General features: G+C 62.6%; 52 protein-coding genes and 2 tRNA genes (1 of these 54 only partly in view). 25 read left to right on the top strand and 29 right to left on the bottom strand.

From position 1 onward, the window contains the following. The first annotated feature begins 202 nt into the window (after positions 1 to 202). The 3 genes from rplM to VOI21_RS05985 all read left to right on the top strand — a co-directional run bounded on the left by rplM (position 203) and on the right by VOI21_RS05985 (position 2,356). Complete coding sequence (gene rplM, locus VOI21_RS05995) at positions 203 to 667, top strand: 50S ribosomal protein L13 (RefSeq protein WP_323768729.1); 465 nt, start codon at positions 203 to 205, stop codon at positions 665 to 667. Next, a complete protein-coding gene (gene rpsI / locus VOI21_RS05990) occupies positions 667 to 1,155 on the top strand; it encodes a 30S ribosomal protein S9 (protein ID WP_323768727.1) in 489 nt (162 codons plus the stop codon). Before rplM ends, rpsI begins: the two co-directional genes overlap by 1 nt. Positions 1,156 to 1,318: 163 nt before the next feature. Continuing rightward, positions 1,319 to 2,356 (top strand): glycosyltransferase family 2 protein, encoded by a 1,038-nt coding sequence (locus tag VOI21_RS05985; protein ID WP_323768725.1) that lies wholly within the window; start codon positions 1,319 to 1,321, stop codon positions 2,354 to 2,356. Positions 2,357 to 2,365: 9 nt separating this feature from the next. Here VOI21_RS05985 and VOI21_RS05980 read toward each other — a convergent pair whose 3' ends face one another. The 10 genes from VOI21_RS05980 to VOI21_RS05935 form a co-directional block, all read right to left on the bottom strand. Continuing rightward, the gene (locus tag VOI21_RS05980) at positions 2,366 to 3,226 is read right to left on the bottom strand and encodes a sulfotransferase family protein (protein WP_323768723.1); all 861 of its coding nucleotides are present in this window, start codon (positions 3,224 to 3,226) and stop codon (positions 2,366 to 2,368) included. A gap of 59 nt (positions 3,227 to 3,285) precedes the next feature. Beyond that, on the bottom strand, positions 3,286 to 3,906 hold the full coding sequence (locus VOI21_RS05975; RefSeq protein WP_323769263.1) for a TetR/AcrR family transcriptional regulator: 621 nt from the start codon (positions 3,904 to 3,906) through the stop codon (positions 3,286 to 3,288). Between the two features lie 19 nt (positions 3,907 to 3,925). Then, positions 3,926 to 4,795, bottom strand: a complete 870-nt coding sequence (gene ppk2, locus VOI21_RS05970) for a polyphosphate kinase 2 (protein WP_323768721.1) — start codon at positions 4,793 to 4,795, stop codon at positions 3,926 to 3,928. A gap of 79 nt (positions 4,796 to 4,874) precedes the next feature. Further along, positions 4,875 to 5,834 carry an alpha/beta hydrolase gene (locus VOI21_RS05965; protein ID WP_323768719.1) on the bottom strand — a complete coding sequence of 320 codons (960 nt, stop codon included), beginning with the start codon at positions 5,832 to 5,834 and terminating at the stop codon, positions 4,875 to 4,877. Between the two features lie 39 nt (positions 5,835 to 5,873). Then, on the bottom strand, positions 5,874 to 6,800 hold the full coding sequence (locus tag VOI21_RS05960; protein ID WP_323768717.1) for a homoserine O-acetyltransferase/O-succinyltransferase family protein: 927 nt from the start codon (positions 6,798 to 6,800) through the stop codon (positions 5,874 to 5,876). 76 nt (positions 6,801 to 6,876) lie between these two features. Continuing rightward, the gene (locus tag VOI21_RS05955) at positions 6,877 to 7,734 is read right to left on the bottom strand and encodes an ATPase (protein WP_323768715.1); all 858 of its coding nucleotides are present in this window, start codon (positions 7,732 to 7,734) and stop codon (positions 6,877 to 6,879) included. A gap of 58 nt (positions 7,735 to 7,792) precedes the next feature. Next, positions 7,793 to 8,698 carry a DMT family transporter gene (locus VOI21_RS05950; RefSeq protein ID WP_323768713.1) on the bottom strand — a complete coding sequence of 302 codons (906 nt, stop codon included), beginning with the start codon at positions 8,696 to 8,698 and terminating at the stop codon, positions 7,793 to 7,795. 132 nt (positions 8,699 to 8,830) lie between these two features. Then, on the bottom strand, positions 8,831 to 10,111 hold the full coding sequence (locus VOI21_RS05945) for an outer membrane protein transport protein (protein ID WP_323768711.1): 1,281 nt from the start codon (positions 10,109 to 10,111) through the stop codon (positions 8,831 to 8,833). Positions 10,112 to 10,281: 170 nt separating this feature from the next. Next, on the bottom strand, positions 10,282 to 11,145 hold the full coding sequence (locus VOI21_RS05940; protein WP_323768709.1) for a DMT family transporter: 864 nt from the start codon (positions 11,143 to 11,145) through the stop codon (positions 10,282 to 10,284). 253 nt (positions 11,146 to 11,398) lie between these two features. Continuing rightward, positions 11,399 to 11,713 (bottom strand): DUF1476 domain-containing protein, encoded by a 315-nt coding sequence (locus tag VOI21_RS05935; protein WP_323768707.1) that lies wholly within the window; start codon positions 11,711 to 11,713, stop codon positions 11,399 to 11,401. A 282-nt stretch (positions 11,714 to 11,995) separates the two neighbouring features. Between VOI21_RS05935 and purC the strand changes: the two genes are divergently transcribed. Together purC and VOI21_RS05925 are read left to right on the top strand one after the other, a co-directional pair. Beyond that, positions 11,996 to 12,757, top strand: coding sequence for a phosphoribosylaminoimidazolesuccinocarboxamide synthase (purC, locus tag VOI21_RS05930; RefSeq protein WP_094035802.1), 762 nt, complete (start codon positions 11,996 to 11,998; stop codon positions 12,755 to 12,757). 161 nt (positions 12,758 to 12,918) lie between these two features. Continuing rightward, on the top strand, positions 12,919 to 15,522 hold the full coding sequence (locus VOI21_RS05925; protein ID WP_323768704.1) for a trypsin-like peptidase domain-containing protein: 2,604 nt from the start codon (positions 12,919 to 12,921) through the stop codon (positions 15,520 to 15,522). Here VOI21_RS05925 and VOI21_RS05920 read toward each other — a convergent pair whose 3' ends face one another. Next, entirely contained in the window at positions 15,523 to 15,729 is a 207-nt protein-coding gene (locus VOI21_RS05920; protein ID WP_323768702.1) for a hypothetical protein, read from the bottom strand. Here VOI21_RS05920 and VOI21_RS05915 point away from each other — a divergent pair. The 6 genes from VOI21_RS05915 to VOI21_RS05890 all read left to right on the top strand — a co-directional run bounded on the left by VOI21_RS05915 (position 15,728) and on the right by VOI21_RS05890 (position 23,887). Then, a complete protein-coding gene (locus tag VOI21_RS05915) occupies positions 15,728 to 19,006 on the top strand; it encodes a right-handed parallel beta-helix repeat-containing protein (RefSeq protein ID WP_323768700.1) in 3,279 nt (1,092 codons plus the stop codon). The genes VOI21_RS05920 and VOI21_RS05915 overlap by 2 nt on opposite strands. 113 nt (positions 19,007 to 19,119) lie before the next feature. Continuing rightward, positions 19,120 to 19,350: a phosphoribosylformylglycinamidine synthase subunit PurS gene (purS, locus tag VOI21_RS05910; RefSeq protein ID WP_323768698.1), complete on the top strand. Its 231-nt coding sequence runs from the start codon at positions 19,120 to 19,122 to the stop codon at positions 19,348 to 19,350. A 141-nt stretch (positions 19,351 to 19,491) separates the two neighbouring features. Further along, positions 19,492 to 20,157 (top strand): phosphoribosylformylglycinamidine synthase subunit PurQ, encoded by a 666-nt coding sequence (gene purQ, locus VOI21_RS05905; protein WP_323768696.1) that lies wholly within the window; start codon positions 19,492 to 19,494, stop codon positions 20,155 to 20,157. 47 nt (positions 20,158 to 20,204) lie between these two features. After that, complete coding sequence (locus tag VOI21_RS05900; RefSeq protein WP_416358958.1) at positions 20,205 to 21,965, top strand: sensor histidine kinase; 1,761 nt, start codon at positions 20,205 to 20,207, stop codon at positions 21,963 to 21,965. A 6-nt stretch (positions 21,966 to 21,971) separates the two neighbouring features. Further along, complete coding sequence (locus VOI21_RS05895) at positions 21,972 to 23,306, top strand: sigma-54 dependent transcriptional regulator (RefSeq protein ID WP_323768692.1); 1,335 nt, start codon at positions 21,972 to 21,974, stop codon at positions 23,304 to 23,306. After that, positions 23,306 to 23,887 (top strand): YdeI/OmpD-associated family protein, encoded by a 582-nt coding sequence (locus VOI21_RS05890; RefSeq protein WP_323768690.1) that lies wholly within the window; start codon positions 23,306 to 23,308, stop codon positions 23,885 to 23,887. The genes VOI21_RS05895 and VOI21_RS05890 overlap by 1 nt, the downstream gene beginning before the upstream one ends. A 101-nt stretch (positions 23,888 to 23,988) precedes the next feature. Here the strand turns inward: VOI21_RS05890 and gap are convergent, their stop codons facing one another. Further along, entirely contained in the window at positions 23,989 to 24,993 is a 1,005-nt protein-coding gene (gene gap, locus VOI21_RS05885; protein WP_323768688.1) for a type I glyceraldehyde-3-phosphate dehydrogenase, read from the bottom strand. A 184-nt stretch (positions 24,994 to 25,177) separates the two neighbouring features. Here gap and VOI21_RS05880 point away from each other — a divergent pair, with 184 nt between their 5' ends. After that, positions 25,178 to 25,567, top strand: a complete 390-nt coding sequence (locus tag VOI21_RS05880) for a DoxX family protein (RefSeq protein WP_323768686.1) — start codon at positions 25,178 to 25,180, stop codon at positions 25,565 to 25,567. Between the two features lie 19 nt (positions 25,568 to 25,586). Next, positions 25,587 to 26,555 (top strand): DUF808 domain-containing protein, encoded by a 969-nt coding sequence (locus tag VOI21_RS05875; protein WP_323768684.1) that lies wholly within the window; start codon positions 25,587 to 25,589, stop codon positions 26,553 to 26,555. 77 nt (positions 26,556 to 26,632) lie between these two features. Here VOI21_RS05875 and VOI21_RS05870 read toward each other — a convergent pair whose 3' ends face one another. Beyond that, entirely contained in the window at positions 26,633 to 27,235 is a 603-nt protein-coding gene (locus VOI21_RS05870) for an invasion associated locus B family protein (protein ID WP_323768682.1), read from the bottom strand. A gap of 474 nt (positions 27,236 to 27,709) precedes the next feature. Here VOI21_RS05870 and VOI21_RS05865 point away from each other — a divergent pair, with 474 nt between their 5' ends. Further along, entirely contained in the window at positions 27,710 to 29,254 is a 1,545-nt protein-coding gene (locus tag VOI21_RS05865) for a helicase HerA-like domain-containing protein (RefSeq protein ID WP_323768680.1), read from the top strand. Positions 29,255 to 29,275: 21 nt separating this feature from the next. Here the strand turns inward: VOI21_RS05865 and VOI21_RS05860 are convergent. Then, a tRNA-Ile gene (locus tag VOI21_RS05860) sits at positions 29,276 to 29,352 on the bottom strand. 126 nt (positions 29,353 to 29,478) lie between these two features. Between VOI21_RS05860 and purM the strand changes: the two genes are divergently transcribed. From purM to rnd, 3 genes are all read left to right on the top strand, one after another. After that, positions 29,479 to 30,525: a phosphoribosylformylglycinamidine cyclo-ligase gene (gene purM, locus VOI21_RS05855; protein WP_323768678.1), complete on the top strand. Its 1,047-nt coding sequence runs from the start codon at positions 29,479 to 29,481 to the stop codon at positions 30,523 to 30,525. Then, entirely contained in the window at positions 30,522 to 31,115 is a 594-nt protein-coding gene (gene purN / locus VOI21_RS05850) for a phosphoribosylglycinamide formyltransferase (RefSeq protein ID WP_323768675.1), read from the top strand. Before purM ends, purN begins: the two co-directional genes overlap by 4 nt. A 101-nt stretch (positions 31,116 to 31,216) precedes the next feature. After that, on the top strand, positions 31,217 to 32,374 hold the full coding sequence (gene rnd / locus VOI21_RS05845; protein WP_323768673.1) for a ribonuclease D: 1,158 nt from the start codon (positions 31,217 to 31,219) through the stop codon (positions 32,372 to 32,374). 9 nt (positions 32,375 to 32,383) lie between these two features. On the opposite strand, the gene VOI21_RS05840 is transcribed toward rnd, so the two are convergent. Beyond that, complete coding sequence (locus VOI21_RS05840; RefSeq protein ID WP_323768671.1) at positions 32,384 to 32,893, bottom strand: hypothetical protein; 510 nt, start codon at positions 32,891 to 32,893, stop codon at positions 32,384 to 32,386. 130 nt (positions 32,894 to 33,023) lie between these two features. Between VOI21_RS05840 and VOI21_RS05835 the strand changes: the two genes are divergently transcribed. Next, positions 33,024 to 33,428 carry a SufE family protein gene (locus tag VOI21_RS05835; RefSeq protein ID WP_323768669.1) on the top strand — a complete coding sequence of 135 codons (405 nt, stop codon included), beginning with the start codon at positions 33,024 to 33,026 and terminating at the stop codon, positions 33,426 to 33,428. A gap of 11 nt (positions 33,429 to 33,439) precedes the next feature. Here the strand turns inward: VOI21_RS05835 and VOI21_RS05830 are convergent, their stop codons facing one another. From VOI21_RS05830 to fabI, 7 genes are all read right to left on the bottom strand, one after another. Then, positions 33,440 to 34,015 (bottom strand): DUF6990 domain-containing protein, encoded by a 576-nt coding sequence (locus VOI21_RS05830; RefSeq protein WP_323768667.1) that lies wholly within the window; start codon positions 34,013 to 34,015, stop codon positions 33,440 to 33,442. 38 nt (positions 34,016 to 34,053) lie between these two features. After that, complete coding sequence (trpE, locus tag VOI21_RS05825; protein WP_323768665.1) at positions 34,054 to 35,568, bottom strand: anthranilate synthase component I; 1,515 nt, start codon at positions 35,566 to 35,568, stop codon at positions 34,054 to 34,056. A gap of 4 nt (positions 35,569 to 35,572) precedes the next feature. Continuing rightward, on the bottom strand, positions 35,573 to 37,417 hold the full coding sequence (locus VOI21_RS05820) for a peptidylprolyl isomerase (protein ID WP_323768663.1): 1,845 nt from the start codon (positions 37,415 to 37,417) through the stop codon (positions 35,573 to 35,575). 29 nt (positions 37,418 to 37,446) lie between these two features. Continuing rightward, positions 37,447 to 38,643 carry an aminotransferase gene (locus VOI21_RS05815; RefSeq protein ID WP_323768661.1) on the bottom strand — a complete coding sequence of 399 codons (1,197 nt, stop codon included), beginning with the start codon at positions 38,641 to 38,643 and terminating at the stop codon, positions 37,447 to 37,449. Positions 38,644 to 38,780: 137 nt separating this feature from the next. Next, positions 38,781 to 39,299 (bottom strand): xanthine phosphoribosyltransferase, encoded by a 519-nt coding sequence (gene gpt, locus VOI21_RS05810; protein WP_323768659.1) that lies wholly within the window; start codon positions 39,297 to 39,299, stop codon positions 38,781 to 38,783. A gap of 104 nt (positions 39,300 to 39,403) precedes the next feature. Beyond that, positions 39,404 to 40,006: a LysE family translocator gene (locus VOI21_RS05805; protein WP_323768657.1), complete on the bottom strand. Its 603-nt coding sequence runs from the start codon at positions 40,004 to 40,006 to the stop codon at positions 39,404 to 39,406. Between the two features lie 5 nt (positions 40,007 to 40,011). Continuing rightward, positions 40,012 to 40,818, bottom strand: coding sequence for an enoyl-ACP reductase FabI (fabI, locus tag VOI21_RS05800; RefSeq protein ID WP_323768655.1), 807 nt, complete (start codon positions 40,816 to 40,818; stop codon positions 40,012 to 40,014). Positions 40,819 to 40,963: 145 nt separating this feature from the next. Between fabI and pdxH the strand changes: the two genes are divergently transcribed. From pdxH to VOI21_RS05770, 6 genes are all read left to right on the top strand, one after another. After that, positions 40,964 to 41,569 (top strand): pyridoxamine 5'-phosphate oxidase, encoded by a 606-nt coding sequence (pdxH, locus tag VOI21_RS05795; RefSeq protein ID WP_323768653.1) that lies wholly within the window; start codon positions 40,964 to 40,966, stop codon positions 41,567 to 41,569. A gap of 149 nt (positions 41,570 to 41,718) precedes the next feature. Further along, positions 41,719 to 42,258, top strand: coding sequence for a cold-shock protein (locus tag VOI21_RS05790; RefSeq protein WP_416358964.1), 540 nt, complete (start codon positions 41,719 to 41,721; stop codon positions 42,256 to 42,258). Further along, a complete protein-coding gene (locus VOI21_RS05785) occupies positions 42,234 to 43,043 on the top strand; it encodes a DUF192 domain-containing protein (protein WP_323768648.1) in 810 nt (269 codons plus the stop codon). The genes VOI21_RS05790 and VOI21_RS05785 overlap by 25 nt, the downstream gene beginning before the upstream one ends. Before the next feature lie 53 nt (positions 43,044 to 43,096). Beyond that, positions 43,097 to 43,173, top strand: a tRNA-Pro gene (locus VOI21_RS05780). Between the two features lie 622 nt (positions 43,174 to 43,795). Next, positions 43,796 to 47,458: a vitamin B12-dependent ribonucleotide reductase gene (locus VOI21_RS05775; RefSeq protein WP_323768646.1), complete on the top strand. Its 3,663-nt coding sequence runs from the start codon at positions 43,796 to 43,798 to the stop codon at positions 47,456 to 47,458. Positions 47,459 to 48,008: 550 nt separating this feature from the next. Then, entirely contained in the window at positions 48,009 to 48,260 is a 252-nt protein-coding gene (locus VOI21_RS05770; protein WP_323768644.1) for a hypothetical protein, read from the top strand. An 80-nt stretch (positions 48,261 to 48,340) separates the two neighbouring features. Here VOI21_RS05770 and VOI21_RS05765 read toward each other — a convergent pair whose 3' ends face one another. From VOI21_RS05765 to VOI21_RS05755, 3 genes are all read right to left on the bottom strand, one after another. Beyond that, on the bottom strand, positions 48,341 to 49,870 hold the full coding sequence (locus VOI21_RS05765) for a peptidoglycan-binding protein (protein WP_323768642.1): 1,530 nt from the start codon (positions 49,868 to 49,870) through the stop codon (positions 48,341 to 48,343). Between the two features lie 293 nt (positions 49,871 to 50,163). Next, positions 50,164 to 50,784, bottom strand: coding sequence for a YitT family protein (locus VOI21_RS05760; RefSeq protein WP_323768640.1), 621 nt, complete (start codon positions 50,782 to 50,784; stop codon positions 50,164 to 50,166). A gap of 90 nt (positions 50,785 to 50,874) precedes the next feature. Continuing rightward, positions 50,875 to 52,089 (bottom strand): NADP-dependent isocitrate dehydrogenase, encoded by a 1,215-nt coding sequence (locus VOI21_RS05755; protein WP_323768638.1) that lies wholly within the window; start codon positions 52,087 to 52,089, stop codon positions 50,875 to 50,877. Between the two features lie 215 nt (positions 52,090 to 52,304). On the opposite strand from VOI21_RS05755, the gene VOI21_RS05750 reads away from it, so the two are divergent. Further along, a complete protein-coding gene (locus VOI21_RS05750) occupies positions 52,305 to 53,852 on the top strand; it encodes a methyl-accepting chemotaxis protein (protein ID WP_323768636.1) in 1,548 nt (515 codons plus the stop codon). A gap of 9 nt (positions 53,853 to 53,861) precedes the next feature. Here VOI21_RS05750 and VOI21_RS05745 read toward each other — a convergent pair whose 3' ends face one another. The 4 genes from VOI21_RS05745 to VOI21_RS05730 form a co-directional block, all read right to left on the bottom strand. After that, positions 53,862 to 55,121: a multidrug effflux MFS transporter gene (locus VOI21_RS05745; RefSeq protein ID WP_323768633.1), complete on the bottom strand. Its 1,260-nt coding sequence runs from the start codon at positions 55,119 to 55,121 to the stop codon at positions 53,862 to 53,864. A 56-nt stretch (positions 55,122 to 55,177) separates the two neighbouring features. Continuing rightward, entirely contained in the window at positions 55,178 to 55,537 is a 360-nt protein-coding gene (locus VOI21_RS05740) for a potassium channel family protein (protein ID WP_323768631.1), read from the bottom strand. Beyond that, complete coding sequence (locus VOI21_RS05735; protein ID WP_323768629.1) at positions 55,534 to 56,178, bottom strand: DsbA family oxidoreductase; 645 nt, start codon at positions 56,176 to 56,178, stop codon at positions 55,534 to 55,536. The genes VOI21_RS05740 and VOI21_RS05735 overlap by 4 nt, the downstream gene beginning before the upstream one ends. A 75-nt stretch (positions 56,179 to 56,253) precedes the next feature. Further along, a protein-coding gene (locus VOI21_RS05730) for a class I adenylate-forming enzyme family protein (protein WP_323769262.1) crosses the window boundary here: on the bottom strand, positions 56,254 to 56,825 show its end. 943 nt of this gene lie beyond the right edge of the window; only the last 572 of its 1,515 coding nucleotides appear in the window; its start codon lies beyond the right edge, outside the window; it ends in the stop codon at positions 56,254 to 56,256.

Raw genomic sequence — 56,825 nt, 5'->3', positions numbered from 1 at the left:
GCTTCTGCCCATTGCATGGGGCGTTGCCAGATCCAGAATTTGTGGGGTATTATTTTACCATTATTGTAAGCATCTGTTTTTGCGTACAAAAATTAGACGCGTCGCGCTTGACTGGAAATTTCGCCTGCGTATAACAGCGCAATCGGATTTCGGGCCGGGGCGCATGCCTTGGCCCTTCTCAATCGAACGGACAAGTAACGTCATGAAAACCTACTCTGCAACTCCGGCAGACATCGACAAGAAATGGATCGTGATCGACGCCGAAGGCATCGTTCTGGGCCGTCTCGCCTCGATCGTCGCCACGCGCCTGCGCGGCAAGCACAAGCCTTCCTTCACGCCTCACATGGACATGGGTGACAACGTCATCATCGTCAATGCGGACAAGATCCAGCTGACCGGCAAGAAGCGCGAAGAGCACTTTTACTGGCACACCGGCCACCCCGGCGGGATCAAATCGCGCACCAAGGCGCAGATCCTCGAGGGGGCCCACCCCGAGCGCGTGGTCCTTCAGGCCGTCAAGCGCATGCTGCCGGGCAACCGCCTGTCGCGTCAGGTGCTGACCAACCTGCGTATCTACGCCGGTGCCGAGCACCCGCACGAGGCCCAGAACCCCGAGGTTCTGGACGTGAAAACGATGAACTCCAAGAACACCCGGGTGTCGAAATAATGGCTGATCAGATCAACTCTCTCGAAGAGCTGGGCGCCGCTGCGGGCGTCGAAGATGTTGTGGTCATGGAAGAGGCTCTGCGTGAGCCGGTTCGTGACGAATTGGGTCGCTCTTATGCCACCGGCAAGCGGAAGGACGCGGTTGCCCGCGTCTGGATCAAGCCGGGCTCGGGCAAAGTCGTTGTGAACGGCAAGGACATGGACAAGTACTTTGCCCGTCCGGTTCTGCAACTGATCCTGCGCCAGCCGATGCAGGTTGCCGGTGTCGAAGGTGAATTCGACGTCATGGCAACCGTCAAGGGCGGCGGCCTGACCGGTCAGGCCGGTGCGGTCAAGCACGGCATCTCGAAGGCGCTGCAGCTGTACAACCCCAGCCTGCGCGGCGCGCTGAAGGCGGCAGGCTTCCTGACCCGCGATAGCCGTGTCGTTGAACGTAAGAAGTTCGGTAAGCGCAAAGCGCGTCGTTCCTTCCAGTTCTCGAAGCGTTAATTCGTTTCGGACAATCCAATTGCAGGGGCCCTTTGGGGCCCCTTCTTTTTTTGGTTTGTGGGGGACGTCGATTGGACTTGACCCAGTTTGCAAAAAAAAAGACCCCGCTTGCCTGCGGCAAGCCCCCCGGGATATTTGAAGACAGAAGAAGCTGGGGGCGTGGATGGACACCGTCGGGATCGAGGATGCGGGCCGGTTGGCGCGGGTGGTGTCGGGTCAGGTGGACCCGGCGCGTCTGACCCTGTTTTCCACGATGAAGAATGAGATGGGGTTCCTGCCGGCGTGGTTGGACCACCATCGCGGGATCGGGTTTCAGCAGTTCCTGATCTGGGACGATGCCTCGGACGATGGGTCATATGAGTATCTGTCGGCGCAGCCGGATGTGATTGTCATGCAGTCCGACTTCAGTTTCGGCGCTGTGCTCCGGTATCGCGATCCTGATGGAGTGATGCGGGAGGAACGGGCGGGCACCTATTTCAAGATCTCGCTGCCGCATCTGTTCTTTGACGGCGCTTTTGTCGGTTATGTGGATGCGGATGAGTTTCTGATCCTGCCACCGGGGGTGGCGTCGATTGGTGAGGTGGTCGCGCGCTTGGCGTCCGAGGGCGCGCCTTCGGCGGTGGCCTCGGTGGTGGAGTTTTTTCCGGCCTCAACCTCGGGGCTGGAGGGCGGGCTGCCGCAAAGCTTTGCGGATTTGATCGCGGCCTATCCGTATTTTCAGGCAGAGCAACTGGTGGACTTGCGCCGTGGCAGTCAGCCGGACTTGAAGGGGAAGTCGAAAACAGCGCGCCTTTTCAAGAGGTTTTCCGTTGAACCTAAAGTGGTCCGCCGCGGGTGGCATCGGCTCTGGATGCCTTCACGGGAAAAGAAGGCGCAGGAATTTCAAAAATCTCCCCGGCACAAGACGCCCTTGGTCCGTCGCGACGCAAATAGCCGTCTGACCGGGTCGCACTATGGCAATCTGCCGCCATCGCCCGATGTCTTGCTGACCGTGGCGCATTTTGTCTTTACCGCGCAGTTCGCGGACAAGATCGCACGCGCGACGCAATGGGGCGCACATGCCAATGCCGCTGCGAAATATCGCTACTACGCCCAATTGCTGGAAAAGATGCGTGGCGCCGAGAACGGGTTTCTGGATGAGAATTCGGTGGCTTATGAGGGGCCGCAGCAGTTGATCAACTGTGGTCTCATGCGCTGGTAAGCGCAGCCTCTAACTCGCGCTGGTAAGCGCGAAACGCGCGGAGGGCCAGACCTCGGCGATCTGTGGCAGGCGTTGGGCCACGGCCTTGTAAACGGTGGCATAGTGGCGGGCGATTTCGGCCTCAAGTCCCTCAGAGACACCGGATCCTTTGGCGCGGCTGTTGACCGCGCGCATGCCTGCCTGCGGATCGACCGGAACACCGGCAAAGCGCGACAGGTCCGCAATTCCGTTGGCGGTAAAGAGCGTCTCGAACGGCGTCACAAAGCGGTCCTCGGGGGCAAAAACCGCCTCGATGGCCTCCAGTGTCAGGTCATAACGCGCGCGTGCCTCGGCCTCTGGCGTGGCATAGAACTCGGCCAGCGGTGCATCGTTCTCGGCGCTTTCGGCACGGCGGCCCTTTTCCATCTCCATCCGCAGGTGTGAGCGCAGGCGATCCACAGGATCACGCACGGAAAACAAGATCTTGACGGTGATACCTCGTGTCGAGAATCCATCGCGCAGATGCGCCAAAACTTCGGCTGGGAGCGCCGAATACGACGGGGTGACATCACCGGTGCGGGTCACGCCGGGTTGGTTCAGAAGCCCCGCGAAATAGTCGAAGTAGGCAGTCTCATCGCTTTGCAGACGCCAGCGCAGGTGGGCGGCGGGTTCCGGCGCGCCAAGCGCGACCTTGGTCCGCGCGCGCAGTTTGCCCAGAAACGACGGCTCTGGTGCGCGGTAGCGGGCAAAGACGCCGCCCAGCCGGTGTTCCCAAGCCTGATATTCGCCCAAGCGCCCGAAATCGGACCCCGCCTGCCGCGCCAGATAGGCCTGTATCCAGGACGATCCGCATTTCTGACCGCCAAGGCCGAGAAAGAAGGTTTTCGTCATTGTCGCTCCATCGTCTCTGCCAATGGGGTTCTAGCCCAAAGCGGCGGTGTGGTCGCGGCTCATTTGTCGGCGGGCAACAGGCCCAGCCCGCGCAGGTAGACGCCGATGCCGGTCTCCAGCAGGTCCTCGGGCGGAAAGGGGGCCTGGCTGCCGGGGGAATTGCGTGCAAAAAGCTCAACCACCCCATGCGACAGCGCCCAGATATGGGCCGAAAACATCGCCGGAGGCGGGCGTTTTTCCGGTGGGATATGCTGCGACAGCCGTTCCGCTGCCTTTTCCAGAACGCCGCGCGCGCGGGCAGAGACCGCCGCGAGTTCCGGCGAATGGTTCACCGAGACACCCGATTCGAACATCGCGATGTAGTGGCCGGGGTATTTGCGGGCAAAGGCCAGATAGGCGCGGCCCGTCGCCTCAAACGCCGCCAGATCCGACGGCTGACCCTTTTTGTAGGCGTAGTCCATCACGTCGGCAAAAATCTCATAGCCCTGCAGCGCGGCCTCTGCGATCAGATCTTCACGCCCCGAGAAATGCCGGTACACGGCGGCCGGCGTGACGCCCGCCTGTTTTGCCGCCTCCGAGAGGGTAAAGCCGGTGGGGCCTTTTTCCTCGATCAGCTTCAGCGCGGCATCGACCAGCGCTTGGCGCAGATTGCCGTGGTGATATCCGCGTTTCTTGATCATCATCGCGCGCGGGCGGCCCTCAGGCCTCCCAGATCTCCGGCCCGCCCAAGATGTTCGTGTCGACCGCGCCGAGGGCCTTGGGGTCCTTTTGGGTATAGTCCAGATGGCTGAGCAGGTGCCGGATGGCGGCCAGACGCGCGCGTTTCTTGTCGTCCGACCGGATCACCGTCCAGGGCGCGGCGGATGTGTGGCTGCGGGCCAGCGTTTCTTGGATGGCGGTGGAATAGGCATCCCATTTCGCCAGCCCCTCGACGTCGATATTGCTGAGCTTCCACTGTTTCAACGGATCGCTCTCGCGTTTGAGAAAGCGGCGCAGCTGTTCGGCGCGCCCGACGTTCAGCCAGAACTTGAACAGGTGAATGCCTTCATCCACCAACATTTTCTCAAAGTCGGGCACCTGCGTAAAGAAATGCTCGCGCTGTTCGTTGTCGCAAAAGCCGAAGACATGCTCGACCACACCCCGATTGTACCAGGAGCGGTCAAAAAAGACGATTTCACCGGCGGCGGGCAGATGGTCGATGTAGCGCTGGAAATACCACTGCGTCGCTTCGCGGTCTGAGGGTTTGCCAAGCGCCACAACGCGCGCGCCGCGCGGGTTCAGGTTCATCCGGAACCGTTTGATCGTGCCGCCCTTGCCAGCGGCATCGCGGCCCTCAAAGACCATGGCGATGCGCGCGCCGGTGTTCTTGGCCCAGGCCTGCATCTTGACCAGTTCGATCTGAAGACGTTCCATTTCCTTGTCGTAGGTCTTGGTCTTCATGCCCTCGGAATAGGGATAGCTGGTATCAAGGATGTCGTCCTTGTCGGCACGGGTGATCGCCTCACGCACCGGTTTCGGCGCGTCGTTCTGGTAAAAGCTGGAAATCGCGCCGTCGAAAGGGAGCGTCATTTGGGGCCTCCGTCGGTCTAAGTGACCGGTACTATGGGATGTTAATCGGATTAACGCAAACCATTCGGGCCGGGCGCGATCACCGCAGTCCGGCCCGCGCGGCGGCGCGGTGGATCGCCTCTATCACCGCGCCGGGGCGGGCGTGTTGTGGCATGTGGCCGACGTCCGGCAACGCGGTCAATTGCGCATCGGGCAACAGCTTTGCCGCTCCCTCGGCGTGAATGTCGAACCACACGGTCTTGTCCGCTGTGCCGTGCAACAGTTCGACCGGCAGGTCGAGGGTGGAATAGCGGTCGGACATGTCGGTCAGTGCGGCGCGCAACTGATAGACCTGTCGCCCGTTGGCACGGATCACGTGACGTTGCAGGCTGAGACCGGGGCCGATGTGGGCAAGATAGCCTTCGGGCATGGTTTGCGGGGCAAAAATCCCCTCGACCGCATCGCGGGTGCCCATCGGATCAAGGAACGCGGTGACCAAAGGCGCGACCAGCGCGCCACCAAAGGCGTTGCCAAGCAGCCGGTATTGAAAGTCCAGTTCGCCGGGCCACGGCATGATCGCCCCGCCCAGCGTGACCAGCGCCGCCGCGTCGTGGTCCAGACCCCATGCCATTGCCACGGCCCCGCCAAAGGAATGGCCAACGACAATGGGTCTTTCGATGCCCAACTGGCTGGCGGCGGCGGCAAGCAGCGCGGCCTGTTCCTGCGGTGTCTCGGCCTTGGTGTTGAACGCGCCGCGATGCACCTCGCGCCGCCCGCTGTGGCCCAGTCCGGGCCGGTCAAAGACCGTCACGCGGTAATCCTGCGCCAGCTTGTCCAACAGATCGAAGGTAAAGTCGCGCAAGTTGCCGCTGGCCCCGTGCAGCAGCACCAGATCCGGCCCGCTGCCTTGTTGGACGTAGTGGACCGGCACGCCGTCCACCTCGACAAAGGCCCCCACGGCGGGCCAACGGTCCAGCGCCGCCGCCTCTCGTGCGCCGGCACGCCACTGCACAAAGACGCCGCCGCCCAGCAGCGACGCGATAAGGAGCGTTCCGATCATGCGCAGCACCGCTTTCGTCCTGTGTCGCCTGTCGGCCCGTCAGCGGGCCGTCCCGATGGAGGATAGCTCAAACGGAGTCGACTGGTAGATCTCATTGATCCAGTTGCCGTAAAGCAGGTGCGCGTGGCTGCGCCAGCGGTTCTGCGGCGGCAGGGCGGGGTTGTCATCGGGATAGTAGTTGGCGGGTACGTTGATCGTCTTGCCGGCCTCGATGTCGCGGTCATACTCTTCTTTTAGCGTGCTGCTGTCGTATTCCAGATGGTTGAAGATATACAGTGCCCGGTGGCATGGGTCCTCGACCAGACAGGGGCCGGTGTCGGTCGAATCGATCAGGATCGGCAGACCTGCGGCGGCCACTTCTTCGCGGCGGATCTCGGTCCAGCGTGAGACCGGGATCACCATATCGTCGGAAAAGCCGCGCAGATAAGGCGAGGCAGGTGCCAGATTCTGGTGCCGCACCGCGCCAAAGGCCTTGGCGTCCAGCAGGTGTTTTTTCACCCCGTGGAAATGGTTGATCATCGCCATCCCGCCCCAGCAGACGCCAAAGGTGGAATGGACATGGGTTTGCGTCCAGTCAAAGACCTGGCACAGCTCGTCCCAATAGGTGACGTCTTCAAAGGGCAGATGTTCGATCGGTGCGCCGGTGATGATCAGACCGTCGAACTTTTCTCCGCTCTCGGCCACGTCCGAGAAGGGACGGTAAAAGTTCTCCATGTGCTCGGCGGCGGTGTTCTTGGCCTGATGCTCGCTCATCCGGATCAGCGACAGTTCGATCTGTAGCGGCGTCGCGCCGATCAGCCGACAAAACTGGTTCTCTGTCTGAATCTTCTTGGGCATCAGGTTCAGCAACCCGATGCGCAGCGGCCGGATGTCCTGACGCGCGGCGTGCTCTTCTGCCATGACCATGACGCCCTCGCGCATGAGCACGTCAAAGGCGGGCAGGTCGGAGGGCAGCTTGATGGGCATGTCAGGGGTCCTGTTGCGGCGAAGCGGTTAGATAGGGGATCGGCGGGGGCGGGACAAGGCGCGTGCGGGTACAGACCTAGCCGGGCAGGGCGCGGGCGATCAGATTGGTGAAGTCTTCCTCGCTTTGAACGCGGGCCATGTCTTCGGCCTCGACGGTCACGCCCCATTTCTGCGCCATGCCTTCATACAGTGGCTGGCGGTGCGCCAGCGCGCGCGCGTAGGTCCAGCGGATAAAGGCGTCGGGGTCGACCTTGTCCTCTGTCAGGCCGGTCTCGGCCAGATAGGCGGCCCATCCAGCGGCAAGGAAATCCGGGCGATAGGCCATCGGTTTCGGGGCCTTGTCAAAGCGGCGGATCAATTCATCGGTATGGGCGTCAGAGCCGCGAATCCAGACCATCAGCGCCTGCTGGCTGAGCGCGGTCAGGATCTCATCGTCGGGATCGTCTGGATCGACCCATTCACAAATGCTGCCGCCGGTGTCGCAGATGAAATGCGGATAGCCATAGAGGTCTTGGGCGCGCGAGGTAAAGTATTCGGTGTCCAGCAGCGCCTGCCGTTCCGCGCGTTCGAACTGGGCCTGTCGGCGGCGGTATTCGGGCATCGGCATGCCGCCCTTGTCCGGGTTGCCGGGCTTGCCCAGATAGGTTGAGACCGGCGTCAGGTTATGGAACGAGATGTTCGACCCGATGTAGATCGAGTCCGTCATCAGAAGGTCGCGCAGGAACGGCACCTGCATCGCGTGCCGCTTGGCGTTGTCGACGATGTATTCGCCCATGTAGCGGGTGCCGATGCGGTAATCGATCGAGTAGTGGAACCAGTTGCCGGTGCCGCGCAACAGGTTCGAGACATGGGTCTTTCCCAAACCCGACATGGCAAAGAGGACCACGCGTTTCTTCGGCGCATCGCGCCACGCGCGGGCATTGGGGTAGAGCATCGCAAGTCTTTCCCTGAAAACCGGTTTCAGGATGACCTACGCGCGGCGCGGCGCGGCGTCAAACCCTGACCATGCGCGCGTATAGCCGACCGTCCAGCACGCTGAGACCCAAAGCCAGCAGTGCCAACCCGGCATAGGCCCCGGTGTGCAGCTCTTCGCCACGCACCAGCGCACCCAGCAAGATGGCGGTCGGCGGGATCAGCAGCGTCACCAGCAGCAGGTTGCCCGACCCGGCCATCGCCAGCACTCGGTAATACAGCAGATAGGCCAGCGCCGTGGCGATCAGCGCATAGTACAGGATCGCGCCCCACGTGGCCGGGGCAAGGGCCAGAGAGGGCACGCCCTCTGTCATCAACGTCAGCGGCAGCATGATCGCGGCAGAGCAAGTCAGCATCCCGGCGGCAGCGGCCAACGGTGCCAGCCCGCTTAGCCGGATCCGTGCCCATGCCCCCGCGCAGGCATATGAAAATGTCCCTGCAATCACCGCCAGTTGCGCGGTCGAGGTCAGGTCAAGCGTCAACAGCGCAGCCGGCCCGATGGCGGTCACGACACCGGCAAACCCCAGACCGACCCCCAGCGCCTTGCGCCGCGTCAGACGCTCATCGGCAAAGACCATCGCGGCCACAACCACGCCAAAGATCGCCGTCGTCGCGTTCAGGATCGAGGTCAGGCCAGTGGGGATATGCAACTGCCCCCATGCCATCAGCGAAAACGGAATGGCGTTGTTCAGCAACCCCATCCCGAACAGCCCGACCCAGACCCGCCGCCCCTTGGGCAAGGGAATGCCGCGCAACAGGATCACCGGCCAAAGCACGGCAGCGGCGATGACGGTGCGGAACAGCACCGAGGTCAGCGGGCCGATCTCATCCAGTGCGGTGCGGATCGCCAGAAAGGAGCCGCCCCAGATCAGGCTCAGCAGGACCAGTTCGGCCCAGGCGCGGGGGGAAAGGGAGGTCTGTGTCATGGCACGTGGATACCCTCGCGCCTTCGCGCAGGCGATCCGGAAAATGCGGTTTCATCGTCCGCCGAAAAAGAAACGCCCGGAACCATCTGGCTCCGGGCGTTTCCCTGTCGTGATGCCTGAAAGGCAGGAGGGTCAGAAGGTCACTTCGGCCTTGAACCCGATGCCGACAGCGTGGTTGTCGCGGAACTCGGCGGCCTTGATCCCGGCGACCCCGGCGTCTGCATCGCCCAGCCAGGAATAGTTGATCCCGCCAGAGATCTTGACCGGGCCTTCGGTGAACTGGCCACCAAAGGAAATCCCCTTAAGCCCGTCGGTCGGCCCCAGCGGCGACACGGTCCGGTTGCCGGTGGGCGGCTCATAGCTGAGCGTCACCGATCCCGCGAAACGATCATTGAACCGCTTGGCCACACCCAGCGTAAAGCGGTGCGCATCGTCAAGGTTCACCAGATCGCTGCCCAGCCGCGACGGAACGATGTCCACCGCCGAAAACTCTGTCCAGCGATAAGAGGCGGTCAGCAGGGTGCCCGCGGCGATCCCGGTCTGGAACTCAAGGTTAAAGCTTTGCGGTGAGACATAGTCGATCTCATCATCGTAGCCCGGTGTGGTGCCGTCGAAAGTGGTGCCAAGCAGGTCTTCGCTGATGGTTGCGGTATGCTTGGTTTCAAACCGATAGGTGCCCGCGATGCGCAGGGCGATATCGGGGATCTCGTAGGCCGCGCCGATCAGGTAGTTCGGGCTGGTGGATTCCTTCATCCGGAAGGCATAGCCGCCGGTGGCGTTGAAACCGCCGACCACGCCTGCAACCGCTCCGCCCAGTGCGGCGGTGGTGCCCGCGCCATAGGTGGTGTCGATCAGCGTGGCGGCAGCAATGTCACCGGCCAGAGCGGCCCCCAACGTCGCCGGATCCAGGCCGGGCACGGTGCCCGCCACACCGGCGGTCGCGATGGCGCCTGCATAGGCCTGACCGTTCAGCGAAACCTCTGCGTCGATGCTTTGCGCGCCGATGCCTGCAAAGACGCTGATGCGGTCGGTGATCTTGTAGCGGCCGACGATGGTCATCGCGTTGCTGTTGAGGTCCGCCTTTGTCCCGCCCAAGGCGGAAGTCAGCGGGTCGGCGTTGTAATCGACGTCGACGCCATAAGGCTTGTCCACGATGAACGCCCAGTTGAACTGCTCGTTGACCGATTTGGTAAACGTCAGTCCGGTCTGCGAATAGCGTTTGGCGACATCATAGCTGGCCCCACCCGCGTCGGTGCCGGTTACCGAAGGCGTCACCAACCCAAAGGTCAGCGCGGTGCTGCCGTCAGCGGCAAAGATGGCAGACGCGCTCTGTCCCGAGCGATCGAGTCCGGCGGCAAAAGCCGACCCGGTGGTCAAGGCCAGCACGCTGGCCCCCACAAGCATATTCTTCATTTTTTTATCCCTCATCCCCTGAGTGTGGGGTGTCTCCTGCGACAAAACGTATGGGGGAGATGGCTGTTCGGTCAATCTTTGACGGGACGTCACCCTTTGCGCCGGGAACGTAGCGTCACGTTTTTGTAACAGCCCAAAAGAATAGGGGCGCGCGCGTTAACCATTTGGCATCACGCCCGTTTGCGGGTTTCAAACCAGATATTGGCGTAGTTCGCGCCAAAGATCACCAACGCCCCGACCAGCACCAGCGGGTCCAGCGGTTCAGTGTACAGCAGCACGCCGACAATCGCGATCACCGGCAAGCGGGCGAAATCAATCGGCATGACCACCGTGGCCGGGGCCAGCGACAGCGCCGTGGTCAGGCAGAAATGCGCAACCAACCCGGCAAAGGCGATCAGCACAACCCAAGGCAGGCTGACGGCAGAGGGCAGGGCGATGTCGCCGTCGATGCCGGCGCAGATCAGGCCAAAGGCCGCCTGCATGACCGTCAGCCAGAACAGGATGCAGGTGATCTTTTCGGTGCGCGTCAGCAGCCGGGTATAGACCGCCGACCCGGCAAAGCCGATGGCCGCAAGGGCGGCGGTCAATTGGCCGATATGGGCGGTTTCCGGCGACGGCCGGGTGACGATCAGAATACCGATAAAGCCCACCACCGCGGCGGCGACGCGATTGGGGGTCAGCCGCTCTGACAGGATCAGCGCGCTCAGCACCATGACCCAGAACGGCGAGGTGAATTCCAGCGCAAAGACCTGCGCCAGCGGGATCGCGGTGATCGAGTAGAACCACAGGTTCTGCCCCGAGAAATGAAAGATGTTGCGCAGCAGATGGGTGCCCATGCGGCGGCGGGTGATGTCGCCCAGACGGCCCGCCAGCCCCGCGACGCCCACGACGATGGCGATGCCGATGATCGAGCGAAACAGCATGATTTCAAACGTGTCGAGGTCAAGGCTGACCGCCCGCCCGGCAATGGCCATCACGGTAAAGGAGGCGATGGCGCCCGTCATCCAGAGGCAGCCGCGCAGGGTATCGTGCATGGGAAATGGTCCTGTCCGTTCCGCCACGCATCTGTGCAGAGCGCCTCGAAAATGTCCAGTGACGGAAAAGGGGGCGCTGCCCCCGCCGCCCTGCGGGCGTCCCCCCCGGAGTATTTGTCACCAAGAAGAAGCTCTGAAGGGCAAGAAAGGTCGGGTCGGGCAAGGGGCGGCTGTTCGGGTTTCTGTTGGGGGCGCCATGGAAAAGGCCGGCCACAGCGGGCCGGCCTTGATCCTTGGTGCGGTGGCGGGCCGGTCAGACCTCTTTCATGATCTGGTCCTTGGCGATGATCAGCAGGCTGCCGCGTTTGGCGCGGATCTCATCCGCTGTGGCCTTGTCGCCCAGATCGCCCGCGACCTTGCGCACCACGTCCTCATGGCCCGCTTCCTCGAAGTCCGCCTTGACGACCTCGATGGCATAGCTGCTGGCGTCTTCGCCAGTCTTGCCCAGCAGTTCCGCCGCCCAAAGGCCCAGCAGCTTGTTGGCGCGCGCTTCGGCCCGGAATTTCATTTCCTCGTCATGCGCATATTTGTTCTCGAACGCGTTTTCGCGGTCATCGAAGGTGGTCATTGCTCTCGCTCCCTCGGGAAGAATGGTTTGTGCATGGTATGCCGCCCCCGGGGCCGCTTCGCAAGGCTGCGTAGTCCGCCTGCGGCATCGAATCCATTTCAACCGCCTCACGGCGGCCATGAATCTTTCGAGGACAAGGCGCACTGCGCTACCGAAAAGCCATCCGCTCTGGTTTGCGGCCCGCGCGCGGCGGGCTGTCTCTTGCAGCGGCGGCTCCCATGGCTTATGGCATCGGCACACCGCGCTTCGGCGCGGTTTCGTTGTTTCCCGGAAAGGGCCCTCATGGCACGGCGCAAGAAAATCTACGAAGGCAAGGCGAAGATCCTTTACGAAGGCCCAGAGCCGGGCACCATCGTGCAGTACTTCAAGGATGACGCGACCGCCTTCAACGCCGAAAAGAAAGACGTGATCGAGGGCAAAGGCGTTCTGAACAACCGCCTTAGCGAATATTTCATGGTCGGCCTGAACGGCATCGGCGTGCCGACGCATTTCATCAAGCGGCTCAACATGCGTGAACAACTGGTCCGCGCCTGCGAGATCATCCCGCTGGAAATCATCGTGCGCAACTATGCCGCCGGGTCGCTGTCCAAGCGTCTGGGCATCGAAGAGGGCACCGCCTTGCCGCGCCCGATTGTCGAATACTGCTACAAGGACGACAAGCTGGGCGATCCTTTGGTGACAGAGGAACACATCGGCGCGTTTGGCTGGGCCAGCCAGCAGGACATGGATGACATCGTGGCGCTGGCGCTGCGGGTCAACGACTATATGTCCGGGCTGATGTACGGTGTCGGCATCCGTCTGGTCGATTTCAAGATCGAGGTCGGGCGCGTCTACGACGGCGACTATCAGCGCCTGATCGTGGCGGATGAGATTTCGCCCGACAGCTGCCGCTTGTGGGATATCGAGACTGGCCAGAAGCTGGACAAAGACGTGTTTCGCCATGACCTTGGCAGCCTTGCGGATGCCTATACAGAGGTCGCGCGCCGTCTGGGTGTGATGCCCAAGCAGGCCACGCACATGGCAAAGCCCAAGCTGATCAACTGACGACAGACAGGCGCGGCGCGCCTGTCGCCACGCCAGTTCGGGCGGGCCGCAGGGATGGCCCGTTCCAGAAGTCCCCCAAGGCGGGACATGTATTCCGGACTTGGCGCAACGGCACCCGACCGGGTATGCTCGGGCAAAGCCCTTTTGCCGGAGCGATTGCCATGATGCGCCGATCCCTTGTGACCTCGCTTGCCCTGGCCCTCCTTGCCGCACCGCTGCACGCGCAACCGGTCGAATTTGACCCGTCGGATTTCGGCAAGATCGTCGTCGCCAAACGGCAATCCGCAGGCACCGGCTTTGTTCTGGAACAGGCCTTTGGCGACTACCAGAACGAACCCGTCATCTCATACGGCGAGAAAAGCATTGCACGTCGCCTTGGCCGTCCGGTCGGGCGGCTGGATGTGCTCTATGGTAATGGCAAGACCGGCTATTGCACCGCCTTTATCGTTGATAATGAACACCTTGTGACCAACAATCACTGTATCCCCGGCGTCGGTGATCCGGGGGTTCAGGCGGCGCAATTCGTGGCGGGCTATGTCGATGCGGCCCATCCTGACACCGCCGAAAAATTTCAGGTACAGCTTCAGGCGTTGGAAACCAGCGCGCCGCTGGACTACTCGGTGCTGCGCGTCTTTGGCGACCCGTCTGCCCGTTACGGCACGGTCGAACTGGCCGACGCCGATCCCGAAAGCTCGGAATTCCTCTGGATCATTGGCCATCCGCAGGGGCAGGCCCAACACATCAGCCGCGAAGGCTGTGCCGCTGCCGATCCGCCGGTCTCGACCGAGGGCAAGGTGGTGCATAGCTGCGACACGCTGGGCGGCAATTCCGGCTCTCCGGTGTTCCGGATTTCCGACCGGCAGGTCGTGGCGCTGCACCACGCGGGTGATAGCCGCACCGGATTCAACTTTGCCATTCCGATGAAACGCATTCTGGCGAACAGCAAGATCCTCAAGGCGGCCGCGCCCGCCGGTCCGGTCGAGCCGCCGCAGGCCCCCAAAGGCGCGTGCGAGGTGTTGTGGGGCGCGGCGGAACAGCATGGGTGCCTTGGCTATCAGACCTTTCTGTCGCAATGCGGCGATCACGTTCTGGCCCCGCTGGCGCGCGGTCTGGCCGAGCGGTCGTGCAAGACGGATGTCGCGACAACACCGCCCACCGGCGGACCGGACCCTGCCGACGAACGGCTAAAGACCGAAATTGCCAAGGCGCTGGAAACCGCAGAGCGGCAGCGCGCCGAGATTTCCAAGGAAAGCGCTGCCGCCGAACGGGCGGTGCGCAGCCTGCAAGGCACGCTGACCCGCGCGCGGGCGCGGGCTGGGGACGCGGAATCCTCGTTCAAACCCGGCAGTGCCGAGGTGGCAGGCCTGTGGCGCGGCGTCGCCGACCAGATCGACAGCACCCTGTCAGAGGCCCGCGCTCGGGCGCAGGTCATGCCGCGTATGCTGGAGGACATGGACCGCCTGATAGACACCCTGCGCGGCGCGACGACAGAGGCAGAGGTGGATTCGGTCACCAAACGCACCTCTACCTTGTCCGAGTCCAGCCGCGAGCGGCTGGCCTTTGTCGTGGCGCGCAAGACCGTCGTCGACAAGCTCTTTACCGAAGGTGAGGCAACCGTGGTCGTGTTGTTGCAGGACGCGGTCAAGGATCAGACCGACACGTCGGCGGCCATCGCCTTGCGCAGCAAGATCCAGCAGGCGCAGACCGCGTCGCGCGCCCATCTCTCCGCTGCCCGCAAGGCCGGGATCGAGGCGCTGGAGCATTATGCGGTGCATGAGGTCCTGATCCGCGACGCCTATGCGCAGGCGTCGGCGGCGAAAAATGAGGCCGGCCCGGCCAGCGCCGAGATTTCCGCCCTGTGGGAGGCCTTGGCGCGCGGACTGTCCGGAGAGGCGCGGCGGATGAAAAGCCGTGTCGACGGCATGCAGCGCTTTACCGATACCATCTCGACCACGCTGGCCACGCTGCCGGACGCCAAGACAGAGGCTGACGTGACAGCGGCGCTGTTGCGGATTGAAGGCAACGCCGACCTGTCGTCGGATTGGCTGGGGCAGGTCGCAGCCCGCACCGCCAGCGCGCGCGAACAATTCGCCGAGACAGAGGTCAAGGTGGCCGCGCTGCGGGCGACGGCGGAATCCACCACCGCGCGCCCGGCCATCGTCACCCGCTGCCTTGAGGTCGCCATGCCGATGTTCGCGGTCGAGGGGATTGCCGGTGTGTCGCGTGAGGATTTTGACGCCGGATCGGCAGAATTGGCCTGTAGTGCCGCACGCAAGGTCAGTGATGACCCGGCGGTGTATTACGGGCTGGCCCGGGCGCTGATCGACCGCAAGCGGTATGACGAGGCGGTTCGCATCCTTGAGAATCCGCGCATGGACCGGTTCATCCCGGCGCGCTATTCGCTGGGCGTGGTCTACAACAGCGGGCTGGGCGTCCGTAAGGACTATGACAAGGCCATCGCGCTGTACCATGAGACGACCAATGCGGGTTATCCGCAGGGCAAGTTCTCGCTGGGGGTGTATTACAGCCTCGGGCGGGCGGTGCGCGTGGATCACGCGCGGGCCGGGGCCTTGCTTGTCGAGTCCATCGCTGACGGCTATGCCCATCCGATCACCCAGCTGCACAAACTGCCGGGGGGGACTACGCGGGCGATCCAGCTTGAACTGGTCAATCGCGGATACCTGTCCAGCCGGGACGTCGACGGGGCCTTTGGGCCAACCACGCGGCGCGCACTGGAACAACTGGCCGCCGCTGCGGGGCGCTGATCACGTATCAGTGACCGGAACCGGACAGCGGCGCACTACGCCGCTGTTTCCGCGATTGTTTCCATTGTGGAAAAAACCGAAATCGTGGCCGGAAACACCCGGTTTCCCTGCTGCCGCGTCCAGAAAGGCAAGGAATTCTTTACTTGGCGGCAGGGGCACGGTCACGGTACGTTCAAACTGTATTCTTGCCAACGGGGACATTGTCATGCGTCTACTCATCTCAGCACTCGCACTTTGTGCAGGGGCGGTTGCCGGCGGCCAAGCCGCCGCGCAAACAGCTCCCGCAGAGTTCGATCCAACGGATTTCGGAAAGATCATCATTCAACCACGCCAGTCCGCTGGCGGGGATGGTCTGGTCTTTGAACAGGCCTTCGGAGATTACCAGAACGAACCGATCATCAAATACGGCGAAAACAGCCCGATCATCAAACTGGGCCGCCCGATCGGTCGTCTGGACATGCTGTTCACCAACGGAAAGACCGCGTTTTGCACGGCCTTCATCGTCGATGACCAGCACATCCTGACCAACCACCACTGCATTCCCGGCATGGACGGCGACCCGACGGGGCGCGACAGCGGCGTGCAGGCGGCACAATTCGTGGCCGGCTTTATCAAGCCCGGCAGCTCGGAAGGGGTCGACCGCTACACCGTCAGCCCGCAGATCATCGAAACCAGCCGCGAGCTGGACTACACGGTGCTGCGCGTTTTCGGCAATCCGTCGACCAAATACGGGATGCTGGAACTCGCCGAAGAGGATCCCGAAGACAGCGAATTCCTCTGGATCATCGGCCACCCGCAGGGGCAGGCCATGCACATCAGCCGCGAAGGTTGTGCCGCCGCCAACCCGGCCATCTCTGCCGAGGGCAAGCTGATGCACAGCTGCGACACGCTGGGCGGTAACTCCGGCTCGCCGGTCATTCGCCTGTCCGACAAGCGCGTCGTCGGCCTGCACCATGCGGGCGACAGCCGCTCCGGCTTTAACATGGCGATCCCGATGACCCGGATCCTGCCGCAAAGCCGGGTGCTGAAGGCCTCGACCGGACCGACAAAAGGCCCGACCCCGACACCCACCCCGACCCCCAAGCCGACGCCGCAGGTCAACGCCTGTTCGGCGATGTGGGCCGAGGCCAAGATCCTTGGCTGTGCCGGGTATGAGGCCTATGCCGCAGAGTGCGGCGACCATACCTTTGCCGGCATGGCGCAGCGCATCATCGAGCGTGAGTGCGGCGTCCCGGTCAAGCCGGGCAAAGACACCGACATCGTCAAGCCCAAGGAAATCGATGGGCCCCTGCTGACGGTCAAGGCCTCGGGCGGTGACTATTCCGAACTGGCTGATGCCATCGCGGCAGCCGATCCCGGCACCCGGATCGAGGTTTATCCGGGCACCTACACCCGTGGCATCAAAGTGTCGAAGCCGCTGGAAATTGTCGGTATCGGCAACAAGCGCGACATCGTCCTGAAGGTCTCTGAGGACAACTCTGTCCGCTGGACCGCCGAGTCGGGCCGCATCGCCAACATGACCATCGCGCAGGACGGCGGAAAGTTCTTCAACTTCCATCTCGCCGCAGGCTCGGTGATCCTTGAGGACAGTGACCTGACCTCCAAGGGTCTGGCCGTGCTGGCCATCCGCAACAACAGCGGGGCCACCATCCGTCGCAACACCATCCGCGACGGCGCGCAGGGCGGTATCTTCATGTTCGAAAGCGGCAAGGCGCTGATCGAAGACAACACCTTCTTCGGCAACTCGCTTGCCGCGCTTGAGGTCAAGGAAGGCTCCGACCCCATCGTCAAGGGCAACACCATGCGTGACGGCGGCGGCTCGGGCATCTTTATCAACGAAGGCGGCAAGGGCCGGTACGAGGGCAACACCGTCTTCAACAACGCGCTGTCCGGCATCGAGGTAAAGGCCGCCGACAACCCGCTGATCTCTGGCAACACCATCCGCGACGGCCAGCAGGGCGGCATCATGACCTCTGACGCGGCGGTGTCGCGCATCACCAAGAACGAGATCTACGGCAACGCCTATGCCTCGATCGAGATCAAGACCGGTGCCAACCCGCAGGTCTACGAGAACATCCTGCGCGACGGTCAGCAGTCCGGTATCTACATCCACGATGGCGGCAACGGTGTGATCGAGAACAACCAGATCATCCGCAACGCCTTTTACGGCATCTCGGTCAAGGGCGACTCCAAACCTGTCGTGCGCTCCAACACCATCGCCAACAACGTCTACGAGGCGATCCGCGTCCGCGAAGGCGGCGGCGGCACCTATGAGCGCAATGACCTGTCGGGCAACGCCGCCGGCACCTTCCGTATCGAGGCTGACGCCGGCAATGTGATCCGCATCGGCAATATCGAAGGTCCGGGGCAGGTCACCACCACGCCCAAGCCTGATCTCAGCGTCAACGTGGTGACGGTCAAGGCATCGGGTGGCGGCGACTACCGCGATCTGGCCGACGCCGTGGCCTCCGCCGATCCGAACACCCGGATCGAGGTCTATCCCGGCACCTATACCCGTGGCATCGACGTATCGAAGCCGCTGGAAATCGTCGGGGTCGGTCCGGTGTCTGACATCGTGTTGAAAGTGGCCGATGACAACGCGGTGCGCTGGACGGCAGACTCGGGCCGGATTGCCCGGATGACGATCCTTCAGGACGGCGGCAAGTACTTCAACTTCCACCTCGCCGCCGGGTCGCTGATCCTCGAAGACAGCGTTCTCAGCTCCAAGGGTCTGGCCGTGCTGGCCATCCGCGACAACAAGGATGCCACCATCCGTCGCAACACCATCCGCGACGGTGCTCAGGGCGGTATCTTCATGTTCGAAGGCGGCAAGGCCACCATCGAAGGCAACGAGATCTACGGCAACAGTCTTGCGGGTCTTGAGGTCAAGGAAGGTGCCGATCCCTATGTCACCGGCAACACCATGCGCGATGGCGGCGGCTCGGGCATCTTCATCAACGAAGGCGGCAAGGGCCACTACGAAGGCAACACCGTCTACAACAACGGCCTCTCGGGCATCGAGGTGAAGGCCGCCGACGATCCGCTGATCATCGGCAACACTGTCCGCGATGGCCAGCAAGGCGGGATCATGACGTCCGACGGTGCCATCTCGCGCATCACCGGAAACGAGATCTACGGCAATGCCTACGCCGGGATCGAGATCAAGACCAACGCCAACCCCGCGGTCTATGAAAACACCCTGCGGGACGGTCAGCAGTCGGGCATCTACGTCCACGACGGCGGCAACGGTGTGATCGAAAACAACGAGATCTTCCGCAACGCCTTTTACGGGATCTCGGTCAAGGGCGCGTCCACGCCAATTGTCCGCGCCAACACGATCTCCAAGAACGTGTACGAGGCAATCCGCGTGCGCGAAGGCGGCGGCGGCACCTATGAGAACAACGATCTCACAGGCAACACCGCTGGCACCTTCCGGATCGAGGCCGACGCCGGCAACGTGATCCGCCGCGGCAACAAGGAATAAGCGGCCCTTACGGACTGCGATTGCGCCGCCCCTCCGGGGGCGGCGTTTTTCTTTGCGCTTGCATTCCCGCGCGTGATGCGGTTCCTGCGCGGCAAGCAATCGAGGGGACGATCATGAAAGTGCGCGTGCATGTGATGCTCAAGGACGGGGTTCTGGATCCGCAGGGCGAGGCCGTGCGCCACGCGCTTGGGGCGCTTGGCTTTGCCGGTGTCGGGTCCGTCCGTCAGGGCAAGGTCATCGAGATGGAACTGGCTGACGGCACCTCGGAGGCAACCGTGACCGAGATGTGTGACAAGCTGCTCGCCAATACGGTGATCGAAAGCTACCGCATCGAAACGCTCTGATCCGGCGTCCTGCCGGACGCACGGGGCCGGGGCCTGTTGGGCGGGGCCTGTTCCGGTAGTTCCAGACCCGCCAATGTCTTGCCGTAGCGGCCAAAGGCCGTTAGGGCAGGGCGCATCCGCCAGACCGAGGGGAGTATACCCATGAAAGCCGCCGTCATCGTTTTCCCCGGGTCCAACTGCGACCGTGATCTGGCCCGCGCCTTCGAAAAGGCCGGGTTGCAGGTCGATATGGTCTGGCACAAGGACACGTCCTTGCCCGACGGGATCGACATCGTCGGCATCCCCGGCGGCTTTTCCTTTGGCGACTACCTGCGCTGCGGGGCCATCGCGGCCAACGCGCCGATTGTCGGCGCGGTCAAGGCCCATGCAGACCGTGGCGGCTATGTGCTGGGTATCTGTAACGGCTTTCAGGTGCTGACCGAAACCGGCCTGCTGCCCGGCGCTCTGCTGCGCAACGCCGGTCTGAAATACATCTGCCGCACCGTGGGCCTGCGCGCCGAGGCCCCGTCGGTCTATATCGAAGGCTACGGGGCGGGCACCGAAATCGCCCTGCCGATCGCGCACCATGACGGCAATTACTTTGCCGACGACGCAACGCTGGACCGACTCGAAGGCGACGACCGCGTCGCCTTTCGCTACACCGACAACCCCAACGGCTCGGCCCGCGACATTGCCGGGGTGCTGTCGGCCAACCGCCGCGTGCTGGGCATGATGCCGCACCCCGAACGTGCAAGCGAAGCGGCGCACGGCAACGAGGATGGTGCGCGCCTTTTCGCCCATCTGACCAGCGCCCTGACCAGCGCCTGACGGCAGCCGACTTGAGGGTCGGCCCCGCGCAGCCTATTCTGACCTCCATGGCAATGAGTGGCTCCAGGTCTGGTCTGCGTCGCGCCGGCCCGTTCTCGGGCCGTGCGCGCATTTCGCTTGTGCTGTTGCTGCTGACGGCGGTGGGCACCGTCTGGATCACCAACTGGCTGCTGACCGAACGTTTTACCGAGACGACGCGCAACCGCGCCGAACTGCGCCTTGCGCTGTATTCCGGCAACCTGCTGTCTGAACTGCGCCGCAACGCCATCGTGCCGCAACTTCTGGCGCGTGACCCGGCGCTGATCTCCGCGCTCAATTCTCAGGACTTCTCGCAGAGCTCGCAACGCCTGATCTCTTTCGCGGATGAGATCGGCGCCGCCTCCCTGATGCTGCTGGACCGCGATGGCCGCGCCGTCGCCGCCACCGACCGCAACCGGCTGGGCGAATCCCACCGCGAGGCGGCCTATTTCTTTGATGCGCTGCGCTCCAACACCACCGTCTTCACGGCCCTCGCGCAAGAGGCTGGCAACTACAGCTTTTCCTACGCCCGCCGCATGGAAAGCGGCGGCGACACCGTCGGCGTGATCATGGTCGAGGTCGATCTGTCCAAGTTCGAGGGCGACTGGGCCCGGATCACCGACGCGGTCATCGTCACCAATTCCGAAGGCAAGGTCATCCTGTCGACCGAACCGCGCTGGCGCGGTCTGGAACTGAAAGAGGCGCTGCAACGCCAACCCGCAGAGGGGGCCATCGAACGCGCCATCCGCGCCACCGCCGACTGGACCGCGCAACAGGCCGACGCCTATCTGCGCGGAGAGGCGGTGATGCGCATCGACGGCAAGATCCTGTTCCAGAACTGGACCTTGACCACCTTCACCACCTACACCTCGGTGCGCGAACGGGTGAACGCGGTGCTGGCGCTGGAGATCATGGGCTTTGCCCTGTTGGCGGCTCTGGTGTTTTACGCCTTGTCGCGGCAGTCCGCGATCCGGATGGCGCTGTTTCAACGCGACGCCACCGAACTGCGCGCCCTGAACGCCCGCCTCAGCCGCGAAATCGCGGAACGTGAGCGGGTGCAGAAAAACCTTGCCGTCGCAGAACAGTCGCTGGCGCAATCGTCGAAACTGGCCGCGCTGGGGGAAATGTCCGCCGCCGTCAGTCACGAACTGAACCAGCCGCTGGCGGCAATGAAAACCTATCTGGCGGGCGCGCGCCTGCTGCTGCGCCGCAACCGCCCCGATGAGGCGTTGTCGGCCTTTCACCGCATCGACGACCTGATCGAACGCATGGGCGCAATCACCCGCCAGCTCAAGAGCTTTGCCCGCAAAGGGCAGGAACAACTCAGCCCGGTCGACATGTCAGAGGCGCTCGCCTCGTCGCTGGCGATGATGGAACCACAACTGAAATCGCGCCGCGTCAAGATCACCAAGATCCTGCCCAACGGGTCGGTGCGCGTCATGGGCGACCGGATGCGGATCGAACAGGTTCTGGTCAACCTCTTGCGCAACGCGCTTGACGCCACCAAGTCCGTGGACGACCCGCAGGTCGAGATCATTCTCGCCTCTGGAGAAACCGCCACGCTGACCGTGCGCGACAATGGAACCGGGATCGAAGATCTGGAATCGCTTTTCGAGCCCTTTTACACAACCAAACTGCCCGGTGATGGCGTCGGCCTTGGCCTTGCCATCTCATCGGGTATCGTATCGGAACTGGGTGGTCGACTGACCGCGCGCAACGGCGAGGACGGCGGCGCCGTCTTTGAGATGCAATTGCCCATTCTGAACGAATCCACAGAAGCAGCGGAGTAACGTGCCATGGCCAATGCAATGAAGATCGCCATCGTTGATGACGAACAGGACATGCGCCAGTCCATCAGCCAGTGGCTGGCCCTGTCGGGCTATGACACCGAAACCTTTTCCAGTGCCGAAGAGGCGCTTGGCGCGCTCAACGCCGACTATCCGGGGATTGTGATCTCTGACATCAAGATGCCGGGCATGGACGGCATCCAGTTCCTGAAAAAGCTGATGGGCGCGGACAGCGCCCTGCCGGTCATCATGATCACCGGCCACGGCGATGTGCCCATGGCGGTCGAGGCGATGCGCATCGGCGCGTTCGATTTCCTTGAAAAGCCGTTCAACCCCGACCGCATGTCCGACCTTGCCAAAAAGGCCACCAATGCGCGGCGTCTGACGCTGGACACCCGCGCGCTGCGGCGCGAGCTGGGCGATGGCGGGCAGATCATGTCCAAGCTGATCGGCGCTTCGCCGGCGATGGAACGCCTGCGTGAGGACATCCTCGATCTTGGGCAGGCCGATGGCCACGTGTTGATCGAGGGTGAGACCGGCACCGGCAAGACGCTGGTCGCCCACGCGCTGCACGCGGTAGGCGCGCGCGCGGGCAAGAAGTTCACGCTGGTCAGCTGTGGCGCGATGCCCGAAGACGCGCTGATGACCCGCCTTTTCGGCCCGATGCAGCCAGAGGACACGCGCCTGCCCGCCATCGAAGAGGCACGCGGCGGCACGCTGGTTCTGGAAGACATCGAGGTGCTGTCAGACGCCGCTCAGGCGCGCCTCTTGTCGGCGATCAACGATCAGGGGACCCCGCCCGAAACCCGCATCGTCGCCATTTCCAACCTTCAGGAAGAGGGCCGCACCTGCGAACAGGCACTGCGTCCGGACCTGTACTACCGCCTTGCCGCGCTCAAGATCGTGGTGCCGCCGCTGCGCTCGCGCGGTGAGGACATCCTGACCCTGTTCACCCGCCTCAGCGAAAGCTACGCCGATGAATACGGCTGTGACGCGCCCAAGGTCAGCGCACAGGAGGCCGCACAACTGTTGCAGGCCCCGTGGCCCGGCAACGTGCGCCAGCTGATCAATCTGGCGGAACGCGCGGTGCTGCAATCGCGGCGCGGGCAGGGGACCATCGCCTCGCTGCTGATGAGCGATCATGACGACATGCAGCCGGTGATGACGACCGAGGGCAAGCCGCTCAAGGAATACGTCGAGGCGTTTGAGCGTATGTTGATTGACAACACCATGCGCCGCCACAAAGGCTCGATCTCGGCCGTCATGGATGAACTTTGCCTGCCGCGCCGGACCCTGAATGAAAAGATGGCCAAATACGGGCTGGCGCGCGCCGACTACCTCTGATGCCGCGCGCGGGGAATCTTGCAGAGTTCTTTGCCGATCCGGCCTGGGGTGCGGAAAAACGCGCGCTGCGGGCCGTCCTCTCCGGCACCCCACTGGTCGAGGCGCTGAAATGGGGGCAGGCCTGCTATACGTTTGACGGCTCCAACGTGGCGATCGTCGGGGGCTTTTCTGATGGCTGCCGGTTGGCGTTCTTCAAAGGCACGCTGATTGACGACCCAGAGGGCGCGCTGATCCTGACCGGCCCAAACTCCCGCGCCTCAAAATACTTCAGCTTTCAGTCGGCGGATGAGGTTGCGGCCCGCGCCGACCAGATCCGCGATTACGTCACCCGCGCCATCGCGGTCGAGACATCCGGGGCGAAAGTGCAGTTCGCCAAAGATGATCTGGAGCCGCCAGAGGAACTGACCGACCGGCTCGACAGCGACGAGGCGTTCTGTGCGGCATGGCAGGCGCTGACCCCCGGGCGCAGGCGCGGCTATGTGCTGTTCTTTTCCGGGGCGAAACAGGCCGCGACGCGGGTCAGCCGGATCGACAAACACGCGCCCCGAATCCTGCAAGGCAAAGGCATGCATGACCGCTGAAATTTGGGGCTGCGGACGGGCAAAATCCTAACAAGACGTAAAAACGCCTCTGTAAGTCCTTGATCTTACAGAGGCGCGTTCTTGTCCACATGTGGACAGGCTCAATGCAGCAGGCGGCCCATCGCGGCGGCCACGTCGGCCATACGCGCCGAAAAGCCCCACTCATTGTCGTACCACGCCAGCACGCGCACCATCCGCTTGCCCACCACCTTGGTCTGGTCGGGGGCAAAGACAGAGGAATGGGTGGTGTGATTGAAATCGATCGAGACCTTCTGCTCGGGATCGTAGGACAGCACCGCCCCCATCCGGCCCGCCGCCGCCTCGGCCACCACCTCGTTCACATCCTCGACGGTCACATCCCGCGAGGCATAAAAGGTCAGGTCAACAGCCGACACATTCGGCGTGGGCACCCGCACGGCAGAGCCATCCAGCTTGCCCTTCAGGTTCGGCAGCACCTCTCCCAACGCCGCAGCGGCCCCGGTCGAGGTCGGGATCATCGCCATCGCCGCAGCGCGGGCGCGGTACAGGTCCTTATGCCGACGGTCCAGCGTCGGCTGGTCGCCCGTATAGCTGTGGATCGTGGTCATGATGCCGGATTCGATGCCAATGCCCTCATCCAGCACCTTCGCCAGCGGCGCGAGACAATTGGTGGTGCAGGATCCGTTCGACACCATGACGTCGCCCTTGACCAGATCGCGGTGATTGACGCCGTAGACCACGGTGCGCTGCACGTTCTTGGCCGGGGCAGAGATCAAGACCAACTTCGCACCGCGCCCCAGATGGGCGTCGGCCTTGGTCCCGTCATTGAATTGCCCGGTGCATTCCAGCACCACGTCGCACCCGCTCCAGTCGAGATCGGACAACTCATAGGAGGACATCACGTCAATCGGGCCACGGCCCAGATCGATGGCCTGATCTTTGACGGTCACATCACCGGGAAAGCGCCCGTGGATGCTGTCGTACCGCAGCAGGTGGGCGTGGGTCTCGATCGGGCCGGGGGCGTTGATCCTGACCACCTGTACGTCGTTGCGCGCCGATTCCGCGATATGCGCCAAAGTGCAACGGCCAATGCGGCCAAATCCATTAATCCCGATCGTGACGGTCATGCTCGCCTCCTGAAAACACCTGTTGTGTTTCCTATAGGCGGGGTTTCTGCGGCTGCAAAGTCCGTTACCCTTTTCGAATCAGTATGTTAGCGATAAACGTGGCAAGGTTGCGCGTGGTGGCGCTAACCCTTTCCAAGCGTTTGCGATAACGTGGGTCCGGGTCGTCCAAATTAACGAGTGCGAGATGTTTGAAAACGTGACGAGCCTTGTCGGACGCTGCCTGATCGCAGCGCTGTTCCTTGCCGGGGCGGTGCAAAAAGCGTTCGATCCCGGTCCTGCGCAGGCGCTGCTGGGGGGATGGGGCTGGCCCGAATCGCTGGTCTGGCTGGCCTTGGTCTATAATGCACTGGCGGGGCTGACCATTGTTCTGGGTGTGGCGGTGCGCCCGGTGGCGCTGTCGCTGGCGGGCTACTGCGCGCTGACCGCCTTTTTTCATCTGATTCCCGACGATCCATGGCAAATGAGCATTTTCGTCAAGAATTGGGCCATCGCGGGCGGCTGTCTGGTGCTGGCGGCGCAGGGCGGTGGGGCGTGGCGCTTGCGGTTTGCGGACAAGCCACTAGTTTCGCGTTAAACGCAAAGGGAGAAGCGGCATGAGTGGACTTCTGGCACTTTTGGATGACGTCGCGGCCATCGCCAAGGTTGCGGCGGCCTCGGTGGATGACATCGGTGCTGCGGCGATGAAGGCAGGGTCAAAGACGGCGGGGGTGCTGATCGACGACGCTGCGGTGACGCCGAAATACATCCAAGGATTCGAACCGGCGCGGGAATTGCCGATCATCTGGCGCATCTCACGCGGGTCTCTGATCAATAAGCTGGTCTTCCTGATGCCGGCGGCGCTGCTGATGGCTGCCTTTGCGCCTTGGCTGGTCTGGCCGCTGCTGATCCTTGGGGGGTGTTACCTTTGTTTCGAAGGCGCCGAGAAGATCGTGCATGTGCTGATGCCGCATGACGAGCATTCCGGCGGTCCGGATGGCAGTCACGATGTTGGCGATCCCACCCATCTGGAGGAGGCCAAGGTCAAGGGCGCGATCAAGACCGATTTCATCCTGTCCGCAGAGATCATGGTGATCTCGCTGTCCGCGATTGATGCGCCCAACTTCTGGATGCAGGCGGCGACTCTGGCCGTGGTCGCTGTCCTGATCACCTTCGTTGTGTACGGCGCCGTGGCGATCATCGTAAAAATGGATGACGTCGGTCTGTGGCTCAGCCGGGTCGGACGTCTGGGCATCACGCGGGGCATTGGCCGCTTTATCGTGAAGTTCATGCCCTGGCTGCTAAAGGCGCTGGCCATCATCGGCACGGCGGCCATGCTCTGGGTCGGTGGGTCGATCATCGTGCATTCCAGCCATGAAATGGGTTGGCACTGGCCCGAAGAAACCGTGCATCACGCCGCCGTTGCCTTGGGGCAGGGCAGCGCGGCACTGGAATGGGCCGTGACCGCCGGGATCGACTTTGTCATCGGGTTCCTTGTCGGACTGGTCCTGATTCCCATCGGCACCAAGGTGGTCGCGCCAATCTGGGCGCGGCTCTTTGGGGGAGACGCCGCAAAGGCGCACTGAGCGTACGTCATCGCCACAAAGAAAAACGGCGCGCCCACTTTGGGCGCGCCGTTTCTCATTTCATCTTGTGTCGGCAATCAGCGCGCGGTGGTCTGCTCGAACGCGGCGGTAAAGCCGGCCAGCGACATCGACAGGCTGACCGGCTGATCCGGTGCCAGCATCGGCACCAGCATAACCCGGGCAGAACTGCCAGCTTTGAACCGCTCGACATCGTCGGCAAGGAAACCGACACGGGCAAAGCAGCCCTGCGCGTTGCAGAACGAGTAATCGTACCGCTTTGCGTCGCGGGTATCGACCTGCACGGTCAGCTTGGCAGGAAGCAGAGTTTCCAGCGGCACGGTGAACACACCGGCGGCCACGGCCTGACCTGCGTCCTTGACCTTGAAGATATAGACGTCTGCCAGCTTGGTGCCGTCTTCGTCCTGCAGCAACTGGTACATCTGGCAGATTTCGCGGTCATCGGCGACCTTCAGACACTGCACGGTCCAGTCCTTGTGGACTTCTTTAACGTAAGGCTCGGGCACGTCGGCGGCAGCGCCGGCCGGCGGTGTCACCTGAACGGTCTCGCCCAGGTCGAGGCCGGAGCCCGCGGGCGGATCGCCGCCATCGGCGGACTGGGCGTATCCCGCTCCAGCGCCCAGCGAGGCGATCAACGACAAAAGGATAAGCGGTTTTTTCATGATGTCCTCTAAAATCCGGTCATTGGCTGTGGATCGATTAACATGCGTCAGACGCAGTGTCAGGGAAGAAATGGCGGCTGACGCAGGGTTGATGCGCGGATAGCCGCGAGTCGACCGCAACAGTGTCCCTGATCCTGGCCTGAAAGGGCTGAAAAGACGCGCGATTCGGACCAAAAAAAAGGAAAAGGGCCCGTAGGCCCTTTTCCATTTCACTCCCTGTCGGACCGGCCGACTTTGTTATTGTGGGGACGCTAGAAGAAGACTTGCGCGCGGTCAACAGGGATTCCCACGTTCTTTTCCAGCATTTCCAGATTTTTTCAGCACATAAAAAAGCCGCGCCCTAGGGCGCGGCCAGTCTGACAGGGAGGAAGTCTGTCCGGGGCAGGAGAGGACATGTTGCCCCGAACAGGAAACATACTGGCATCAAATGGTTAAGGATGTATGTTCCTGCCACGCGACCTAGGGAGAGAGTGCATGGGGAACGGAGTTTTCGTTGGCGGCGCCGGGGCAGATCATGCCGAAAAGCAGTATCTGGATCTGGGATATGCCAACCGGCACGGACTGGTCGCAGGGGCCACGGGCACGGGCAAGACCGTCACCTTGCAAATTCTGGCAGAGGGGTTTTCTGCCGCAGGAGTCCCGGTCTTTCTGGCGGATGTAAAGGGCGATTTGTCCGGTCTCGCGGTGGCCGGAACAGAGACCCACAAGCTGCACGGCGCATTTTCAGAGCGCAACGCAACCATCGGTTATGACGATTTCGCCTATGGGGCCTTTCCCGTCTGTTTCTGGGACCTGTTCGGTGAACAGGGCCATCCGGTGCGCACCACCGTGACAGAGATGGGGCCGTTGATGCTGTCGCGTCTCATGGACCTTTCCGAGGCGCAGGAGGGTATCCTGAACATCGCTTTCCGGCTCAGCGATGAAGAGGGCCTGCCGCTGCTTGACCTCGACGATCTGCGCTCGATGCTGGTCTGGATGGGGGAGCATCGTAAAGACCTGTCGCTGCGATATGGCAATATGTCGGTGGCCTCGATCGGGGCGATCCAGCGGCGTTTGCTGGTGCTGGAAAACGAAGGCGGCGACGGGCTGTTCGGCGAACCCGCGCTGGAGCTGTCGGACCTGATGCAACGCGCGCCGGACGGGCGCGGGCAGGTCAATATCCTCGCCGCGGACAAGCTGATGCACAGCCCGCGTCTCTATGCGACGTTCCTGTTGTGGCTGCTGTCAGAACTGTTCGAAGAACTGCCAGAGGTCGGCGATCCGGACAAGCCCCGGTTGGTTTTCTTCTTCGATGAGGCGCATCTGCTGTTCGACGGTGCGCCGAAGGCTTTGGTCGACAAGGTCGAACAGGTGGCCAGACTGATCCGTTCCAAGGGCGTGGGGGTCTATTTCGTGACCCAGTCACCGGACGACATCCCCGAAGATATCCTTGGCCAGTTGGGCAACCGGATTCAGCACGCCCTGCGTGCCTTTACCGCGCGCGACAGGCGGGCGCTGCGGCTGGCGGCGGAAACCTATCGTGACAACCCGGCACTGGACATCGAAGAGGCCATTCGCACGGTCGGCGTGGGCGAGGCAGTGACCTCTTTTCTCGAACGCAAGGGCGCGCCGGGCATGGCACAGCGCACGCTGATCCGCCCGCCGTCCTCGCAACTGGGACCGATCACATTGGCAGAACGGCGCGCGATCCTTGGTGCCTCGCCGCAGGCCGGGAAATACGACACGACGGTGGACCGCGATTCGGCCCATGAAATGCTGCGCGCGCGCGCCGAAAAAGCGGCCCGCGAGGCCGAAGAGGCGGAACGCGCAGAGGCCGAGGCAGAGGCGCAGGCCCGCGACCACAGCGCCGGACGGCGCTATTCCGGCACACGCGTCAGCCGGTCGACCTCAAAACCCGTGCGCCGCCGTGGCAAAAGCTTTGGCGAGGCGATGGGCGACATGGTGATGAAGGAACTGACCGGCACCACCGGCCGCCGCATTGTGCGCGGCGTGCTGGGCGGGTTGTTCCGGGGAAGGTGAGGGGGGACGGTGAGGGGGACTTGGTAGGCCCGGCAGGACTTGAACCCGCAACCAAGGCGTTATGAGCGCCCTGCTCTAACCAGTTGAGCTACAGGCCCACCGTGGCGCTCTACGTATCAGAGCGCCCCCGCGCGTCAAGCAGGCACGTTGCAGGGCGGCGCGCGATGCGCTAAGCGCGGGCGAAAATCGCGCGGCGTCAGGCCGGGCGCGTCAAGGAGATCCCGATGACCGATGGCAAGAACGGGCTGACCTATGCCCAGGCGGGCGTGGATATCGACGCGGGGAACGCATTGGTCGAGCGGATCAAACCCGCCGCCAAGCGCACCAACCGCAGCGGTGTGATGAGCGGGCTGGGCGGCTTTGGCGCACTGTTTGACCTTAAGGCCGCAGGGTTCACCGATCCGGTCTTGGTCGCGGCAACCGACGGTGTCGGCACGAAACTTCGGATCGCCATCGACACCGGCCACGTGGACGGCGTGGGTGTCGACCTTGTGGCCATGTGCGTGAACGACCTTGTTTGTCAGGGCGCGGAACCGCTGTTCTTTCTCGACTATTTCGCAACCGGAAAGCTGGAGGCAGAAACCGCCGCCCGCGTTGTCGAGGGCATCGCCGAGGGTTGTGTGCGCTCTGGCTGTGCGCTGATCGGCGGCGAGACGGCCGAGATGCCGGGCATGTACCCAGCGGGGGATTTCGACCTTGCTGGCTTTGCCGTGGGCGCGATGGAACGCGGCTCGGCGCTGCCGGCAGGCGTTGCCGAGGGCGATGTGCTGCTGGGGCTTGGCTCGGACGGGGTGCATTCGAACGGCTACAGCCTTGTACGCAAACTGGTCGAATTGTCGGGGCTGGCATGGGACGCGCAATGCCCGTGGGGCCACACCACGCTGGGTGAAGCGCTGCTGACGCCTACGCGACTTTATGTCAAACCGGCGCTTTCCGCGATCGGGGCAGGAGGCGTACACGCGCTGGCCCATATCACCGGCGGTGGCCTGACCGAAAACCTGCCCCGCGTTCTGCCTGACGGGCTGGGCGCTGAGATTGATCTGGATGCCTGGAACTTGCCGGACCTTTTTGCCTGGATGCGCGGCGTAGGCAGCATCAACGAGGCGGAGATGCTCAAGACGTTCAACTGCGGCATTGGCATGATCCTCGTCGTCGATCCCGAAAGCGAATATGCCATCGACGAACTGCTGACCGAGATGGGGGAGTATGTTCACCGTCTGGGCCGCGTGACCGCCGGCGAGGGCGTGACCTACAGCGGATCGCTTGGGTGAAACGGGTCGCCATCTTTATTTCCGGCGGCGGGTCGAACATGGTCCGTCTGGTTGAGGACATGGCCCGCGACAACCATCAGGCGCGCCCTGTCCTGATCCTGTCCAACCGCGCGGACGCCGGCGGACTGGCCAAGGCCGAGGCGATGGGCGTGGCCACGGCGGTGGTCGACCATCGACCCTTTGGCAAGGACCGCGCCGCGTTCGAGGCCGCGCTGCAAGAGGCGCTTGCCCCCCATGCGCCCGACATCCTGTGCCTTGCGGGATTCATGCGGGTGCTGACGGCGGGCTTTGTGACGCCGTGGGAGGGGCGGATGCTCAATATCCATCCCTCGCTCTTGCCGAAGTATCGCGGTCTGCACACCCATGCCCGCGCCATTGCGGCAGGCGATACAGAGGCGGGGTGTACCGTCCACGAGGTCACACCGGAACTGGACGACGGTCCGATTCTGGGACAGGCACGGGTGCCGATCCTGTCCGATGACACGCCCGACACGCTGGCCGCACGGGTGCTGGAGCAGGAACACCGGCTGTACCCGGCCGTGCTGCGCCGTTTTGCTGCCGGTGACCTGACGCCCGTCCTGTTTGATTGATCCTTGATTACCCTGGGGGCCACTTCCCTTTGCCCGGCAATCCTGTAGGATCGTGCGACGCGACGGGGACCAACACCAAAAGCAAAGTCGAATAACGCTTTATGCAGACAATCACCACGACCGATGAGCTCCGCGCCTTTTGTGAAGGCGCAGCAGAACACCCTTATGTCACCGTCGACACAGAGTTCCTGCGCGAACGCACCTATTATTCCAAGCTTTGCCTGATCCAGTTGGCGATGCCGGGGCGCGACGATGCGGACGCCGTTCTGGTTGATCCATTGGTCGAGGGGCTGTCTCTGGACCCGCTGATGGACCTGTTTCGCAATGAAAACGTGGTCAAGGTCTTTCACGCGGCCCGCCAGGACCTTGAGATTTTTCAGGTCGATCATGGTGTGATCCCGGTGCCGCTTTTCGACACGCAGGTTGCCGCCATGGTCTGCGGTTTTGGGGAACAGGTCGGCTATGAGACGCTGGTCAAACGCATTGCCAAACAGCCGCTGGACAAAAGCTCTCGGTTTACCGACTGGTCGCGCCGCCCGCTGACCGATGCGCAGAAAACCTATGCGCTGGCGGATGTCACGCATTTGCGCCAGATCTATGAATTCCTCTCCGCCAAGCTGGAGGAAACCGGCCGCGCGCGTTGGGTGGGCGAAGAACTGGCCACGCTGCTTGACCCGCAGACCTATGTGACAATGCCGCAGGACGCGTGGAAGCGGGTCAAGACCCGCTCCAACTCGCCACGGTTTCTCGCGATTGTGCGTGAATTGGCCGCTTTCCGCGAAACCTATGCGCAAGAGCGCAACGTGCCGCGCAACCGCGTCTACAAGGACGATGCGCTGGTCGAACTGGCCTCGACCAAACCGGCGACGATGAATGACCTTGGCGGCTCACGCCTGCTGCTGCGCGAGGCGCGCAAAGGCGCCATCGCCGATGGGATACTGGCCGCCGTAAAAGCCGGGCAGGAGTGCCCCAAGGAAGACCTGCCCAAGGTCGACAATGACCGCGACAAGTTGCAGGTGAACCCGGCGCTGGCGGATCTGTTGCGGGTGCTGCTGAAGGCCAAGACCGAAAGCTCGGGCGTGGCCTCCAAACTGATCGCCCCGGCCTCTGATCTGGACGCCATCGCCGCGGGTCAGCGGAATGTGGCGGCCCTTGGCGGCTGGCGTCGCGAAGTTTTCGGAGAGGACGCCCTGCGTTTGTGCGACGGCAAGATAGCACTCGCGGCCAAGGGCAAGGCGGTTGTGGTCATCGACCTCTGACAGGGGGTGTCAGCGTTTGACCGTGCGCACGTTGCGCGCACCTTTGACCCGGATTACCCGGACATCGCGCAACTGGTTGTCTGTCACCCAGACCGCCGCCGTATGCGTCCGCGAGGCGATAGGCCCCTGCGTACGGCGCGGTTGTAGTCCGCGAAACGCATAGGTCAGCGTCCCTGCTTGGCTTTCCTCTTCGACCTCGACCAGTTTCAGATCAAAGGCCTCAAGCTGATCGGCCACCGCCGTGGCGCGAATGATCGCCCCGCCGGGACGGCGCTCGACCACCAGTTCGGTGATCTCGCCCAGATCGCTGCCGCGATAGCTGGTGTCTTTTTCTTTCCGAAAGATCGATTCCTTGCGGCGCGGGATCAGCGGGTTGATCTCTGTATCAGAGGCTGCGGCCACCGGGGTCGACTGGCTGCGCCCGAACCAATTTATCGGGTTCAGGCGGCTGTCGCGGACGGTGCCGCAGCTGGTCAGAACCAACGCCGCGAAAAGGAAAACCGATACCGATTTGAACATGACAAGCCCCCAGCCAGATGTTCCAGAGGGTTAGCGCAGAACGACGCCGTTGAAAAGCACATCGCACGCGGTCGGGGGCTGGACCTTCGGCGCGACGCCGCCTAGGTCTTCGGCAAAAGGAGACGACACTATGGCGCAGGCGGATTTCGAAGAGGTGGTCGAGGATTTCGAGTTCCTGGAGGACTGGGAGGACCGCTATCGCATGGTGATCGAAATGGGCAAGGCCATGCCGCCCATGGAGAACGCCCTGAAGGTGCCCGCCACAAAGGTCGAAGGCTGTGCCAGTCAGGTTTGGCTGCATATGACGCCGGAGGCTGGCGCGTTTCATTTTCAGGGCGACAGCGATGCACTGATCGTCAAGGGCCTGATTGCTCTGCTGCACCGGCTGTATGACGGGCTGCCGATGGCGGATGTGTCGGCGGTGGATGCACGCGCTGAATTGGGCCGGCTGGGCCTGAACGAGCATCTGTCGGCGCAGCGCTCAAACGGGCTGCGCGCTATGATCGAACGGATTCGCAAAGAGGCCGGGACCTGAGCGCCAGCAGTTTAGTCGGCGCGTTCGGCAGTGGTTTCTGCAAGGGTCAACGCCCGCGCGACCATGTCTTCGGTGATGTAGGGAACAAAACTCAACCTGTCGCCAGCGCGGAAGGCGTCAAGGTATCCGGTCAGTCGCGTCACATCCCCCTGCAGACCCAAGGCCACAAGGTGATAAAGCGGCTGAGAGCCGACGGCGTCCGTGGGCAGATTTCGAAAACCTGCGTAAAGCGCGTCCAGATCGTGCCCCGCTGCCCATTCGATCAACCGGGCTGCCTCATCGGCAATCACCGTGGCGGTCACGTGCGGATGTTTCGCCCGGCGTCCGCCGCGAAGGATGAGGGGAACCATAGGGCGCGTATTCTGACTGCCGTCGACAGCCTGAAAACCTTCATCGAAACGCTGTGTGGAGACGTTCTCATGCAGCCGCAGAACCATGCTGTCCGGCAGTTGCGACAGATGCGGAATGACAGAAACGGTTCGGTCCGGCAGATCAAGATGAAGGCGGGCGTCTTGCCCGCGTCCAGTTTTCTGCCATCCAAGGGCCTGAAATGCCTGCAGGACGGCAGGTCGGGTGGTGAGTGGCACCGGGTTTCGATCCGGCCCCGAGCGCCTTCGAAACAACATCAGCCGTTGCCGGACCCGGTAAAGCGTGCCGCATCCGCTGCCGCGCGCCGGATCGCGTTGGATTTGTGCATCGTCTCCTGATACTCGGCCTCCGGGTCGCTGTCGTAGACCACGCCGCCACCGGCCTGAATATAGAGCTTGCGATCCTTCACCAGCGCGGTGCGCAGGGCGATGCACATGTCCATGTCGCCACCGGCGCTGAAATAGCCCACGCCGCCGCCGTAAACGCCGCGCTTTTCCGGCTCCAGCTCGTCGATGATCTGCATCGCGCGGACCTTGGGCGCACCGGACACTGTGCCTGCGGGCAGACCGGCCAGCAGCGCGGACAGCGCATCCTGATCGTCCGACAATTCACCGACCACGTTCGACACGATGTGCATGACGTGACTGTAGCGTTCGATGATAAATTGCTCTGTCGGGCGCACGGTGCCGATCTTGGACACTTTCCCGGTGTCGTTGCGGCCCAGATCCAGCAGCATCAGGTGTTCAGCGAGTTCCTTCTGGTCGGCCAGCAGGTCTTCTTCCAGCGCCTTGTCCTCGACCGGCGTCGCGCCGCGCGGGCGGGTGCCTGCAATGGGGCGAATCGTGACCTCATTGCCAAAGACCCGCACAAGGATTTCCGGGCTGGCCCCGATCACCTGAAAACCGCCAAAGTTGAAATAGAACATGAAGGGCGATGGGTTGGTGCGCCGCAGGCTACGGTAGAGCGCAAAGGGCGGCAGCGGGAAATCCTGCGTCCAGCGCTGCGAAGGCACCACCTGAAAGATATCGCCCGCGCGGATATAGTCCTTGGCCGTCTCGACGGCGGCCAGATAATCCGCATGGACAAAGTTCGAGACAGGTTCACCCAGTTCCACGGCATCACCCAGATCGCGGCTGGCCTGGGGCAGGGCGCGTTCCAGATCGCGCACCGCGTCCATGACCCGTTCCGCCGCCTGTGCATAGGCTGCCTTGGCCGACAGGCCGTCCTGCACCCATGCCGGCGACACCACCGTCACCTCACCCTTGACCCCGTCCAGCACCGCCACGACAGAGGGGCGCATCAGCAGCGCGTCGGGCAGGCCCAGCGGGTCCGGGTTCACATCCGGCAGATGTTCCACCAGCCGGATCATGTCATAGCCAAGATAGCCGAACAGCCCCGCTGCGGCCTGTGGCAGGTCCTCGGGCAGGTCGATTCGCGATTCCGCCAGCAGCGCGCGCAAGGCGGTCAGCGGCGCATCGCTTTGGGTCTCAAAGGCATCGGGGTCGAACCGCGCCATGCGGTTCAACCGACTGCTTTGACCGTGGCACTGCCAGATCAGGTCCGGCTTCATCCCGATGATCGAATAGCGTCCGCGGACCTCGCCGCCGGTCACCGATTCCAACATAAAGGCATCGCGCGCGGCGCCTGTCAGTTTCAGCATAAGCGACACCGGCGTGTCGAGGTCGGCGGCCAGACGGGCATAGACCACCTGGTTGCGGCCCGCCTGATACGCCTCGGCAAAGCCGTCGAAAGAAGGGGTCAGTTGTACCATGGTCTCACTGAAAGTTGGCGTGCACCGCGTTGATGGCTGGCTGGTCCAGATCGACGCCCGCGCGGGTCTGAATATCGGTCGACAGCGCACGGAACAGGTCCTGCGCCACGTCCTGCGCTGCCTGATCACGGAAAAGCTGTGCCAGTTGCTTGGCCTGTTCGCTGTCCTTGTCGACGTCAAGGACGTCGTCCATGCGCACCACAACGGCCAGATCGCCGGCCCGCAGCGCGCGGACCTCATTGGGTTTCATGTCGAACACCGCATCCAGGACCGGGCGGGGCAGGTCCGCGCCATAGGCCGTGCGGGTCAGCCCCTCTTCGGTCTGGGCGGCAAGGCCCGCGCCCTCAAAGGTCACGCCTTCGCCCAGCTCCGCAGCCAGCGATTCGGCCCGCGCAAAGAGTGCATCTACCTTTTGCGCACGACGCCAATCTGCCTGAACCCGCAACTCGACCTCCTCGTAGGGGAAGGGCGTGGGATCAAGAACCTCATCCAGCCGCAAGGCGAACACGCCGCCGTCGCCCAGTTGGGTGATGGCGGGATAGTCCGATATCTCTACCGCCTCTGCCGCGTCACGGAAGGCCGGGTAACCGGCGATGTCCTCGTCGTTCTCCCCGGTCCAGCCCAGTGTTCCCAGGTCCAGATCGGTGGAGGCGGCCAATTCGTCCAGCGTCACACCGGCGGCCATCTCATCGTCAAAGCTTTGTATTTGTGTGTCGATCACACGGCGGGCGCGGTCCAGCGCCAGCTCACCCCGCAGCGCCGGGACCGCGTCCTCGAAAGAGGTCAGTTGTGCAGGCAGCACCGCGTTGACACGGAACAGCGCCGGGCCAAGCGTCGTTGGTGCCGGACCAACCACTTGACCCACATCCGCACCAAAGACCACCTCGGCGGCCTTGCCAAGGTCGCCTTGGGTCACGTCGCCCAGATCGGTATCTGCCAGTTCCAACCCGCGCTCAATCACCAGATCCTCGAACGCCGCCTCGCCTGCATCGACCCGCGCCAGCGCGGCCTCGGCCGCAGCCTGATCGTTAAACACCAGCCGTTCCACCAGCCGCCGCTCGGGGAGGTCGAACTCTTCCTTGCGCTCGTCATAGGCGGCGCGCAGGCTGTCCTCGTCGACCTCGACGCTGTCCACGATCATCTCGGGCGTCAGCCAGACATAGGTCAGGCGCTTGGTCTCGGGGCGCGTGAAAAGGGCGATGTTGTCTTCGTAATGCGCGCGCAATTCTTCCTCTGTGGGGGCTGGCAGAACCTCTAGCTCGGTCTCGCTCACCTCGGCCCAGGTAAAGGCGCGGCGCTCTCCGGTATAGCTGATCAGAGTGTCGACATAGGTATCGGGCAGACGCACCCCGGCCAGAACAGCGCCCTGCAACAACGTGCTGGCGCTTTCGTCGCGCAGCTTTTCCTCAAAGCTGCGCTCGTTCAGACCCGCGCTGTCCAGCGTCAGCCTATAGGCGTCGCGATTAAAGCTGCCATCGACGCCCTGAAAGGCGCGGATCTTGCGCAGGTCTCCGGCAAGCCGTTCGTCGCCCACGGAAATCCCAAGTACGGAGGCTTCGTTTTCCAGTGCGGCGGTCACGACCAACTGGCTCAGCACCTGCTGGGTCAGACCCAGCGACTGCGCCTGCTGGAAACTCAACGCCTGACCGGTGCGCTCCTGAAAGTTGCGCATTTCGGCCTGCAACGCGCGAAAATAATCCGAGGTGGAAATCTCCGCCTCGCCGACTTTCCCGATAGAGCGCACAGTGCCCGAGAAATTGGTGGCACCAAAACCGCCCAGCCCCAACAGGAGCAGACCCAGAAGGCCCCAGACAAAGTACTTGCCGATACCGGATTTTTTCGCAGCCATGCCGCCCTCCCGAGAGTGTCTGCCCCTGTCTATTGTGCACCTTCCGGGGCTGCAAGGGGGCGATCGACCTGCGCCAACCGTCGGGCGAATTCGGCGATGCCGGCCCGGTCGGAATTGGCAAAGGCCACGCGGAACTGGCGGTCGCCGCTGCTGTCGCCCTCTGGCGTGAACATTGTGGCGGGCAGGATCAGGACGCCCGCCTCACGCACAAGGCGTGGTGCAAGCTGTGCGGAGCCTTCCGCAAAAGGGTGCTCGACATAGGCAAAATAAGCGCCACAGCCCAACAGCTTCCAACCTTTCGCCGCCAGCGGGCCAAAATGCTCTTCGATGGCCGCGCGCCGGTCGAGGATTTCATCGCGCTGTTCGGCCTTCCACTGGGCAAGATGTTCCAGCCCCCATTGCGCCGCGCTCTGTCCCAGCGAGGGCGCGCAGATCGCCACCGTGTCCTGAAATTTCTCGATCTGGTGCAACATACGCTCCGAGCCGACGATTGCACCGACACGATGTCCGGTCAGACGATACACTTTGGAGAAACTGTAAAGTTGCACCAGCGTGTCGTCCCATCCGTCCCGGGCCAGCAACCCATGCGGTGCCCCGCTGCGCGAGTCGAAATCGCGATAAGTCTCATCCACGATCAGCCGGATGCCGGTGTCCCGGCAAAGATCAAAGAACCCCTCCAGCACGTCAGCCGGGTACTCGACACCACAAGGGTTGTTCGGCGTCACCATGGCGATGGCGCGGGTACGCGGCGTGATCAGGGCGCGCGCCGCCTCGGGGGCAGGCAACAGGTCGGGTCCGCAGGGCAGCGGCACCGCCTTTACCCCGCTCATATCCAGCCACATCTTGTGATTGAAATACCACGGCACCGGCAGGATCACCTCGTCCCCCTCACCGCAATTTGCCGCGATCACGGCGGCAAAGGCCTGATTGCAGCCCGCGGTAATTGCCACCTGATTGGCGTCCACGGCACCGCCGTAATGCCCGGCCCACTCCTTGGCCAATGCGGCGCGCAAACCGGGCCGACCCAGCACCGGACCATAGGAATGGCTGGACGGATCTTCCATCATCTGGGCCATGGCGGCGCGCATGGCGGGCGGCGGCGGGTCGGCAGGTGCGGCCTGACTGAGGTTGATCAACGGCCTGTCAGCGGGAAACGTGACCCCTCGCAGCCAGCGCTGCGCCTCGGGTATCGGCGGAAAGAAGGTGGCTTCAGTGCGCGTGACCATGGCCTGATACTCCGTCTGGATATTTCTTCTGTCCAAAAGTATCCCGGGAGCGCGAGGGCAGGGCCCTCGCCGGGGGTTTGGGGGCAAAGCCCCCAAGAGTGAGAGTGCGCCGTCAGGCGCGCCTTTGGATCACGCCCTCAATCGTCGCCGCGATAGGGTTTGACGTATTGCAGTGCCATGTCCCACGGGAAAAAGATCCAGGTGTCCTGGCTCACTTCGGTGATAAAGGTCTCGACCTGCGGGCGGCCCTGCGGCTTGGCATAGACCGTCGCTACATGCGCCTTGGGATACAGGCTGCGCACCAGTTCCAGCGTCTTGCCGCTGTCCACCAGATCGTCGATGATCAGGATGCCTTCGCCGTCGCCCACCAGATCGGCGTCGGGGGATTTCAGCACTTCCGCCTCGCGGCGTTCATCGGCCTTGCCACCACCGGAGTGATAGCTTCGGACGCTGATCGTATCGACGGTGCGAATGTCCAGCTCGCGCGCGACGATCATCGCGGGGGCCATGCCGCCACGGGTGATTGCCACCACGGCGCGCCATGCGCCTTCGTCGGGCCCTTGACCCTGCAGACGCCAGGCCAGCGCGCGTGCATCGCGGTGCAGCTGGTCCCAGCTGACATGAAAGCCTTTTTCGTGCGGCAGGCGGTTGTCCATCCCTGTCTCCTCAGCTCAGCGCAATTTACAGTCCGAATGTGGCGAAGGGTCCGCCGAAAAGTTGGTTTCCGTCCCGATCCGCAATCCAGCACACGGGCATCGTCCTAGCGTCCCAGCAACAGGCGCAGGCCCAACGCGCCAAGCACCAGCGCGGCAATCCGGTCGATGACAGGCTTCAGTCGCAGATACCCGGCGCGCGCCCTCTGCGTCGACAGCAGGGCGGCAAAGGCACCATAAGCGATCAGTTCAACTGCGAAGTGGTTGCCCACCACCATCGCCTTGGCGGCCAGCGTCATGTCGGGCGGAAAGATCACCACCAGCACCGAAGCCGCAAAAAGCACCGACTTCGGATTGGCCAGATTGACCAGCATCCCGTCGACAAAGGCGCGTCCGTGCGGGCGCGGGCTATCGCCCACCGGCTGATGCGCATCGCGCCAAAGCGAGTAGGCAATCCACAGCAGGTACAGCGCGCCGACAACCTTCATGATGACAAACGCCGCCGGGAACAGGCGAAAAAGCACCTCCAGCCCCAGCAACGCCGCCCCGGTCCAGAGCGCCGCCATCAGGGCCAGCCCGCCACCAGTTGCAAACCCCACCGAAAACCCGCCCGAGATCGACTGGCGCAGTGCGAACAGCAGGGCAGGGCCCGGTGCCGCAAGAGCGGCCAACAAGGTCAGGTTGAAGGCGAGGAAGTGGGTCCAGTCCATGGGCGTCAGCCCTTGGACATGTCGGGCGCGTCCACCGCCTTCATGCCGACGACGTGATAGCCCGCGTCCACATGATGCGTTTCGCCGGTGACACCGCTGCCCAGATCGGACAACAGGTACAGCGCCGACTTGCCCACATCCTGAATGGTCACGTTGCGGCGCAGGGGCGAGTTGTACTCGTTCCACTTCATGATGTAGCGGAAATCGCCGATGCCGCTGGCGGCCAGCGTCTTGATCGGTCCGGCGCTGATCGCGTTGACGCGAATGCCGTCCTTGCCCAGATCCTCGGCCAGATACCGCACCGATGCCTCCAGTGCCGCCTTGGCCACGCCCATCACATTATAATGCGGCATGATGCGTTCAGCGCCGTAGTAGGTCAGCGTCACGGCGCTTCCGCCGTTCTTCATCATCTTTTCGGCGCGCTGCATCACGCTGGTAAAGCTGTAGACCGAAATATCCATCGTCAGTGTGAAATTGGATTTCGACGTGTCCACGTAACGACCGCGCAGTTCGTTCTTGTCGGAAAACCCGATGGCATGGACAACAAAGTCCAGAGTGTCCCACCGTTCCTTCAGCCCGTCAAAAAGCGCGTCGATCGACGCCTCGTCACCGACATCACAGGGCAGGACGATATCCGACCCCAGTTGACCGGCCAGCGGGTCGACCCGTTTCTTCAGAGCTTCGCCCTGATACGAAAAGGCCAATTCGGCTCCGGCGTCCGCGCAGGCCTTTGCGATGCCCCAAGCGATTGACTTGTCATTGGCCAATCCCATGATCAGGCCGCGTTTTCCCGCCATCAACTGGTTTGACATTGTCGCCCTTTCCGCCAGATCGTCGATTGAGCGACCTTTAGGGTATCGCTTGCGCACCATCAAGCCTGCCGTTGGCGCAAAACCGGCCTTGCATCCCGGGCGACACAGGCGGCATGTCCCGGCAACGAGCCAAAGGAGAGACAGGATGACCGACCGTAGCGGGATATTTGCCGGGGACGATCCGTTTGTCATCGCGCAGAACTGGCTGGCAGAGGCCGTCGAGAGCGAGATCAACGATCCCAACGCCATCGCCTTGTCGACCGTCGATGTGGACGGGTTGCCAAACGCGCGCATGGTCCTGCTGAAAGAGATCGAGGACGCCGCCTTTGTCTTTTACACCAATTATGAAAGTAAGAAGGCGCAGGAAATTGATCAGGCAGGCAAGGCGGCCTTTGTGATGCACTGGAAATCCCTGCGCCGTCAGATCCGGGTGCGCGGATTGGTGCAAAAGGAAAACGGCCCGCAGGCCGATGCCTATTACACATCGCGCTCTCTCAAGAGCCGGTTGGGCGCTTGGGCAAGCCACCAGAGCCAGCCGCTGTCCAGCCGCGCGTCACTGATGGCCGAGGTTGCGCGGATTACCGCGCGGCACGGAACAAATCCGGGGCGACCGCCGTTCTGGGGTGGATATCGCATCCTTCCTCTGGAGATTGAATTCTGGGCGGACGGCGCGTTTCGGTTACATGACCGTTTCAGGTGGTCTCGAAAGGATATGTCGACTCCTTGGGAAATTGTTCGACTGAACCCCTGAACCATCTGAAATAAAGTAAAAAATTCGCCGCTTGGCTACGAAAAACAATCAGGCACGAATGTCCCTCTGACACAAAAATGCCAATTGACCCGTCTTGCGTTGACGGTCGGCTTTGCTCCAAGACTCGGGGTGGGGATAAGTTGGTACAGTTGGAAACGGCGTTGACACACGAGGAAATAGAACAATCTGCGGTTGCGGGCCGGGTGAAGTGGTTCGATCCGGTCAAGGGATTCGGGTTTGTCATATCGGACGACGGCGGGCCGGACATCCTGCTGCATGCGAATGTGCTGCGGAATTTCGGCCAGAGTTCAGTAGCGGACGGAGCCGTTATCGAAATCACGGTTCAGCGAACGGACCGGGGGGTTCAGGCCACACAGGTCCTGAAGGTCGAACCGCCCGATACGCCTGACAGCGCACCGCTTGCGGATTTCGAGCAGATCGACCCGGCTGTGATGGCTCAGGCGGTCCTGCAACCGGCCCGGGTCAAATGGTTCGACAAGGCGAAGGGTTTCGGGTTTGCAAATGTGTTCGGAAAACCCGAAGATGTATTCATTCATATCGAAGTCCTGCGCCGCTCGGGACTCGCGGATTTGCAACCGGGCGAAGCCCTTGCCATCCGCGTCGTCGAGGGCAAGCGGGGACATATGGCGATGGAAGTGACTGCATGGGAAAGCGCCTTGTCGCGATGAGTTTGATGGCCGCGCTGGTTGCGTGGCCGGTTTTGGGTCAGGGCGATGGCTCTGTCATATTGGAACAGGAAGCCGCGCCGCCGCCGATGCCCAGAGCACCGGCAGCGGAGCCGCCCGCGCCGGTGGGCCCGGTGGCCGTGACGCCTGATCCGGCGGCACCGGATGCCGATGCGCCGGAGGACGGTGTGCCGGTGGCCAAGGCCATGGCGGATCCCGAACCGCCCGCGGAAGAAGTGCCCGCAGATCCGCCTTTGGCAAAAGCCCCGGACGAGGAGCCGGACGAGGTGCCACCTGCTCTGGAACCGATTCTGCCCATTGGCGATGAACCGATCGCAGATGCCGGTGTCGATCCCGCCGCCAAAGCCGACCCCGACAACCGGATCGGCGCGTGCCGGGATGATACGCTGTATGTCCGGGGCGATTTCGGCAAGGCGCGCTTTACCGTGGATGTGGTGCGGTCTGCCGAGGAACGGTCGAAGGGCCTGATGCACGTCGAGTTCATGCCCACCAGCAAGGGAATGCTCTTTGTCTATCCGGCGCCGCAGCCCGTCGCCTTTTGGATGAAGAACACTCTGATCCCGCTCGACATGATCTTTATCGATCGTCACGGGGTTGTGGTCAAGGTTCACCACAATGCCATTCCCGGCGATCTGACGTCGATTCCGGGCGGGGATCAGGTGCAGTTTGTGCTGGAGATCAACGGCGGCTGGGCCAAGCTGTTGCGCATCGAAGAGGGCGCGCAAATCCGCCATCCCGCGGTGCGCCGCGCGGCTTGGCCCTGCTGAGGTCAAAGAGGGCTTTTCAAAATCGTTTCGTGCGGATAAACCGCACGAGTCGTCGGGGCGTGGCGCAGCTTGGTAGCGCGTCTGTTTTGGGTACAGAAGGTCGTGAGTTCGAATCTCGCCGCCCCGACCATTTCTCTTTAGTCTAGTGTCTGTGGCCGCAGGATGCGGTAGCGCAGATGTTGATAGAGCCGATTTGATCGGTAAGCGCCGCTGTCATTCGCGGCGCGGCGAACGCGAGAGAATCGCTGAACACTAGATGTGGTGTGGCATGTCCACTGCGACGCGATTTGCAGGGTTGAACGTGATCCGGTTGCAACATTTCAAACTGCGCCAGAAGTTAATAGAAATTAACAAACATTCCGTCCGCACCTGAAGTTATCCACAAGCATTTGTGCATAAATCCCCGTCTATCCTTGAATTTCCGAGACTTGCTGCAAAGCGGGAAATGTTAACAAATCCGACCTGAATCAGACATGCCTACCTCCCCTAGTAGGCTGCCGCTTGGTCAACACAAAATATATGTAGATATTGTGAAAAACCCGTTGACGACTCTGGCTCAGGAAGGCCATCTTGTGCTGGCCGGTCGGGACATCCACTAGATGTAGTGGCTACCGGCAAGGGACAGACTAGCACAGCAGACACTCAGACGGGTCTTCGGACCGGAACCGCGTGGCAACCGCGGATGAGGTGCGGTTTTCCTTTGCCAACCCGCCGGCACGAAAAAACGGGACAGCACTTCAGGGGCAGTAGCGATGAAAATCGAAAGAAGGTTCACCAAATCGGGTCAGGACGCATACGCGGAGATCGACTTTGTCACCACCAAGTCGGAGATCCGTAATCCGGACGGAACCACGGTCTTTGCCCTCGACGCACTCGAAGTGCCGACAGGTTGGAGCCAAGTGGCCAGCGATGTGATCGCACAGAAGTATTTCCGCAAGGCGGGCGTTCCGGTCGAGCTCAAGCGCGTTCCCGAAGAGGGTGTGCCAGAGTTCCTGTGGCGCTCGGTTCCCGCAGCCAAGGACACGCCCCGCACGGGTGAGACCAGCGCGCGTCAGGTCTTTGACCGTCTGGCCGGGGCCTGGACCTATTGGGGTTGGAAGGGTGGCTATTTCACCACCGAGGAAGACGCGCAGGCGTATTTTGACGAGATGCGGGTCATGCTGGCCACGCAGATGGCCGCGCCGAACTCTCCTCAGTGGTTCAACACCGGTCTGCACTGGGCCTATGGCATCGATGGCCCCGGCCAGGGCCACTATTATGTCGACTACAAGTCCGGCAAGCTGACCAAGTCCAAGTCGGCCTATGAGCACCCGCAGCCGCACGCCTGCTTTATCCAGTCGGTCGCCGATGATCTGGTCGGCGATGGCGGCATCATGGATCTCTGGGTCCGTGAGGCGCGCCTGTTCAAATACGGCTCCGGCACCGGCACCAACTTTTCCTCGCTGCGCGCGGCGAATGAGCCGCTGTCCGGCGGCGGCAAGTCGTCCGGCCTGATGGGTTTCCTCAAGATCGGTGACCGTGCCGCTGGCGCGATCAAATCCGGCGGCACCACCCGCCGCGCCGCCAAAATGGTGATCTGCGATGCCGACCACCCGGACATCGAGGAATTCATCAACTGGAAGGTGAAGGAAGAGCAGAAGGTCGCCAGCATCGTCGCCGGCTCCAAGATGCACGAAAAGATGCTCAACGGCATTTTCGAGGCGATCCGCACATGGGACGGCACTGAAGAGGGCGCCTATGACCCCAAGGAAAACGATGCCCTGAAAAAGGCGATCCGCGCCGCCAAGCAGGCGATGATCCCCGAAACCTACATCAAGCGCGTGCTGGATTACGCAAAGCAGGGCTACGCCTCGATCGAATTTCCGACCTATGACACCGACTGGGATTCCGAGGCTTACGCCAGCGTGTCGGGCCAGAACTCGAACAACTCGATCCGCGTCACCGATGCCTTCCTCAAGGCAGTCCGCGAAGACAAGCCGTGGGAGTTGATCCGCCGCACCGACGGTGCAGTGGCCAAGACCATCAAGGCGCGCGATCTCTGGGAGCAGGTCGGCCACGCCGCATGGGCCTGCGCCGATCCGGGCATCCAGTTCCACGACACCGTCAACGCATGGCACACCTGCCCCGAAGACGGCGCGATCCGTGGCTCGAACCCCTGCTCAGAGTACATGTTCCTCGACGACACAGCCTGTAACCTGGCGTCGATGAACCTGCTGACCTTCCTGCACGACGGCAAGTTCGACGCCGAGGGTTACATCCACGCCACCCGCCTCTGGACGCTGACGCTGGAAATCTCTGTGACGATGGCGCAGTTCCCGTCCAAGGAAATCGCGCAGCGCAGCTATGACTTCCGCACGCTGGGCCTTGGCTATGCCAACATCGGTGGCCTGCTGATGAACATGGGCTTTGGCTATGACAGCGACGAGGGCCGCGCGCTTTGTGGGGCGCTGACCGCGATCATGACCGGCACCGCCTATGCCACCTCGGCCGAGATCGCCGGAGAACTGGGCGCGTTCCCGGGCTACACTCGCAACCGCGAGCACATGCTGCGGGTCATCCGCAACCATCGCAACGCCTCTTATGGCGCGTCCGAAGGCTATGAGACCCTTGCAGTCAAGCCGGTTCCGCTGGATCTGGTGAACTGCCCGGATGAGACGCTGGTGCACCTGTCCATGTCCGCATGGGACGAGGCGCTGAGCCTTGGCGAAAAGAACGGCTATCGCAACGCTCAGGTGTCCGTCATCGCGCCCACCGGGACCATCGGTCTGGTCATGGATTGCGACACCACCGGCATCGAGCCCGACTTTGCGCTGGTGAAGTTCAAAAAGCTGGCCGGTGGCGGGTACTTCAAGATCATCAACCGCTCGGTTCCCGGCGCGCTGGAGCATCTTGGCTACACTTCCAGCCAGATCGAAGAGATCATCGCCTATGCGGTGGGCCATCAGACGCTGGGCAACGCGCCGGGCATCAACCACACCGCCCTGATCGGTCACGGCTTTGGCCCTGCGCAGATCGAAAAGATCGAAAGCGCGCTGGCCTCGGCCTTTGACATCCGGTTTGTGTTCAACCAGTGGACGCTGGGCGAAGCGTTCTGCCGCGACGTGCTGGGCATTCCCGCCGAAAAGCTGACCGACCCCAGCTTTGACCTGCTGCGCCACCTTGGGTTCTCCAAGGCCGACATCGAGGCCGCCAACGACCATGTCTGCGGCAGCATGACCCTCGAAGGGGCACCGCATCTCAAGGACGAGCACCTGACCGTCTTTGACTGCGCCAACCCCTGCGGCAAGAAGGGCAAGCGTTATCTCAGCGTCGAAAGCCACATCCACATGATGGCGGCCGCCCAGTCGTTCATCTCTGGCGCGATCTCGAAGACGATCAATATGGCCAACGATGCCACGATCGAGGATTGCCAGAAGGCCTATGAACTGTCGTGGTCGCTGGGGGTCAAAGCCAACGCGCTGTACCGTGACGGATCGAAACTGTCGCAGCCGCTGGCCGCCGCCCTTGTCGAAGATGACGATGACGCCGCCGAGATCCTCGAATCCGGCAATCAGACCGAAAAGGCCCAGGTTCTGGCCGAAAAGATCGTCGAAAAGGTGGTCATCAAGGAGATCGTCAAATCGCAGCGATCCAAGATGCCGGAACGCCGCAAGGGCTATACCCAAAAGGCCATCGTTGGCGGCCACAAGGTCTATCTGCGCACCGGTGAATACCAAGACGGCAACCTTGGCGAGATCTTCATCGACATGCACAAGGAAGGCGCTGGCTTCCGTGCGATGATGAACAACTTTGCCATCGCCGTCTCTGTCGGTCTGCAATACGGCGTGCCGCTGGAAGAGTTCGTCGACGCCTTCACCTTCACCAAGTTCGAACCGGCGGGCATGGTGCAGGGCAACGACAGCATCAAGAACGCGACCTCGATCCTTGACTACATCTTCCGCGAACTGGCGGTCAGCTATCTGGACCGCACCGATCTGGCGCATGTCAAACCCGAAGGCGCGTCTTTTGACGACATCGGCCGGGGTGAGGAAGAAGGCGTTTCCAACCTCAAGGAACTGTCCGAGAGTGCCGCGACCCGGTCGCTGGAAGTGCTGAAGCAGATCAGCTCGACCGGCTACCTGCGCAAGCGGATGCCGCAGGAACTGGTGGTGCTGCAAGGGGGACAGGCCACCGTGGCGCTGGAGGCCGGAACCGACGCCGAACAGGTGCTGCGCACGCTGGTGCCCGCCACCGCTGCGGGGCCCAAGACCAGTGTGTCGTCCACGTCGACCATTGCGATCAGCACCGCCGTGACCCGCGCCAAGATGCAGGGCTACGAGGGTGAGGCCTGCAACGAGTGCGGCAACTACACGCTGGTGCGCAACGGCACCTGCATGAAGTGCAACACCTGCGGCGGCACCTCGGGCTGTAGCTGAGTTAACGGGGCAGGGCGGTTGCGCCCTGTCCCCTGAGACACCCCTAGGGGGGGTGATGCGGGGCCCGTTGCCAGGGGCCCGCGTGGTTAGGGTGGCACATGGGAGTCCCGTCCCGCCATCCGGTCCAGGGGTCGGTGCGCCGACCCCAGACGCAGACAAGGCCGCAGGCAAAAACAAACCTCGGGCGGTGAAACATACGAGCCTTGTCAGCGAAACTCAGAGCGTCCCTCCCCGGGGCGCTCTTTTTTTCGTGGGCAGGACCGACTCGGGGTCTTGCCCGCCAGCGTTGATTCTATGCTTCACGACTCTCCAAAAAGTTCCCTCGGATCGGTATTTGTGCAGCGGATGGGCGGCACCGCGCCGGGGCGGCAGGTGGCAAAGCGCGGCTTCCCGCCCGGTCCGATTCAGCGGCCTTGCTCCGCTGATGGTCCCGGCCAAATCCGGCAACCCTCCGCGCGAAAACGCCTTTGCGCCGACTGGGGGATGCGGAGGGCAAAAATCACCTCCACCTTGCGGGTACTTTCAAACCACCACTCACGGAGGAAAGAACATGAAAGCCACTCTCTTCACCACCGCAGCCGTTGCATTGCTCGCCGTGCCTGCCTTTGCGCAGGACGACATGGTCGGGCCGGACACCGATGGTGACGGCCTTGTCTCGCTGGTCGAGGCGCAGGCGGCCTATCCGGACATGTCGCAGGACGACTTTGCCCAGGCGGACACGGATGGTGACGGCTTCCTTGGGACCGAAGAGATGGAGGCCGCGATGGCCGCCGGTCTGATCCCCGCTCAAGACGGCGGCTGACCCGTCCTCTTGCGCCTCGCCGTCGCATGGGCGGCGGGGCGCGCCTTAAAGGACGGCAGGTCTTGCCGTCGGGATGAGGATCAGCGGAATTCGATCCGGCAGTTCACCAACTCGCCAAAGATCGTGCGCTGACAGACGCGGACTCGTTGGCCCTGCGGTTCCGGCTGCGGGTCGGGGTTCTGAGCGACAGGTCGGTTGAAAACCGGAGCAGGGGCGTTTTGCACGCGCTGGCGCTCTGCCTCTTCGCGGAGCTCTTCTTCAAGGAATTCAGCGTATTGCGTCTCACTTTGGCGCGCCAGAACATCGCGTTGCGCACTGTCCAGAAACCCGGTCGCATCAAAGCCGTTGCTGTCCTGCCAGTCCCGCAATGCTTGCCGGGTGCCCGGACCAAAGATCCCGTCCGCGCCCAGTGTGTCAAAGCCCAACAGCGTCAGACGGTTCTGGATTTCCTGCCGGTCGTCAAAGCGTAGGTCCATCAGCGCCTCGGTGCCCGCCGTGGTTCTGGGCAGATCTCCCACCGCATCCACGATGATCGAGGCACTGGCATCCGCCGATGCCATCTTGCGCGCTTCCTGCAGGGTCTGATCCGCGGGGATCAGTTTCCAGAAGTCGCGGAACAGAAATTCACGCCATTCTTCGGGCACCAGCCTGACGTGGACCTCCCGCAGGCGCGGGTTGCCACCAGTGGTCCATTCCTTGCTCATCCGCAGTTTGATCGATGCCGCCGGTCCGTCCGCAGTGGCGGGGGCCGAGGTCAGTTCCACCTGACAGCCAATCCACGATGGCACGCCGTCCACGATGGCCTCGACCAGATAGGTGGCCTTACGGTGCGCCGACGCGCCGCTTTCGCGCAGGACCCGGTGATCATAAATCGATTGATCCGGACGCGAGGTTTCGGGATCGAAATCCGCGTTCTCGCGGATGCAGGCGCGCGTCACCATTTCGTCGCCCAGACTGCTGGGAGCCTCGAACCCCTCCAGCCGCAGGCCAAGGGCGCGCGCCTCGTCAACCCGGTCGACATAGAGGATATCGCTGTCCTGAAGGGCCATGACCTTGGACGCGAAATCCGCCGACATCTGGAACTTGTCCATGCGGGCGGTGATCTCGCTTGCGGATTTCAGCGCCGCAGCCATCGCGGACTGTGTCTGACCATCGGCGTATTGACCGGCGTCCAGCACCCGCGCCAGCGATCCGAACCCCAATTCGGCGTTCAGATGCAGGCTCTTGTTCGGTTCCGGCTGGCGGCCCTTGCCCGGTGTGCTGCCGCCCAGAAAGGCAAAGGCGCAGGAGCTGAGGCAGGCCGCGCCATCGTCGACGGCGGTCGGGATGCCCCGGTCATACAGGTAATCGGCAATCCGGATCGCCTCGGCAAAGGACCCGCCCGCGCTGTCCAGACACAGCGGCCGGGTGCCGCTGGCAAAACTGCGGGCGTCCAGCGCGCGGATCTTGTCGAGGTCGCCGGTGGCGATCTCTCCGGTCAGTGTCGCGGCGCAGTCGAAATGTTTGCCGGTTGTCGTCTGGATGTCACCGGCCTGTGCCGGGACCGGCGCAAAGACCGCGCCGCACATCAGCGCGGGCAGGATGGATCGGCGGATTAGGGCAGCTGTCATCTTCACTCTCCATACCTGTCAGCAGAACGACACGACGACTCATAGCCCGTTGCGGCCAGCGATCAAAGCTTGGGGAGGTCGGTTCGCCCGGGGTGCGGTAGCGGTGCAACCCTTTTGCGGGGCGCTTGCAGGCGGTGCGACCCGCCAGACAGGTCTTTGCGTCCCCGTCCCGGAGGTGATCCGAGACCTCCACCCTGTGGATGCCGGGCAGGTTAGATTCGTAATTTCAGGTGAGAAGTGTCGCGTAATGATTTGAATTTAATGCTGCATTTCGCAATGCTTTTACGCGCGGATCAAGACCGCGCGACATAGCGATCCCGGCGATGGTTGATTGTCACCATCAGGTTCAGGATCACGGCCCCCAACAAAGAGACCGCAACCACCTGCCAGTCAAAGATCGCCAACGCCAGTGTGAAAACCGCCAGATCAAAGCCCAACTGCACCGTTCCAGCCGGAATCCCACGCGTATCCTGCAACCACAGCGCGACAATCCCGACACCGCCCAGCGTCGCCCCGTGCCGAAACAGCACGATCAGACCCAGCCCCGAGAGCACGCCCGCCAGCACCGCACTGACCGCCGGGTGTACCGGCTCCAGCCGCAGCAGACCGGGCAGCAGTTCGGTTTGAGCGGACATCAGGCCCACAGCGACAAAGGTTTTCAGCGTGAACCGCCAGCCGATTTGCCGGATCGCCAGCAGGTAAAACGGCAGGTTCAGCACAAAGAACACCGCTCCAAAGGTCCAACCTGACACATAGCTTGTGATCAGGGAAAGCCCGGCAATCTGCCCGGTGATCAGGCCGCTCGCCTTGAGAAACATCACCGCCAGCGCCATCAGGCATGTCCCCACCAATAGCCCAAGGACATCTTCCCACAGGCTGTGGCGGTCGGCGGGGGGCAAGGTGAGCAGCGTCATGCGGTTCCGATGCCCTGCAAACGGCTTGAAAGGCAAGCATTGGGGGCGCAACTCCGCTTTGCGCCCCCGGCAATGCTCAGCAAAGCGGCATCAGCCCGCCAGCGCCTTGTTCAGGTTCTCGTCGATTTTCTCAAGGAAGCCCATGGTGGTCAGCCAACCCTGATCCGGCCCGACAAGCAGCGCCAGATCCTTGGTCATTTGACCGGATTCCACTGTCTCGATAATCACCTGCTCCAGCGTTTCGGCGAATGCGCGCAGCGGCGTGTTGTTGTCCAGCTTGGCCCGGTGCTTCAGCCCCCCGGTCCAAGCATAGATCGAGGCGATCGAGTTGGTTGAGGTCGATTGCCCGTCCTGATGCTGGCGATAGTGGCGGGTGACCGTGCCATGCGCGGCCTCAGCCTCGACGATCTTGCCATCGGGGGTCATCAGCTGGCTTGTCATCATCCCAAGGCTGCCAAAGCCCTGCGCGACGGTGTCGGACTGTACGTCGCCATCGTAGTTCTTGCAGGCCCAGACGAATTTACCGTTCCATTTCAAAGCACATGCAACCATGTCGTCGATCAGACGGTGCTCATACCAGATGCCCGCTGCCTTGAATTTTTCCTCAAATTCGGCCTCGTAGATCTCTTGAAACAGGTCCTTGAAGCGTCCGTCATAGGCCTTGAGAATAGTGTTCTTGGTCGACAGATAGACCGGCCAGCCCAGATCCAGACCATAGTTCAGCGAGGCGCGGGCAAAGTCGCGGATCGACGCGTCCTGATTGTACATGCCCATGTAAACGCCTGCGTCCGGCGCGTCATAAACCTCGCGCTCGATGACCTCGCCATTGGTGCCTTCCCATTTCATCGTCAGCTTGCCAGCGCTGGGAAAATGGAAATCCGTCGCCTTGTACTGATCGCCAAAGGCATGGCGGCCTACCACGATGGGATCGGTCCAGCCCGGCACCAGACGCGGCACGTTGCGGCAGATGATCGGTTTGCGGAACACCACGCCGCCAAGGATGTTGCGGATCGTGCCGTTGGGTGATTTCCACATCTTTTTCAGGCCGAATTCCTCGACCCGCTGTTCGTCCGGTGTGATGGTGGCGCATTTCACGGCGACACCGACCTCCTTGGTCTTTTCGGCGGCGTCGATGGTGATCTGGTCCTCAGTCCGGTCGCGTTCTTCGATGCCTAGATCGTAGTAGAGCAGATCAATATCCAGATAGGGCAGGATCAGTTTTTGCTTTATGAAATCCCACATGATGCGGGTCATCTCATCCCCGTCCATTTCCACAATCGGGTTGTCGACCTTGATCTTTGTCATGATGCGCCCCTTCGGCATTGGGTGACTCGTCCCTGTCATAGCGCTTTTCTGCGGGTGCGAGAATGCGGTATGCAAAGGTATACCATAATAAATCGATATGCCGGGGCAAAGGCCGCCTTTGGCGCGATTTTAGGCAATAATTTTTGAGCATTAATCCGTGGGTAAGGGCCCCGGCGCTACCCCGTGGTCACAAGTATCGGCCGGAGAGACTTTTAATGAGTGGCCCCATATCGTTCCTGGATCGGTTTGACGGGCGCTGGCTTGCGACCAGCGTCAACCTGCTTTTTGCGCCGCTGGCCCTTGGGGTTGTCTGGCTCTCCGGGCAGACCTTTTCCCCTGTGCTGCTATTCGGCTTGCCATTGGCGGCCGGTTGCGCGGTGCTTGCGTGGCGTTTGCCGGGCATGTCGGGCGATGCCCTCATCGCCACCATGCTGATCACGCAGGCGATCCTGCTGTCCGTACAGTTTGCGGGGCACCCGTGGCAAACCGAAACCTATGTCATCTTTTTTGCTTTGCTGGCAATTGTCTCGACCCAGCGGCGTGTCCGTGTGTTGATCTGGGCCTGTGTTATGACATCCGGCTTTCTGCTGACGGCGGCGTTATTCTGGCCGACGCAGGGGCTGGCCATGGGCGATAACGGCGCAGCACTGTTGCGCAGTGGGCTACAGGTGGCTCTGGTCGCGCTCGAAGGTGGGGTTTTGGGTGTTGCGATACTGCAGCGACGCAATTCACGCGCACAGATCAAACAGGCCGCATCCCGGCTGGAGGTAGAGCGCCGGATTGCCGCCGACGCCCAGGCAGAGGCGGAAGCGGCGCAGCGCACCTCGCAAATGGTCATCGACGGGGTCCGTGTCGCGCTGTCACGCCTCAGCGGGCGGGACATGACTTGTTCCATTGCGCTCCCCTTTCCCGCCTCGCATGAGATCATGCGTCAGGATTTCAACACCACGGTTGAGACGCTGCGCGATGCGTTTCTGAGTTCCAGCGAACTTGCCGGATCACTGACCGACGATGCTCAGGTTCTGGCGCAAAAGATGATGGAGATGTCCGGGTATTCCGAACAACAGACGCGGCGATTGTCCGACATGACAGAGGCCGCTGCGCAGCTTTTGCAAAAATTGTCGGTGACTGTGGAAGAGGCCGGTCAGGCCGCCACGGCAACCGGACAGGTCCACAGCAGTGCAGAACAGATCGATACGGTGACCTCTCAGGCGGTTTCGGCCATGCGCGGGATTGAGGACAGCTCGCGGCAGATTTCGCGCATCGTCGACCTGATTGACGACGTTTCCTTTCAGACCAATCTGCTGGCGCTCAATGCCGGGGTTGAGGCGGCGCGCGCCGGGCCATCGGGCAAGGGATTTGCGGTGGTCGCTAGCGAAGTCAGGCATTTGGCCCAAAGCACGTCAGAGGCTGCCGCCGGGATACGCAAGCTGATCAGCCATAGTCGCGAACAGGTCAAAAGCGGGGCGGAACTGGTGGATGCGGTCGGGCACAGCGTTACGGAGATCCTCAAGACAGTGACACGGGCAAGGGCGCTCACAGACACCATTTCGGCCCGCAATTCCGAACTTGTCGGGGCCGTGGAGGCGTTGAATAGCAATATCTGCGCTGCGGATCGGCAGTTTGTACAGGCGGTTGAAACGGGGAAACAGTTGTCCGCCCGGTCGCGCAAGATGACCATCGCCTCCAAAAAGCTGACCTGCGACATAGAGGCGTTCACCTTTACCGAGGCCGATCTGATCCGCGGCATGTCAGAGGCGTAGAGCGGGGTCTTAGTCTGCTGCGGCCTCGGCTCGGCGCATCGCCCCCATCAGCACCAGCCCTGCGATGGCAAAGATCAGTACGCCCAGCGTAAGTGGGACCGCCGTGCCGTTGAACAGCAGGCCGACCGGGACCGCCAGCAGCACCGCCGCCACCGTGGCAATGAACCCGATGATCGAGGCGGCCATGCCCGCGATATGCCCCATGGGTTCCATCGCGATGGCGTTCAGGTTGCCTATGGTCAGGCCAGCCTGAAAAAATGCCATGAACTGCCAGAAAAAGAACATCGCAAACAGCGCGTTCCCTGCCAATCCCGCGACCAGAGCCGCCAACATAACACCGCTGACGATGATCTGAATGCCCAACATCAATGACACCAGACGCCGCATTCCAATCCGCATCACCAGCATGGCATTGGCCACGCTCCCCGAGGCGGACAGTAGCGCGGTTGCGCCGAACCAGATCGGAAAACTCTCGGCCCGGTCGAACACGCTCTCATAGATCGGCTGGATGCTGGAAATCGTGGCAAACAGCATCCCGAACACTAGGCTTTGCACCGCGATGGACAGGCGCACCACCGGGTTGGCCAGCATTTCACGCGTGGCCGACAGCAGCGCCGCCGTACTGAACGGACGCCGCGCGTCGTGCGGCAGTGTTTCGGGCAGGCGCAGCGCCAGCCAGACGCTCAGTACGCTTGCGAAGATCACGAAGGCCCAGAAAATGGCCGGCCACCCGGACACCGCCATCAGACCCGCACCGACGCTGGGCGCGATGGCGGGGACCAACGTGAAGACAATCATCACAAAGGACATGATCTGCGCCATCTGCCGCCCGACAAACAGATCGCGGATGATCGCCATGGCCACCACCCGAGGCCCGGACGCACCCAGACCCTGAAACAGCCGCGCGGCCAGCAGCAGGCCAAGGCTGTCGGCCTGCGCCGCCAGTCCGGCGGACACGATGTAGAGCGCGCAGCCTGCCAACACCACGGGCCGGCGCCCAAAGGTGTCAGACAACGGCCCGGTGAACAGCGTGCCCAGCCCCATGCCCAGAACAAAGATCGTCACAACCAGTTGCACTTGATTGGGGACCTGCGGGCTAAGCTCCGCAGCCATGGCGGGCAGGGCCGGCAGCATGGCGTCGATGGAAAAGGCGATGGTCGCGGCCAGCATCGCCATCAGCGCAATAAGCTCGACACGACCGGGCATGGTGGACTGGGTGGCCGCGTTCCTCAGTCGGGCGTTTTGAGAGGTGTCCCGTGGAGAGTGCATTGCGACCTCGGATACTGGTCCGCCGCCCTTAACACGCCCGCCGAGGGAGGAATAGATCAACCGGTGGTGTCGGGTGGATCATCTTCATTCGCTGGCGGTTGTGCGTCCTTGTCATGCCCCAGACGCGCCACCAACCATTCGGTGTGTTCTTCGCGTTTGCGCATGGCGAAGACACCGAACTGCTGGATCGCCACCGCGAAAATCCCAAGACCCAGCAGGATAAAGACCGTCGTCCCGATCTTTCCCGCCGGGGTCGCCGGCACCAGTTCGCCGTAGCCGACCGTCGAGAGGGTCACCACGGAAAAGAAATAGGAATCGAGCCAGCTCCACCCTTCGACATAGCGAAAGAACACTGTGCCAAGGGCGATAATCAGCGCCAGTGTCAGGAACAGGGTCAGGAAACGCAGTCTGGTCATGCGGCGGGATCGGCCCCCGCGCGCAGTTCCTCGATCACCCGTCGCCACAGGTCTGGCGGCTGCGCCCCGGGGACGGCGTGGCGGCCCGCAACGATGAAGGTGGGGACAGAGTTGATCCCCATGCCCCGCGCCGCGGCATCGCGCTCGACGATCTCTTTCCGGTCTTCGTCCGACCGCAGCAGGCGCAGGATCAGGCTGGCGTCCATGCCCTGATCGTCGGCCACGTCGGCCAGCACCTCGACGTCCCCAATGTCGCGCCCTTCGACGAAATAGGCCCGGAACAGGGCAGAGACGACAGCCGTCTGACGCCCTTCGATCTCGGCCCAGTGGATCAGACGATGCGCGTCCACGTTGTTCGGCGTCTTGGCGATCTTGTCGAGATGCAGGGTCAGCCCGGCCGCCTCGGCGTTTTCGTGCACCGGCAGATAGGCCTGAACAGCGCCTTCCTTGCCGCCGAATTTCGTTTCCAGATAGGCGCGGCGATCCATGCCCTCGGCGGGCATGTCAGGGTTCAGCATGAACGGCAGCCAGCGGATCTGGAACGGGTGATCCGGGTAATCCTGCAGCGCGCGGTCAAGATGCGCCTTACCGATGTAGCACCACGGGCAGATAGGATCGGAAAAGATGTCGAGCTGGATCATGGGGGGCCTCGTATTTTTTACCTAGATGGCACGCTGTCGGCGCAGAGTCGAATTTTCGTCGAAAATTCGTCTCTCCTAGCCGATCACATGCGCCTTGAGCCGGTTGCGCAGCAGTTTGCCATTGGGATTGCGGGGCAGGGCATCGACGCGCACAAAAGTACGCGGGCATTTGTAGCGCGCCAGCCGGGCGGCGGCCTCGGCCTTGAGCGCATCCTCATCAAGTTCCTGATCAGCCGTGTAGAAGGCAGCCACGATGCGCACGTCTTCCTTGACGGCGATGTCCGTCACCGCCAGTTCGATCACCCCCGGCAGGCCGGCCAGCGCCGCCTCGACCTCTAGCGGCGAAACGCGGTAGCCACCGGCGTTCATCATGTCGTCGTTGCGGCCGAGATAGGTGATATGTCCACCGGCATCCATCGTCCCGCGATCGCCGGTCAGGAACCAGTCACCGCTGAACTTTTCCGCCGTGGCCTCTGGCGCGCCGACATAGCGTAGCATCAGGCCGGGGTCCTTGCGGTCAACGGCGATGACGCCTTCGGTGTTCAGCGGGCCGGGCTTTCCGTCGGCGTCTAGGATCGCCACCCGTCGCCCGCTCTGGGGGCGGCCCAGAGTGCCCGGAACGCCCGGCACGCTCGGCGCGGCGGAGA

Source organism: Antarctobacter sp. (assembly GCF_034670325.1).
Lineage (GTDB): Bacteria > Pseudomonadota > Alphaproteobacteria > Rhodobacterales > Rhodobacteraceae > Antarctobacter.
The sequence above is the reverse complement of the archived record's forward strand: the minus strand, read 5'-3'. Positions and strand labels throughout refer to the sequence as shown.

Coding starts and splice junctions, on each gene's coding strand:
- rplM (WP_323768729.1), top strand. CDS start 203: ATGAAAACCTACTCTGCAACTCCGGCAGACATCGACAAGAAATGGATC.
- rpsI (WP_323768727.1), top strand. CDS start 667: ATGGCTGATCAGATCAACTCTCTCGAAGAGCTGGGCGCCGCTGCGGGC.
- VOI21_RS05985 (WP_323768725.1), top strand. CDS start 1,319: ATGGACACCGTCGGGATCGAGGATGCGGGCCGGTTGGCGCGGGTGGTG.
- VOI21_RS05980 (WP_323768723.1), bottom strand. CDS start 3,226: ATGACGAAAACCTTCTTTCTCGGCCTTGGCGGTCAGAAATGCGGATCG.
- VOI21_RS05975 (WP_323769263.1), bottom strand. CDS start 3,906: ATGATCAAGAAACGCGGATATCACCACGGCAATCTGCGCCAAGCGCTG.
- ppk2 (WP_323768721.1), bottom strand. CDS start 4,795: ATGACGCTCCCTTTCGACGGCGCGATTTCCAGCTTTTACCAGAACGAC.
- VOI21_RS05965 (WP_323768719.1), bottom strand. CDS start 5,834: ATGATCGGAACGCTCCTTATCGCGTCGCTGCTGGGCGGCGGCGTCTTT.
- VOI21_RS05960 (WP_323768717.1), bottom strand. CDS start 6,800: ATGCCCATCAAGCTGCCCTCCGACCTGCCCGCCTTTGACGTGCTCATG.
- VOI21_RS05955 (WP_323768715.1), bottom strand. CDS start 7,734: ATGCTCTACCCCAATGCCCGCGCGTGGCGCGATGCGCCGAAGAAACGC.
- VOI21_RS05950 (WP_323768713.1), bottom strand. CDS start 8,698: ATGACACAGACCTCCCTTTCCCCCCGCGCCTGGGCCGAACTGGTCCTG.
- VOI21_RS05945 (WP_323768711.1), bottom strand. CDS start 10,111: ATGAAGAATATGCTTGTGGGGGCCAGCGTGCTGGCCTTGACCACCGGG.
- VOI21_RS05940 (WP_323768709.1), bottom strand. CDS start 11,145: ATGCACGATACCCTGCGCGGCTGCCTCTGGATGACGGGCGCCATCGCC.
- VOI21_RS05935 (WP_323768707.1), bottom strand. CDS start 11,713: ATGACCACCTTCGATGACCGCGAAAACGCGTTCGAGAACAAATATGCG.
- purC (WP_094035802.1), top strand. CDS start 11,996: ATGGCACGGCGCAAGAAAATCTACGAAGGCAAGGCGAAGATCCTTTAC.
- VOI21_RS05925 (WP_323768704.1), top strand. CDS start 12,919: ATGATGCGCCGATCCCTTGTGACCTCGCTTGCCCTGGCCCTCCTTGCC.
- VOI21_RS05915 (WP_323768700.1), top strand. CDS start 15,728: ATGCGTCTACTCATCTCAGCACTCGCACTTTGTGCAGGGGCGGTTGCC.
- VOI21_RS05920 (WP_323768702.1), bottom strand. CDS start 15,729: ATGACAATGTCCCCGTTGGCAAGAATACAGTTTGAACGTACCGTGACC.
- purS (WP_323768698.1), top strand. CDS start 19,120: ATGAAAGTGCGCGTGCATGTGATGCTCAAGGACGGGGTTCTGGATCCG.
- purQ (WP_323768696.1), top strand. CDS start 19,492: ATGAAAGCCGCCGTCATCGTTTTCCCCGGGTCCAACTGCGACCGTGAT.
- VOI21_RS05900 (WP_416358958.1), top strand. CDS start 20,205: ATGGCAATGAGTGGCTCCAGGTCTGGTCTGCGTCGCGCCGGCCCGTTC.
- VOI21_RS05895 (WP_323768692.1), top strand. CDS start 21,972: ATGGCCAATGCAATGAAGATCGCCATCGTTGATGACGAACAGGACATG.
- VOI21_RS05890 (WP_323768690.1), top strand. CDS start 23,306: ATGCCGCGCGCGGGGAATCTTGCAGAGTTCTTTGCCGATCCGGCCTGG.
- gap (WP_323768688.1), bottom strand. CDS start 24,993: ATGACCGTCACGATCGGGATTAATGGATTTGGCCGCATTGGCCGTTGC.
- VOI21_RS05880 (WP_323768686.1), top strand. CDS start 25,178: ATGTTTGAAAACGTGACGAGCCTTGTCGGACGCTGCCTGATCGCAGCG.
- VOI21_RS05875 (WP_323768684.1), top strand. CDS start 25,587: ATGAGTGGACTTCTGGCACTTTTGGATGACGTCGCGGCCATCGCCAAG.
- VOI21_RS05870 (WP_323768682.1), bottom strand. CDS start 27,235: ATGAAAAAACCGCTTATCCTTTTGTCGTTGATCGCCTCGCTGGGCGCT.
- VOI21_RS05865 (WP_323768680.1), top strand. CDS start 27,710: ATGGGGAACGGAGTTTTCGTTGGCGGCGCCGGGGCAGATCATGCCGAA.
- purM (WP_323768678.1), top strand. CDS start 29,479: ATGACCGATGGCAAGAACGGGCTGACCTATGCCCAGGCGGGCGTGGAT.
- rnd (WP_323768673.1), top strand. CDS start 31,217: ATGCAGACAATCACCACGACCGATGAGCTCCGCGCCTTTTGTGAAGGC.
- VOI21_RS05840 (WP_323768671.1), bottom strand. CDS start 32,893: ATGTTCAAATCGGTATCGGTTTTCCTTTTCGCGGCGTTGGTTCTGACC.
- VOI21_RS05835 (WP_323768669.1), top strand. CDS start 33,024: ATGGCGCAGGCGGATTTCGAAGAGGTGGTCGAGGATTTCGAGTTCCTG.
- trpE (WP_323768665.1), bottom strand. CDS start 35,568: ATGGTACAACTGACCCCTTCTTTCGACGGCTTTGCCGAGGCGTATCAG.
- VOI21_RS05820 (WP_323768663.1), bottom strand. CDS start 37,417: ATGGCTGCGAAAAAATCCGGTATCGGCAAGTACTTTGTCTGGGGCCTT.
- VOI21_RS05815 (WP_323768661.1), bottom strand. CDS start 38,643: ATGGTCACGCGCACTGAAGCCACCTTCTTTCCGCCGATACCCGAGGCG.
- gpt (WP_323768659.1), bottom strand. CDS start 39,299: ATGGACAACCGCCTGCCGCACGAAAAAGGCTTTCATGTCAGCTGGGAC.
- VOI21_RS05805 (WP_323768657.1), bottom strand. CDS start 40,006: ATGGACTGGACCCACTTCCTCGCCTTCAACCTGACCTTGTTGGCCGCT.
- fabI (WP_323768655.1), bottom strand. CDS start 40,818: ATGTCAAACCAGTTGATGGCGGGAAAACGCGGCCTGATCATGGGATTG.
- pdxH (WP_323768653.1), top strand. CDS start 40,964: ATGACCGACCGTAGCGGGATATTTGCCGGGGACGATCCGTTTGTCATC.
- VOI21_RS05785 (WP_323768648.1), top strand. CDS start 42,234: ATGGGAAAGCGCCTTGTCGCGATGAGTTTGATGGCCGCGCTGGTTGCG.
- VOI21_RS05775 (WP_323768646.1), top strand. CDS start 43,796: ATGAAAATCGAAAGAAGGTTCACCAAATCGGGTCAGGACGCATACGCG.
- VOI21_RS05770 (WP_323768644.1), top strand. CDS start 48,009: ATGAAAGCCACTCTCTTCACCACCGCAGCCGTTGCATTGCTCGCCGTG.
- VOI21_RS05765 (WP_323768642.1), bottom strand. CDS start 49,870: ATGACAGCTGCCCTAATCCGCCGATCCATCCTGCCCGCGCTGATGTGC.
- VOI21_RS05760 (WP_323768640.1), bottom strand. CDS start 50,784: ATGACGCTGCTCACCTTGCCCCCCGCCGACCGCCACAGCCTGTGGGAA.
- VOI21_RS05755 (WP_323768638.1), bottom strand. CDS start 52,089: ATGACAAAGATCAAGGTCGACAACCCGATTGTGGAAATGGACGGGGAT.
- VOI21_RS05750 (WP_323768636.1), top strand. CDS start 52,305: ATGAGTGGCCCCATATCGTTCCTGGATCGGTTTGACGGGCGCTGGCTT.
- VOI21_RS05745 (WP_323768633.1), bottom strand. CDS start 55,121: ATGCACTCTCCACGGGACACCTCTCAAAACGCCCGACTGAGGAACGCG.
- VOI21_RS05740 (WP_323768631.1), bottom strand. CDS start 55,537: ATGACCAGACTGCGTTTCCTGACCCTGTTCCTGACACTGGCGCTGATT.
- VOI21_RS05735 (WP_323768629.1), bottom strand. CDS start 56,178: ATGATCCAGCTCGACATCTTTTCCGATCCTATCTGCCCGTGGTGCTAC.